The organism is Paenibacillus woosongensis (assembly GCF_009725165.1).
Taxonomy (GTDB): Bacteria; Bacillota; Bacilli; order Paenibacillales; family Paenibacillaceae; genus Fontibacillus; species Fontibacillus woosongensis.
Genome location: NZ_WNZW01000009.1, coordinates 57,672 through 115,342 on the forward strand (window position 1 = coordinate 57,672; position 57,671 = coordinate 115,342).

51 protein-coding genes and 1 other RNA gene (2 of these 52 cut by a window edge) are annotated in these 57,671 nt (G+C 46.4%); 8 read left to right on the forward strand and 44 right to left on the reverse strand.

The genetic code is table 11. From position 1 onward, the window contains the following. From ahpF to GNP95_RS18795, 3 genes are all read right to left on the reverse strand, one after another. Positions 1 to 1,060: the 5' portion of an alkyl hydroperoxide reductase subunit F gene (gene ahpF, locus GNP95_RS18785; protein ID WP_155612392.1), read on the reverse strand. 473 nt of this gene lie to the left of the window's left edge; only the first 1,060 of its 1,533 coding nucleotides appear in the window; it begins with the start codon at positions 1,058 to 1,060; the stop codon falls past the left edge of the window. 14 nt (positions 1,061 to 1,074) lie between these two features. Then, entirely contained in the window at positions 1,075 to 1,638 is a 564-nt protein-coding gene (ahpC, locus tag GNP95_RS18790) for an alkyl hydroperoxide reductase subunit C (RefSeq protein ID WP_155612393.1), read from the reverse strand. Positions 1,639 to 1,849: 211 nt separating this feature from the next. Continuing rightward, positions 1,850 to 2,839, reverse strand: a complete 990-nt coding sequence (locus tag GNP95_RS18795) for a cysteine peptidase family C39 domain-containing protein (RefSeq protein ID WP_155612394.1) — start codon at positions 2,837 to 2,839, stop codon at positions 1,850 to 1,852. A gap of 806 nt (positions 2,840 to 3,645) precedes the next feature. Here GNP95_RS18795 and GNP95_RS18800 point away from each other — a divergent pair. The 3 genes from GNP95_RS18800 to GNP95_RS18810 all read left to right on the forward strand — a co-directional run bounded on the left by GNP95_RS18800 (position 3,646) and on the right by GNP95_RS18810 (position 8,836). Beyond that, positions 3,646 to 7,608: an endo-1,4-beta-xylanase gene (locus GNP95_RS18800; protein ID WP_155612395.1), complete on the forward strand. Its 3,963-nt coding sequence runs from the start codon at positions 3,646 to 3,648 to the stop codon at positions 7,606 to 7,608. A 91-nt stretch (positions 7,609 to 7,699) separates the two neighbouring features. Next, positions 7,700 to 7,975 carry a ribbon-helix-helix domain-containing protein gene (locus GNP95_RS18805; RefSeq protein ID WP_230873911.1) on the forward strand — a complete coding sequence of 92 codons (276 nt, stop codon included), beginning with the start codon at positions 7,700 to 7,702 and terminating at the stop codon, positions 7,973 to 7,975. A 12-nt stretch (positions 7,976 to 7,987) separates the two neighbouring features. Beyond that, positions 7,988 to 8,836: an alpha/beta fold hydrolase gene (locus tag GNP95_RS18810; RefSeq protein ID WP_155612396.1), complete on the forward strand. Its 849-nt coding sequence runs from the start codon at positions 7,988 to 7,990 to the stop codon at positions 8,834 to 8,836. A gap of 41 nt (positions 8,837 to 8,877) precedes the next feature. Here GNP95_RS18810 and GNP95_RS18815 read toward each other — a convergent pair whose 3' ends face one another. The 14 genes from GNP95_RS18815 to GNP95_RS18875 all read right to left on the reverse strand — a co-directional run bounded on the left by GNP95_RS18815 (position 8,878) and on the right by GNP95_RS18875 (position 21,153). After that, positions 8,878 to 9,636 carry an ABC transporter ATP-binding protein gene (locus tag GNP95_RS18815; protein WP_155612397.1) on the reverse strand — a complete coding sequence of 253 codons (759 nt, stop codon included), beginning with the start codon at positions 9,634 to 9,636 and terminating at the stop codon, positions 8,878 to 8,880. A gap of 4 nt (positions 9,637 to 9,640) precedes the next feature. Next, positions 9,641 to 11,959: an ABC transporter permease gene (locus tag GNP95_RS18820; protein ID WP_155612398.1), complete on the reverse strand. Its 2,319-nt coding sequence runs from the start codon at positions 11,957 to 11,959 to the stop codon at positions 9,641 to 9,643. Positions 11,960 to 11,962: 3 nt separating this feature from the next. Further along, the gene (locus GNP95_RS18825) at positions 11,963 to 12,607 is read right to left on the reverse strand and encodes a TetR/AcrR family transcriptional regulator (protein WP_155612399.1); all 645 of its coding nucleotides are present in this window, start codon (positions 12,605 to 12,607) and stop codon (positions 11,963 to 11,965) included. A 170-nt stretch (positions 12,608 to 12,777) separates the two neighbouring features. Beyond that, positions 12,778 to 13,200, reverse strand: a complete 423-nt coding sequence (locus GNP95_RS18830; protein ID WP_155612400.1) for a DUF1259 domain-containing protein — start codon at positions 13,198 to 13,200, stop codon at positions 12,778 to 12,780. A gap of 49 nt (positions 13,201 to 13,249) precedes the next feature. Then, entirely contained in the window at positions 13,250 to 13,669 is a 420-nt protein-coding gene (locus GNP95_RS18835) for a DUF1259 domain-containing protein (protein WP_155612401.1), read from the reverse strand. A gap of 135 nt (positions 13,670 to 13,804) precedes the next feature. Further along, entirely contained in the window at positions 13,805 to 15,784 is a 1,980-nt protein-coding gene (locus tag GNP95_RS18840; RefSeq protein WP_155612402.1) for an S-layer homology domain-containing protein, read from the reverse strand. Between the two features lie 183 nt (positions 15,785 to 15,967). Next, positions 15,968 to 16,426 (reverse strand): hypothetical protein, encoded by a 459-nt coding sequence (locus tag GNP95_RS18845; protein WP_155612403.1) that lies wholly within the window; start codon positions 16,424 to 16,426, stop codon positions 15,968 to 15,970. A gap of 77 nt (positions 16,427 to 16,503) precedes the next feature. After that, a complete protein-coding gene (locus GNP95_RS18850; RefSeq protein ID WP_155612404.1) occupies positions 16,504 to 17,073 on the reverse strand; it encodes a TetR/AcrR family transcriptional regulator in 570 nt (189 codons plus the stop codon). Positions 17,074 to 17,226: 153 nt separating this feature from the next. After that, positions 17,227 to 17,391 (reverse strand): hypothetical protein, encoded by a 165-nt coding sequence (locus tag GNP95_RS25830; protein WP_196427247.1) that lies wholly within the window; start codon positions 17,389 to 17,391, stop codon positions 17,227 to 17,229. Between the two features lie 38 nt (positions 17,392 to 17,429). Beyond that, on the reverse strand, positions 17,430 to 18,026 hold the full coding sequence (locus GNP95_RS18855) for a 4Fe-4S single cluster domain-containing protein (protein WP_155612405.1): 597 nt from the start codon (positions 18,024 to 18,026) through the stop codon (positions 17,430 to 17,432). Beyond that, the gene (locus tag GNP95_RS18860) at positions 18,026 to 19,081 is read right to left on the reverse strand and encodes a helix-hairpin-helix domain-containing protein (RefSeq protein ID WP_155612406.1); all 1,056 of its coding nucleotides are present in this window, start codon (positions 19,079 to 19,081) and stop codon (positions 18,026 to 18,028) included. Before GNP95_RS18860 ends, GNP95_RS18855 begins: the two co-directional genes overlap by 1 nt. Positions 19,082 to 19,086: 5 nt before the next feature. Continuing rightward, the gene (locus GNP95_RS18865) at positions 19,087 to 19,842 is read right to left on the reverse strand and encodes a hypothetical protein (protein ID WP_155612407.1); all 756 of its coding nucleotides are present in this window, start codon (positions 19,840 to 19,842) and stop codon (positions 19,087 to 19,089) included. Further along, the gene (locus GNP95_RS18870) at positions 19,843 to 20,070 is read right to left on the reverse strand and encodes a DUF2997 domain-containing protein (RefSeq protein WP_155612408.1); all 228 of its coding nucleotides are present in this window, start codon (positions 20,068 to 20,070) and stop codon (positions 19,843 to 19,845) included. Positions 20,071 to 20,214: 144 nt separating this feature from the next. Beyond that, the gene (locus tag GNP95_RS18875) at positions 20,215 to 21,153 is read right to left on the reverse strand and encodes an aldo/keto reductase family protein (protein ID WP_155612409.1); all 939 of its coding nucleotides are present in this window, start codon (positions 21,151 to 21,153) and stop codon (positions 20,215 to 20,217) included. A gap of 160 nt (positions 21,154 to 21,313) precedes the next feature. Here GNP95_RS18875 and GNP95_RS18880 point away from each other — a divergent pair, with 160 nt between their 5' ends. Then, positions 21,314 to 21,658: a winged helix-turn-helix transcriptional regulator gene (locus tag GNP95_RS18880; protein ID WP_155612410.1), complete on the forward strand. Its 345-nt coding sequence runs from the start codon at positions 21,314 to 21,316 to the stop codon at positions 21,656 to 21,658. Between the two features lie 36 nt (positions 21,659 to 21,694). On the opposite strand, the gene GNP95_RS18885 is transcribed toward GNP95_RS18880, so the two are convergent. Next, on the reverse strand, positions 21,695 to 22,501 hold the full coding sequence (locus GNP95_RS18885) for an SDR family oxidoreductase (protein WP_413773764.1): 807 nt from the start codon (positions 22,499 to 22,501) through the stop codon (positions 21,695 to 21,697). Positions 22,502 to 22,732: 231 nt separating this feature from the next. Here GNP95_RS18885 and GNP95_RS18890 point away from each other — a divergent pair, with 231 nt between their 5' ends. Next, entirely contained in the window at positions 22,733 to 23,842 is a 1,110-nt protein-coding gene (locus tag GNP95_RS18890) for a DUF4303 domain-containing protein (RefSeq protein WP_196427248.1), read from the forward strand. A 155-nt stretch (positions 23,843 to 23,997) separates the two neighbouring features. Here the strand turns inward: GNP95_RS18890 and GNP95_RS18895 are convergent, their stop codons facing one another. Further along, positions 23,998 to 24,672 (reverse strand): uracil-DNA glycosylase, encoded by a 675-nt coding sequence (locus GNP95_RS18895; protein WP_155612413.1) that lies wholly within the window; start codon positions 24,670 to 24,672, stop codon positions 23,998 to 24,000. 162 nt (positions 24,673 to 24,834) lie between these two features. On the opposite strand from GNP95_RS18895, the gene GNP95_RS18900 reads away from it, so the two are divergent. Continuing rightward, positions 24,835 to 25,179 carry a hypothetical protein gene (locus GNP95_RS18900; protein ID WP_155612414.1) on the forward strand — a complete coding sequence of 115 codons (345 nt, stop codon included), beginning with the start codon at positions 24,835 to 24,837 and terminating at the stop codon, positions 25,177 to 25,179. Between the two features lie 40 nt (positions 25,180 to 25,219). Here the strand turns inward: GNP95_RS18900 and GNP95_RS18905 are convergent, their stop codons facing one another. Further along, on the reverse strand, positions 25,220 to 25,708 hold the full coding sequence (locus tag GNP95_RS18905; RefSeq protein WP_155612415.1) for a MarR family transcriptional regulator: 489 nt from the start codon (positions 25,706 to 25,708) through the stop codon (positions 25,220 to 25,222). Between the two features lie 161 nt (positions 25,709 to 25,869). Between GNP95_RS18905 and GNP95_RS18910 the strand changes: the two genes are divergently transcribed. Further along, complete coding sequence (locus GNP95_RS18910) at positions 25,870 to 26,613, forward strand: NADPH-dependent oxidoreductase (RefSeq protein WP_155612416.1); 744 nt, start codon at positions 25,870 to 25,872, stop codon at positions 26,611 to 26,613. A gap of 56 nt (positions 26,614 to 26,669) precedes the next feature. Here GNP95_RS18910 and GNP95_RS18915 read toward each other — a convergent pair whose 3' ends face one another. From GNP95_RS18915 to ssrA, 18 genes are all read right to left on the reverse strand, one after another. Further along, entirely contained in the window at positions 26,670 to 27,428 is a 759-nt protein-coding gene (locus tag GNP95_RS18915) for an SDR family NAD(P)-dependent oxidoreductase (protein WP_155612417.1), read from the reverse strand. Positions 27,429 to 27,643: 215 nt separating this feature from the next. After that, positions 27,644 to 28,564 carry a VOC family protein gene (locus GNP95_RS18920; RefSeq protein WP_155612418.1) on the reverse strand — a complete coding sequence of 307 codons (921 nt, stop codon included), beginning with the start codon at positions 28,562 to 28,564 and terminating at the stop codon, positions 27,644 to 27,646. Between the two features lie 153 nt (positions 28,565 to 28,717). Then, complete coding sequence (locus GNP95_RS18925) at positions 28,718 to 30,166, reverse strand: ankyrin repeat domain-containing protein (RefSeq protein WP_155612419.1); 1,449 nt, start codon at positions 30,164 to 30,166, stop codon at positions 28,718 to 28,720. A gap of 174 nt (positions 30,167 to 30,340) precedes the next feature. Beyond that, positions 30,341 to 31,891 carry a solute symporter family protein gene (locus GNP95_RS18930; protein ID WP_155612420.1) on the reverse strand — a complete coding sequence of 517 codons (1,551 nt, stop codon included), beginning with the start codon at positions 31,889 to 31,891 and terminating at the stop codon, positions 30,341 to 30,343. A 3-nt stretch (positions 31,892 to 31,894) separates the two neighbouring features. Next, on the reverse strand, positions 31,895 to 32,236 hold the full coding sequence (locus GNP95_RS18935) for a DUF485 domain-containing protein (RefSeq protein ID WP_155612421.1): 342 nt from the start codon (positions 32,234 to 32,236) through the stop codon (positions 31,895 to 31,897). Positions 32,237 to 32,514: 278 nt separating this feature from the next. Continuing rightward, positions 32,515 to 33,672, reverse strand: coding sequence for a cobalamin-independent methionine synthase II family protein (locus GNP95_RS18940; RefSeq protein ID WP_155612422.1), 1,158 nt, complete (start codon positions 33,670 to 33,672; stop codon positions 32,515 to 32,517). A gap of 125 nt (positions 33,673 to 33,797) precedes the next feature. Next, positions 33,798 to 35,228 carry a PQQ-dependent sugar dehydrogenase gene (locus GNP95_RS18945; RefSeq protein WP_155612423.1) on the reverse strand — a complete coding sequence of 477 codons (1,431 nt, stop codon included), beginning with the start codon at positions 35,226 to 35,228 and terminating at the stop codon, positions 33,798 to 33,800. A gap of 28 nt (positions 35,229 to 35,256) precedes the next feature. Next, positions 35,257 to 35,838, reverse strand: a complete 582-nt coding sequence (locus GNP95_RS18950) for a hypothetical protein (protein ID WP_155612424.1) — start codon at positions 35,836 to 35,838, stop codon at positions 35,257 to 35,259. A 24-nt stretch (positions 35,839 to 35,862) separates the two neighbouring features. Further along, positions 35,863 to 36,612 (reverse strand): energy-coupling factor transporter transmembrane component T family protein, encoded by a 750-nt coding sequence (locus GNP95_RS18955; RefSeq protein ID WP_155612425.1) that lies wholly within the window; start codon positions 36,610 to 36,612, stop codon positions 35,863 to 35,865. Then, positions 36,605 to 37,474 (reverse strand): ATP-binding cassette domain-containing protein, encoded by an 870-nt coding sequence (locus tag GNP95_RS18960; RefSeq protein WP_155612426.1) that lies wholly within the window; start codon positions 37,472 to 37,474, stop codon positions 36,605 to 36,607. The genes GNP95_RS18955 and GNP95_RS18960 overlap by 8 nt, the downstream gene beginning before the upstream one ends. Beyond that, positions 37,450 to 38,298, reverse strand: coding sequence for an ATP-binding cassette domain-containing protein (locus GNP95_RS18965; protein WP_155612427.1), 849 nt, complete (start codon positions 38,296 to 38,298; stop codon positions 37,450 to 37,452). Before GNP95_RS18965 ends, GNP95_RS18960 begins: the two co-directional genes overlap by 25 nt. Positions 38,299 to 38,624: 326 nt before the next feature. Continuing rightward, on the reverse strand, positions 38,625 to 39,053 hold the full coding sequence (locus GNP95_RS18970) for an HNH endonuclease (protein WP_155612428.1): 429 nt from the start codon (positions 39,051 to 39,053) through the stop codon (positions 38,625 to 38,627). A gap of 109 nt (positions 39,054 to 39,162) precedes the next feature. Continuing rightward, positions 39,163 to 40,095 carry a serine hydrolase domain-containing protein gene (locus GNP95_RS18975; protein WP_155612429.1) on the reverse strand — a complete coding sequence of 311 codons (933 nt, stop codon included), beginning with the start codon at positions 40,093 to 40,095 and terminating at the stop codon, positions 39,163 to 39,165. A 374-nt stretch (positions 40,096 to 40,469) separates the two neighbouring features. Further along, entirely contained in the window at positions 40,470 to 43,808 is a 3,339-nt protein-coding gene (locus GNP95_RS18980) for a DEAD/DEAH box helicase family protein (RefSeq protein ID WP_155612430.1), read from the reverse strand. 24 nt (positions 43,809 to 43,832) lie between these two features. Then, positions 43,833 to 44,972 (reverse strand): restriction endonuclease subunit S, encoded by a 1,140-nt coding sequence (locus GNP95_RS18985; RefSeq protein ID WP_155612431.1) that lies wholly within the window; start codon positions 44,970 to 44,972, stop codon positions 43,833 to 43,835. Beyond that, complete coding sequence (locus GNP95_RS18990) at positions 44,969 to 46,456, reverse strand: type I restriction-modification system subunit M (protein ID WP_155612432.1); 1,488 nt, start codon at positions 46,454 to 46,456, stop codon at positions 44,969 to 44,971. Before GNP95_RS18990 ends, GNP95_RS18985 begins: the two co-directional genes overlap by 4 nt. A 358-nt stretch (positions 46,457 to 46,814) precedes the next feature. Further along, positions 46,815 to 48,068: a mechanosensitive ion channel family protein gene (locus tag GNP95_RS18995; RefSeq protein WP_155612433.1), complete on the reverse strand. Its 1,254-nt coding sequence runs from the start codon at positions 48,066 to 48,068 to the stop codon at positions 46,815 to 46,817. Positions 48,069 to 48,226: 158 nt separating this feature from the next. Next, positions 48,227 to 48,591, reverse strand: a transfer-messenger RNA (tmRNA) gene (gene ssrA, locus GNP95_RS19000). 346 nt (positions 48,592 to 48,937) lie between these two features. Here ssrA and GNP95_RS19005 point away from each other — a divergent pair. Beyond that, positions 48,938 to 49,972 (forward strand): DUF2167 domain-containing protein, encoded by a 1,035-nt coding sequence (locus tag GNP95_RS19005; protein WP_155612434.1) that lies wholly within the window; start codon positions 48,938 to 48,940, stop codon positions 49,970 to 49,972. Positions 49,973 to 50,049: 77 nt separating this feature from the next. Here GNP95_RS19005 and smpB read toward each other — a convergent pair whose 3' ends face one another. From smpB to gpmI, 6 genes are all read right to left on the reverse strand, one after another. Next, a complete protein-coding gene (gene smpB / locus GNP95_RS19010) occupies positions 50,050 to 50,529 on the reverse strand; it encodes an SsrA-binding protein SmpB (protein ID WP_155612435.1) in 480 nt (159 codons plus the stop codon). A 251-nt stretch (positions 50,530 to 50,780) separates the two neighbouring features. Beyond that, positions 50,781 to 53,369 carry a ribonuclease R gene (rnr, locus tag GNP95_RS19015; RefSeq protein ID WP_155612436.1) on the reverse strand — a complete coding sequence of 863 codons (2,589 nt, stop codon included), beginning with the start codon at positions 53,367 to 53,369 and terminating at the stop codon, positions 50,781 to 50,783. A 238-nt stretch (positions 53,370 to 53,607) separates the two neighbouring features. Further along, positions 53,608 to 53,841 (reverse strand): preprotein translocase subunit SecG, encoded by a 234-nt coding sequence (secG, locus tag GNP95_RS19020; RefSeq protein ID WP_155612437.1) that lies wholly within the window; start codon positions 53,839 to 53,841, stop codon positions 53,608 to 53,610. A 157-nt stretch (positions 53,842 to 53,998) separates the two neighbouring features. Next, the gene (locus tag GNP95_RS19025; protein ID WP_155612438.1) at positions 53,999 to 54,220 is read right to left on the reverse strand and encodes a hypothetical protein; all 222 of its coding nucleotides are present in this window, start codon (positions 54,218 to 54,220) and stop codon (positions 53,999 to 54,001) included. A 614-nt stretch (positions 54,221 to 54,834) separates the two neighbouring features. Further along, the gene (gene eno, locus GNP95_RS19030; protein WP_155612439.1) at positions 54,835 to 56,121 is read right to left on the reverse strand and encodes a phosphopyruvate hydratase; all 1,287 of its coding nucleotides are present in this window, start codon (positions 56,119 to 56,121) and stop codon (positions 54,835 to 54,837) included. Positions 56,122 to 56,150: 29 nt separating this feature from the next. Continuing rightward, positions 56,151 to 57,671, reverse strand: the 3' portion of a protein-coding gene (gene gpmI / locus GNP95_RS19035) for a 2,3-bisphosphoglycerate-independent phosphoglycerate mutase (RefSeq protein ID WP_155612440.1). Its footprint extends 27 nt past the window's final position; only the last 1,521 of its 1,548 coding nucleotides appear in the window; its start codon lies beyond the right edge, outside the window; the stop codon is at positions 56,151 to 56,153.

Genomic DNA, 57,671 nt, shown 5'->3' on the forward strand with positions numbered 1-57,671 from the left:
CTACTACGGCAACCTTCTTGCCTGCGAATAGAGGACCATCGCAATGCGGGCAGTAGGCTACGCCTTTATTCTTATATTCTGCTTCGCCAGGTACGCCCAGATTGCGCCAGCGGGCTCCTGTAGAAATGATGACGGTCTTGCTCTTCAGAATTGCGCCATTTTCCAGCTCTACTTCAATAAGATCCTTCTTCTCCAGACGTTTCGCACGTTGTGCCTTCATGATATCGATGTTGTATTCCTTCGCATGCTCTTCAAGGCTGGCAGCGAGTTTAGGCCCTTCCGTGTACTTCACGCTGATGAAGTTCTCGATGCTCAAGGTATCATTAACCTGACCGCCGAAGCGCTCGGCCACAATACCTGTGCGGATTCCTTTGCGTGCCGCATAAATCGCCGCACTCGCGCCGGCTGGTCCGCCGCCGATGACCAGGACGTCATACGGCTCTTTGTTCTCGAACTCGGAGGCATCCGAGGTAACCAGCTTCGCAAGGATGTCATCGATCGTCATGCGGCCGCTCTCGAAGAACTCGCCATTCAGGTGAACGGTCGGCACGGCCAGAATGTCCTTGCTCTCCACTTCTTCCTTGAAGGCTGCACCGTCGATCATCGTATGTGTGATGCCAGGGTTCAGAATACTCATCAAGTTGAGTGCCTGCACAACGTCTGGACAGTTGTGGCAGGATAGGCTTACGTAAGTCTCGAAGTTATATTCGCCTTTAATGCTCTTGATCTGATCAATTACGCTTTGTTCCACCTTTGGAGCTCTGCCGCTGACTTGTAGCAGTGCCAGAACGAGCGAAGTGAATTCATGTCCCAATGGAACGCCGGCAAATACTACGCCAGTATCTTCTTCACCTACACGATTTACGCTAAAACTTGGCGTTCTAGCCAATTCCGTGCGCTCTACCGTGATTCTGTCCGACATGCTGGACAGTTCATTCACTAGATCCAGCATGTCGTTAGATACAGAATCGCTACCTGCACTGACTTTCAGCAGAACATCGCCTTCCAAAAGCTGAAGATATTGCTCCAGTTGTTGTTTAATGTCTGCATCCAGTTTCATGATTTTCTCTCTCCTTAGATCTTACCTACGAGATCAAGGCTAGGCTTCAATGTTTCTCCGCCTTCTTTCCATTTCGCAGGGCACACTTCGCCTGGATGTTTGCGTACGTATTGAGCTGCCTTGATTTTGTCGATAAGCGTGCTTGCATCACGGCCGATGCCGTCTGCAGTGATTTCAACCGTTTGGATTACGCCGTCTGGATCGATGATGAACGTAGCACGGTTCGCCATGCCGCTTGCTTCATCCAGCACGTCGAAGTTACGGGAAATAGTATGGGATGGGTCACCAATCATAATGTAAGTAACCTTGCCGATGGCCTCGGAGCTGTCATGCCATGCTTTGTGCACGAAGTGGGAATCCGTGGATACGGAGTATACTTCTACGCCAAGGTCTTTCAATGTTGCATATTGATCCTGCAAGTCTTCAAGTTCAGTTGGGCACACAAATGTGAAGTCTGCTGGGTAGAAGCAAACTACGCTCCATTTGCCTTTGAAGTTCTCGTCAGATACCTCGATGAATTCACCGTTGTGGAAAGCCATTGCTTTAAACGGTAGTACCTCTGTTCCAATCAATGCCATGGTTAATCTTACCTCCTAAATTTTCGCAATTAGTGATAGAAGCTTAAGACTAGTTTATCACACCGTCTCAATCAACTAAAACTAATTCTTATTTATAATCATTATTATATGCTATTGATTCTCATTGTCAAACATCTTCACGAAGTCTTCATAATTCCTAATTTACCCTATGTGAGCATAAAATATTGGTCCGCAGCCTCACAAAATTCAATCACTTGCTGGCCAGCTCGCCGATAATCTCCTTTAGCAGCTTCATCTCATTTTCCTTAATGGTCTCAAGCAGTGTAATCATTCGGTTCACAATCTCCAGCTTCTCACTGATTTGCATGCGGAGACAAAGATTTCGGAGAATTAAGCATTGTTCTACCAATTGCTCATAACGGTCGATATGATCGTTAGGCAGTTGGACTCCTCTATGCTCTGCCAAGAAGCGCAGCCTGGCGTGCATCACTTTTTTATGCTCGTATAAGATATGGAATATCCTCACATCCGTTATATGACTGTTGACATAACGCAGATACTCGGCAATTTCATCATATACAGCTACTCCAAAAACATGTTCAGCGGAATTGCCGTACATGCGGAAACGTTCTGAGGAATTCCGGCTATAAAGGTACTCTTCCATTTGCTCAAGCATAATTTGCTGATCAAATCCAAACGTACCGGAAGGTTTTAGCTCCAGTAAGTGCATGCCATCGACCCACTGCATTAGCTCGCCTTCGGATTGGTCAAAATGCAAAAGCGCTTTTTCCAGTAAGGCAGTCTCGATCTCTCCAGTATTATATAGAAAGCTCTCATTAAAGCCGGCAATGTGAAACTCATCCCGTTCCGGGTTGTACCCATACAAAAATATATCATGTGCATTATGCATTATTTGATAGTTCACCCTGTTTGGCACGTAATACTCATTAACAAAGGTCATGATATACTTGCCTTCCTCTAGCCTATCTTTAAGAAATGGGATGAGCGGCGTATACTTCGTAATTAACGACTTCGGAATGTACATTTCTCCAAGCAGCGGACTGGATTTTTGAAATTCATAGAAATCAAGCATAGGTGTATATGGCTTCTTAATCAGCACTAACTGAATGTAATTACAATAAAGCCAGTTGAAAAAATCAGTATGCTGCGCCATAATGGACAGCCTGTAGGCATGATGCTGATAGCCGATTACCGGTGAATCCCCTAACGAAAGCTTCATAAATTACTTCCCTCCGTTTATTCAGAATTCTGCTCTTGCAATGCTCTAGCACACAACATACAACCTATATAAATTCCTCTAATTTACCCATCTTCATCTTCCATGCTTTCGTCCATCCTCTTCAGCGAGGAAATTGAATGTACTTCATGCAGTTAGATCATCTGTTTGAGCCGTGTTAAAGGGAACTAATTGCAAAACTTACATTTAGTTTAAGGCTATTTCGACGAATCAGCCAATTCAAGGCAAACTAACAGCATGCTTTACATTTAGCATATGTATTTTTTATAAAAGAGCTTAACTAGCTGTATAAAATACATTTTGTCTTCAATCTCGCATTAAAAATTAGGGGCTGAGACGTCCGCCCACTAAGATCTGACAAGCCTCCCTTCCTCATTTAAAATGTTCTCTACCTAAACATCCTCTTTATTCTTTAAATATAGCTTAATTATTAACAAATAATATAATAAATTTCTCATCTGTAATGAATACACAAAACTATGAATGTTACATATAAAACTTAAGATGTTATATAAAAGATATAACATATTCTTCCCAGATAGTTTAAAACTGTTATTATTCTGTAGTATTAATTGTTGATGTAATCCATCTAAGACAACCCCTCTGTTCCCCAACTTAAAGAGCACAAATGGAAATTTATCTTTAAAAACTACGGAATATTCTTTAATTTCTAGCTAGAAGCGTTTTTTGCACGGATGCTATGATTTGGGTTGGGAAAGGAGGACTCCTTCAATCTATTGAAAGCGCTTTACCGTTTTAACCAATCTACTGTAGGGGGAATGCAACGAATGGGAAAAATGATTAAGCAAGGCATCTCGATTTTGCTTGCAGTAATCCTGCTTATTCCTTTAGGCTGGCTGCCTCCAGAAGCGAATGCGGCGGCGCCGTCGGCCACGAATGATGCAGTAACCGTCTATCACGAGACCTTTGCCGGCGGTCAAGGCGCGGCGACACAGTCGGGTGGCGCTCAACTGGCACTAGTCACCGGCAAGGTCTTTGACGGGAACGATGATGGAGCGGCTCTATATGTCAGCAACCGAACGAACAACTATGACGGAGCTGATTTTAAATTTGCCGACATCCACCTGGTTAACGGCAAAACTTACACCGTCACAGCATCCGTCTATGTGGATGCGAACGAGAGCATACCAAGCGGCGCCCAGGCTGTTCTTCTAACTGTGGATAGCTATGGGAACTGGACCGGCGTTAACTATGAAGCTGGCAAAGCTGTTACTTTGACCAGAGAATTAACCGTCGATACCAGCAAGGATACGGCTCTGCGCATTCAATCCAACGATGAAGGAGCCTCCGTTCCCTTCTACATCGGGGACATCCTGATCACCGAGAAGGCCAATTCCGGCGGCGGCAATCCTGAACCGCCTAGACCGCCAGCAAAGGATTTCACCACCATCACCTTCGAGGACGGAACGACCGGCGGATTTGAGGGACGTGCAGGCACTGAAACGCTGACCGTCACCGAAGAAGCCAATCATACCGAAGGCGGCTCCCGCGCTTTGAAGGTAGAAGGCAGAACATCGACTTGGCATGGCCCGTCGCTGCGTGTCGAGGAATACGTCGACAAGGGCAGCGAATACAAGATTTCCGCTTGGGTCAAGCTGATCCACCCTGCAAGCTCGCAGCTTCAGCTGTCTACGCAAATCGGCAACGGCGGCAGCGCGAATTATGTCGCACTTGCCCCTAAAACGATCAATGCCAGCGACGGCTGGGTCCAGTTTGAGGGAACCTACCGTTATAACAGCGTCGGCGATGAATACTTAACGATCTATGTGGAGAGCTCCAATAACGCTGCGGCCTCCTTCTATATCGACGATATCAGCTTTGAGAAAACAAGCGCCGGACCGATTGATATCGAGAAGGACCTGCTTCCGATCAAAGACGCTTATCAATCTGACTTCCTGATCGGCAGCGCCATATCCGCAGAGGACCTCGACGGCGTTCGGCTTGAGCTGCTGAAGATGCATCACAACGTCGCCACGGCCGGCAATGCTATGAAGCCGGATGCACTGCAGCCGAGCAAAGGGGACTTTACCTTTGATGCCGCTGATGCAATGGTGGATAAAATTCTAGCCGAGGGAATGCAGATGCACGGACACGTACTGGTCTGGCATCAGCAATCGCCGGCATGGATGAATACGACGACGGATGCGGCAGGCAATACGGTTCCCCTGAGCCGGGACGAGGCGCTCGCGAACTTAAGAGCCCATATCCGAACGGTCGTTGAGCATTTCGGCGACAGAGTCATTTCCTGGGACGTCGTCAATGAAGCGATGAACGATAATCCGCCTAATCCGTCCGATTGGAAAGAGGCGCTGCGCAAGGCTCCATGGTATCAGGCCATCGGTCCGGACTATATCGAGCAGGCGTTCCTCGCCGCCCGGGAAGTGCTGGACGAGAAAGGCTGGGACATCAAGCTGTACTACAATGATTACAACGATGATAACCAGAACAAAGCCGAGGCCATCTACAGCATGGTCAAAGAAATCAATGAGAATTACGCCAAGACACACCCAGGCAAGCTGCTGATCGACGGCGTCGGCATGCAGGGGCATTATTCGGTGAACACGAACCCGGCCAACGTCAAGCTGTCCTTGGAGAAGTTCATTTCCTTAGGCGTGGAAGTGAGCGTCACCGAGCTGGACATTCAAGCCGGCAGCAACTATGAGCTCTCCGAGCAACTTGCCAATGCACAAGGCTATTTATACGCAGAGCTGTTCAAAATCTATAAGGAGCACGCCGATCATATCGCCCGCGTTACGTTCTGGGGCCTCGATGATGCCACAAGCTGGAGAGCTTCGAGCAATCCATTGCTATTTGATAAAAATCTCCAGGCCAAACCGGCTTATTACGGTGTCATTAACCCGGATAAATTCATCGAGGAGCATCAGCCTGAGACAGGCAATGCCAACCAGTCCTCGGCCAAATTTGCCACTCCGGTCATTGACGGAACGGTTGACGCCGTATGGAATGACACCCCGGGCATGCCAATTAACCGGTATCAGATGGCTTGGCAGGGAGCAAATGGAGTTGCCAAAGCGCTGTGGGACGACAAGAACCTGTACGTATTGGTCCAGGTAAGCGACTCCCAGCTCGACAAATCCAGCGCTAACGAATGGGAGCATGATTCCGTCGAGGTCTTCCTGGACGAGAACAATGCCAAAACCTCGTTCTATCAAGATGACGACGGGCAGTATAGAATCAATTTTGCTAACGAGACTTCGTTTAATCCGCCAAGCCTCGCTGAAGGCTTCGAATCGGCTGTCCAGGTTTCCGGCTCGAACTACACGGTGGAAATGAAGATTCCGTTCAAAACGATTACACCGGCCAACAATATGAAAGTAGGCTTCGACACCCAGATCAATGACGCCAAAGACGGCGCCCGCCAAAGCGTAGCCACGTGGAATGACACAACCGGCAACGGATACCAGGATACTTCCGTGTACGGCGTGTTGTCTCTCATCGGCAAGCCAGCTTCCCCAGGCGGAAGCAGCAGCGGCGGAAGCGGAAGCAGCAGCGGAAGCACCAATAGCGGCAGCGGATCTGCCCCTCAAGAAGGAACTGTGGAGAGCAAAGACGGTGTAGTCACAATTAAACCGGAAGTCAAAGTCGATAACGGGCATGCAACGGCTGCGATTTCTAAAGACACCCTGAGCAAAGCTCTCGAGCAAGCCACTCCTGCCGCAAATGGCAAGAAACAAATCGTCATTGACGTGGCGGAACAGACAGAGGCAGCGTCCTATGAAGTGCAGCTGCCAGCACAGAGCCTGAAGGGGCAGGAAGCCTTCCAGCTATTGTTGAAAACGGATCGAGCGACACTGCAAATTCCGAGCGGACTACTGTCCAATGCGGCCGATGACGCTGATCAAGTATCTATCCGCGTAGGAGCAGCCTCTACTGAGGGCTGGAGTGCAGCTGCACGGGAGCGGGTCGGCAGCCGCCCGGCGATCGACCTGAGCATCACGGCAGGCGATAATGTCATCGCCTGGAATAACCCTGATGCTCCAATCACGGTAGCTATTCCCTACACGCCATCCGCGGAAGAGCTGAACCATCCGGAACAGATCGTTGTTCTGTATATTGACGGCAACGGCAACGCGACAGCAATCCCGAACGGAAGATATGATGCGGCAGCGGGAACGGTTGTTTTCCAAACTGACCATTTCGGTTCTTACGCTGTATCCTTCTCATCGAAGAGCTTTGGAGATCTGCACAATGTCCCTTGGGCCAAACAAGCCATTGATGCGCTGGCGGCTCGCGATATCATCCAAGGAACAGATGACAGCAGCTTCTCTCCTGAAGCTGCTATCAACAGAGCGGACTTTCTGGCGCTGCTGATCAGAACCCTGGAGCTGAAAGGCACGGGCCGCAGTGAGGCCGCCTTCAGCGATGTCCCATCCACGGCTTACTACAGCCATGAATTGGCCATTGCCAGGGAGCTCGGTATCGCCGCCGGGTTTGCGGACAATACCTTCAGACCTGACACCGAGATCTCCCGTCAGGATATGATGGCGCTGGCCGCACGCGCACTTGCAGCCGCTGGCAAGCTATCCGAAGGCACCACAGCCCTAGACGCTTATACGGATGCAGAGAGCGTTGCCGACTATGCCAAAGACAGCATCGCAGCTCTGGTGAAGAGCGGCATCGTCGCCGGCAAGAACGACAAGCTGGCGCCGCATGATTCGCTCAATCGCGCTGAGGCAGCGGCCATCCTGTACCGCATTTGGAAGCTGTAGGCACGGATAACAAACAAGCTGACACCGGTATGAACCGGTGTCAGCTCTTTATTTTGATTAAGGTAGCAATAATTGACTGCTATGTACAAATATGAAAAACTTGGGTTGGGTGATGAGTATGGATATTCCAAACAATAACAATATCGCCGGGAATAAGGTTCCCAACGCCCCAAAAGGCGGCAAACGACCCGGAGCCGGCCGCAAGCCTATCGGCTTGACCCGGAAAATATCCTTGACGCTGCCGCCCGCCTATTGGGCGGAAATCGACCGGCGCTGCTACAACTCTGATTATTCCATTTCGGAAATATTAAGAGCGATCGTAGAAGACTATCTGCAGGAAGCAGACCTTCTCGATACGTCGAAGTAAGGAGGGATTGAGATGGCGGATCAGCATCATTTGGAATTGTCCGATGCACGCCTATTTTACAGGACAAATGGGTCCGGGCAGCCCTTGATCTTCATTCACGGCAATTTCAACGACCATCATATTTGGGAGGAGCAGGCTGACTTCTTCGGCAGATACGCTCAAGATGTTCAAGTTATCCGCTATGACTTAAGAGGCTACGGCGGATCAAGCACCCCTGCGTCCTCCTTCTCTCACGTTCATGACCTGAAGTGCTTAATCGAGCATTTGCACCTGAATGCAGCCGTGCTCATCGGCTCCTCGATGGGCGGAGGCATTGCCCTCGATTTTGCCCTAGCCTATCCTGAGTACGTGCGAGCACTGGTGCTCGCGGCTCCCTCTGTGACGAATCAGCGTTATCCCTGGAAAATGCTCTGGAAGGGGATCAGCAACTTCTATCAACTGCGGTTCCGCGGCAGCCAGTCTGCCATAGAAGCCTTTATTCAAGACGATTACTGGAGCTATTTCTTCCCCTCTCCTCATCGAAGGGCAGCCCGGGAGAAAGTGCTGCGGAATGTCCGGAATCCCGATAATTTCTGCCGGTTCCCCCCTCGCCTTGCCCTTCCGCCGCGCATCAGCAGTATGCAGCGGCTGAATGAAATCCAGGTCCCTACCCTGATTGTGGCTGCGGACGGGGATCATCCGTTCAATCTGAAGACTGCCGGCGACCTTAGCAAGCTTATTCCGCAAGCATCGGGAGCGATGTTCCACGACTGCGGCCATCTTCCTTTTATCGAGCAGCCCGATAAGTTCAATCAGACATTACTCGCCTTTATTCAACCTATGTTATCCGGTAAGCGACAGAAGAGCCTGCAATCCCGTTAAATCCCTTGAACCAGTTCCCTGCGGGGCCAGCGCCAGCACAGCTATATTCCTATTTCTCTCATCTTTGCTGTTACCTGCCCGACCCTTCCATCGGTGTCCGTTCCGTTATACTTCGGAAGCTTCAATTCGCTGACGATCGTTCCATCGCGCATGAACATAATACGTTCCGTCCGTGCCGCAACCGTGGCGTCGTGAGTAACAAGCAGAATCGCGGTCCCCTCTGCATTGATTTCGGAAAATAAGTCCATAATCTCCTGTGCCGATTTGGAATTGAGCGCGCCCGTAGGCTCGTCGCCGAATATAATTTTCGGACTGTTCATCAGCGCGCGGCATATTCCCGCCCGTTGCAGCTGGCCTCCGGACACCTGGGTCATGTCGCGCTTCTCAAGCTCGGCAATGCCTACCCTTTGCATAAGCGCTCTTGCCTTTGCCGTAATTTCTGCGGCGTTCTTTCTGCTCCCCCGCATGGACGGAAGAATGATGTTGTCAAGGATGTTCAGGTGCTTCAGCATCGTCGGCTGTTGAAATACAAAGCCCATCTGGGTTCTGCGCATATCCGCAAGCTCATTCTCCCCAAGCTTGGATAGATCCTTGCCGTCAAACAAGACCTTGCCGTCATTTACGCGGTCCGTACCGCTCAGTGCAAACATCAGCGTTGATTTCCCCGAGCCCGAAGGCCCCATAACGGCCACGAACTCGCCTTCCTCTATTTCCACGGTCACGCCGCCCAATACGTTGCGTCTTTCATCGCCCTCGCCGAAGGATTTTATGAGGTGATCTCCAATAATGATTTTCTTCATAGGCCTACTCCTTTATATGTTCGGAAATGATGATTCGACCCGCGCCCAAGGTGCCGAGGATGGTGGCGATCAGCACCGTGCCAGTCATCATCAGCGGATTTAGCAAATAGGCCGCAAGCGGCTCGACCGTAAAACGAAACGCTGCCGCTCCAAAGGAGGAGATCACCGCCCCGGCAAGCATCTCTCCGAGCGTGTTGGCCAGAAGCGTGCCAAGGACAATGCCGATCATCAGCACGAACACCGCACGCGATACATACTGCGCCTGAATATCGGAGCCTGTGAAGCCGAAGGCTTTCATGACGGCGATGGAGTATCTGTCTTTGGCAACAAGCAGTTTCATGAACAGCAGCGTAACCAGTACCATGATCATGAGAGCCACTGCAACGGCCGCATAAGAGGCCTTTTCGATGGAGCTTATGGTGGAACCAAACGTCTGTGCAATATAGGCATCCATGTCAGAAACCTTAGCGTAAGCAAACCTGCCCGCATAGTCCGCGACCTTGCTGTGGATGAGGGATGGGTCCGCAAGCTCTGCAGAAATGATGTACCACATTGCGTCTGCCGTATGATCGTTGAAAACAGCCTTCGCTGTTTTGCCTCCGTTGGTGATGTCGGAATAGATGCCGCTGACCGTCAGCTTCCTTTCCTTCCCCCCGATCACCAGGGTGATGACATCGCCGGTCTTCTTGCTCAGCTCCTCCGCGTTCAAAGTGGACAGCGCAATCTCGTCTGCTGCGGCAGGTGCTCTGCCCTGGGAGTAGGCGATAGGGAATATCGAATGGTCGCCGAGTTCGATTTTTAAATTTTTTTCCACGCCGGCTTCTGTTGTTACTTTGAACGTTTTCGTGGCAAACACGGCATACTCGGAAATGGCCTTATCCTCTTTCATTGCCTTTAAAATTTCAGCAGCTTTGTCGGATATACGGTCGGTCTGCTGGAGATCTATGCGCAAATCATAGCTCCCGACTCCCATATATTGAATGAAGCTCTTGGAGGAAATCGTGTTGTACAGATTCTGCGGCACAATCATGATAAATACGGAAATGATCAGCACGATCAGCATGGTGGCGTACAGTTTTTTTCGGGCCAGAACATCCTTGACCCCTAGAAAAATATTCGTGTTGAACAGCCGGTTCGTGCTTAGGCGCATGTGCTTTGTTACTGTCGCCTTTTCCTGAGAATTGCCGAAACGAATGGCTTCCGCCGCAGATATCTGCCGAAAGCGTCTCAGCACTCCGCTCACATAAATCATAATGGCGAGAAAAACAAGCAGAATGCCGATGATTCCAAGAAACGGCGCCAGGGATGCGCGGCTGCTCTCCCCCATATACAGCCGGATATTTTCAAGAAGCAGATCTTTGAAAACCAAGGACAATCCAAAGCCCGCCAAGCCCCCCGCCACCGCAATGGCCGCGTATTTGGCAAGATAAATCTTCTTGATGTCGGAAATACGCAGCCCTAATGTCTTCATCACTCCGATTTCGCGGTAATCGTCTTCGATTTTCGCAAGGAGCGTAAAGCGGATGCACATCAAGGCGATGGCCACGACGAGCACGCTCACTAGCAGAATGACCCCAATCATCATTCCATCGGAAATTGCATTGATCATTTTAAATAGCGGATATGTAATCGTTGGCCCGTTCGCTTCCAGTCCTGCAGCAGCATAATCGGTCTCGAAAGCCCCTAGTGCCGATAAATCCTTCAATCTGAATTCGATCAGATATTCCGTACTGCCCAGGCTTTGTAATTCTGCGTGGTCCTGGGGACTAACCAGAAATCGCTTGGAGGAGGAGAGCATGGAGTTCATCTGTGAATCGCGCAGAAATCCCGCTACGGTAAATTCTTTGCCGCTGATGACTGCCCTGTCGCCAAGCTTGACCGTGTTATCCCTCATATAGTTGACGGGTACATACAGTTCGCCGTCAGATACGTTTATGATATTCCCGTTCAGATCAAGCAGATAGTCGAACTTATCGCTCTGGACGCTGAATCCGTTATCCTGGACACTATCCGCAAGCGAACGATCTCCTAGTACAATCCGGGCGCCGTCCATATTGAGAAACTCCAGCACCTGAAATTCATCCATATTGCTGTGCCGATTCGCAAATTCCGTCAGCCGGGCAGGATCAAGTTCACCAGCATGCATCTGCATAAAATGAGGCGTCTTCGCCCGGGTCATCAGCGTATCTATCGCCCCCGACAGATGGACAACGAGTATCGCCGCAAGCGAGACCAGCATAGCTGCCGCTGCTACAAATATCGTGGTCGTCAGCGTGATCAGCTTGCTGTTTGATATATCATTGCGGATTAATCTAAAATACATAAGTCACCCCTGTGCCTCAGGATTCATCCCAAACATCCGCAAAACGTCCTTCAGGCTTCCTTTTTCTGCCCCAAGCAGTCTCTCCACATTACAGATAAAGGCAAGCATTCGCGACAGGCGCTCCTCATCCGTCAATGCAACCATGTCACCATCAAAGACGGTATTCGCATAAATCACAATCATCTCCATACATTCATAAGGATACGGTGTGCTGAACATTCCTTGCTCGATCCCCTCGCGGATGATCTCCGTTAATATCGGCGGAACGCCATGGATAATGACCTTTTGGATCTTCTGATGCATCAGCGCGTTCTGAGGCTTGTGGATATGCTCCATAATCTCCTCGCTGCTTCCGCCGCTTAGGTTCAGTGCCATGACAACACGGATAATACGCTCGACAACGGGTACGCTCTTGTCTGCGGCAATACTCTGAGCTGCGCCTAGAAGACGGGCGCTATACCGCTCGATCAGCGCGTCCATAATATCTTCCTTTGACTTGAAGTGATGATACAATGTACCCCGTGCAATTCCGACCTTCACGAGAATATCGTTTGTGCTTGTACCATCAAAGCCCTTAAGCGCAAAGAGCTCATCCGCCGCATCCAGTATTTCGTTTCTGCGCTCCTCTGCATCTTTTACAACTCTCAATGATATGCCCTCCTCGCCATACACTATCATACCGACCGACTGTCTGTCGGTTATATCTTAACATGCCATGATAGAATGTCAACGCAAATTTCCACACCGAACAAAATCCCGGCCTCCATGAGGCCGGGCTAAACAATCCCCCTTTAAATGCGGTTATTCATCTCATCATCTTAGCCTAAGAAAGAAATAGAACGTTTAACCTTTCTTGCGAAGGCAATCGGATTGTCGATCGATTCCCAGTGGATATACATCAGACGCGGATTCTCAAACAGCCAGTGATTGTGGACGGCCGTTACTTTAATTCCATTTTTGCGAAGATTGCTTATCAATTGGTTGACTTGGTTCTGGAAGAGAGCCGTTTCCCCTAAACAAAGCGCGCGGCCTGAACTGTCCAGCGATTCAAACGAGAACAGCTGATAACGCACCAATGGAGACGTTGTCCTTCTGCCCAAAATAGAAGCGTTCACTTTCCTATTTCTACTTACAAAACAAACCGGCCCTTTAGTAATTTCATGCTCCGTTCCGCCTAAAATGCGTGAAAATTGGTTGCATAGCCTTTTAAAACGAGGACTTGCCTTTATCTGTTCCGCCATAGAGAAGTTCATCCTTTCAATTTATAGTAAAAACATCAGCCCAGCTGCGTTAACCTAAGAATGCAATGGATTCCTTTGTTTTTCTGGCAAATGCAATCGGGTTCGCGATGGCTTCCCAGTGCATATACATCAGGCGCGGATTTTCCTTTAGCCAGTGATTATGAAGGGCGGTCACTTTTATTCCCCGTCTACGGAGATTCGAGAGCAAACGGTTAACCTGGTTTTGATGTACGGCTGTCTCTCCCAGACATAGCGCACGCCCCGACTTATCCAGCGATTCAAACGAGAACATTTGCATCTGAACCAACGGGGATCGCGTTCTTCTTCCCAGGATCGTCTCGCTTAAATTCGTCATCCGGGTGACAAAACAAACCGGCCCCTCCTCAATTTCAGATTCTCCCCCCAGAATTCTTCCAAATTGATCACACAGCCTTTTGAATTGCGGACTTACCTTTACTTGCCCCGCCATGCAAATCCTCCTTTGATCATTTTCTAACCATCTTATGACCAGGGAAGAAAAGTGAATTAGGCGAATCACTCATTTCAGCACAATAAAAAAAGACACTAACCAATTTACGGTTAGTGTCTTCCCTTATGAAGGAACTCAAGAAGATTTCTTGCCAATTTTCATCGTTAGAATGCCTCTGAGATTGTCATACGACACCTTCACAGTTCTACCATTCAACTTAAACTGATCGGGAATGTCGTTGCGATTAAAGTAATTCCAAACCGTCTTCCATTTGTCTTCGAAGTAGAAGTGGAATAATTGCGCGGAAACGACCGGAATCTTAAACGATTCCGATAACGTCTCATTAGGCTCGCCGGGAGGCGTGCCCCATGCTGGAAACTGAAGCGTAACCTCCGTACCTTTATCATCTCCGCTAATCAAATTAATGGCTTTCGTAGCGCCGGTGATGCCAAATGTACGTCCTTCATTCGTAAATCCTAGCTCATCAGCGAAAGCCTGGAAGTTCTTTTTCGGATCAGATGACCACTTCGCCTTGAGCTGCGGCGCTTTCCACCCGCCTGGATATTCGACATTCGGGTCCAAGGGATTGAAGTCAAAGGTTGACGGATATTGTCCCTTGGTTCCAAAATAATTAGCCGTAGGGTTCTCAGGGACTGTCCCCACAAAGACCATTTGCGTTTTATTTTCCATCTGCTTATGGACGGGATAATACTCAGCAATGAACTCTAGTGGGACGAAGAGGGTGATATCCTTCATTATAGCTGTGACCTTTGTGTTCTCCGGTTGATTTCCGACTCGAGTGCCGATATATGTCAGTGATCCTCTTTTACTATCACCTCCATCCCATTCGAATTTCCATTGCAGGTTCTCTCCCATATCCAGATCATAAGTCGTCCAGTCGTCGCCCCGTGTATAGGATCCTCCCATGTCTTTTACAATATCGCTAACCGGAACATAGACGGTTCCATTCTTCGCGAACACCGGATCCAAGAATGTATTAAAGCCAGGTGCTCTCTTCAATACTCCATTGACGAATAGCGCATAGGGATCGGCATTTGAGACGGCCTCAGGGCTGTTATTTCTCTGTTCACCCCATCGTATGTGGTGGCCAAAGTAATACGAGGTGTGGATCGATGTCTTTCCTTTCCCTTGCGTCTCTCCAGTTTGCTCGTATCTATACGCTAGCAAATCTTTAACTAATGAACGCGCATCCTTCTCGCTCATAGGCAGCCCAAGGTCAACGAGAATGGAGGCCATAAGATTGATTTTGCTTTTATCCAGTGAAATGATCGTCATATGCCAATGCTCACCGAGATCAGCGTAAGCAAAGTCATCCAGCTGGAAGTCTAGATGAATGCCGCTGCCTTTAACTTCTGTCTGGTACCTTTCCCCATTGGAGGTCGCCGTTACTTTGACATTGGCCTTTTGGGCGACATTCTTGATTCGGCTGCCGAGAGTGTCCTTTAAAGGTACAGAGCTGTTTGACCGTTTAATCTTCCCTTCCTTATAATCCTTCACGCCTTTCAATAAAACAGCAGCATACGCACGGTTTAGCAGTTCTGCTGGGCCGTAATTTGTAAAGAAATCTCCCCTGTTGTTATATGTTCCTGAAGTCATGCCTTTTTGGTATAAATATTGCACAGCCTTCTTCGTAGACGGATGTTCGACATTCCCATTCAGGAGCAAATAGATAATTCGAGCCGCATCTGCTCGGGTGATATGAACCCTTCTTTTATCATCACCACTCACCCAATAGTCATCGAAAGAGTAAACTCCCTTCTGATCTAATAAGTCATATGCCCAATCAGACCACTCCTCTGATGTGGAATCCTCTTGGGATACTGTGCCCGCAGGCCTGCCGAACACAATGCTCACGGCTGTTACGATAAACTCCTCCTGCGTGACATACGCATTTGGTTTGAACGTTCCATCGTTATAGCCATTCATCAATTGGGCATTAGCCAGGTACTCAATGGCAGGCCTCGCCCAGTGATTGGAAGGTACATCCGTGAATCGCTGTTTTGCTGCATATGTATGGCCCATTGGAATGATAGAAATGGCAAGTATACCGCAAAGCATCATTATAAAAATTCGTGTTTTGTTGAAAAATCTCATGGTTCTCCTACTCCTTTATTATGGGTCTGAAGTCATTACTGTATGGCTGCGTTTCGCTCCCCATCCTCGTACGGAACACCACATCCTTTCAACACGGATCAAGCCAATCGGGACTTTTGGCACAAAAATAATAACACGGACGCCTCAGCAGCGTCCATGTAAAATCAACCAAATTTAATGTATCTATTCCGGTAATACAACCAATAGAAGAGCAATTACAAGAATCAGTTTAGTAAGCCGTTCAACCAGACGGTGGCCGGCATTTTGTTCCTTGCTCCCGACTGCATCGGCGGCATAAGCGTTCAGACGCTGCTTCAGCTGTTTATCGACAGCAAGCTTGCCAATCAGAGCTGCCAGCATCAGAAAGGCTAAGGCCAAGTGCCAATAGGCCGATGACAGCCGAGTGAGGACCCGGATCACGTCAACGATCAGTAATGCCGCGGCCGAGAGCAGCGCCAACCGATTATACCTGTTCCAGGCGTTAATGGATATCTCCTCAAACATCGGAGCCACATCCGAACCAGTACTTATGGCCAGCTTGGCGGATAACAGCGGACGAACTGCTGCGGCCATGACGATCCCCCCGCCAACGATGAGGGCCAGTGCAAAATTTTCAATGGCTTGCAAGATGAACATGAACATCGTAAACATCTCCCTTTTAGTTATAGTCCTAAGTTGGTCAACCAACCAAATTTATTTAAAAAAAGAAAAGCGGCCTCTTAATCCGTAATGTTATATCTAGCTCTCAGCATTTTCTCTAACTCTAAGTAGGCGCGGTCTATATCGAACTCCGGATTCAACAGCTTCTGCAAAGCCAACCCGTCAAAGCAGGCCAGCATAATGGCCGCCACCGAAGCTGCTTCTTCTCCGGCATCGCCGACAATCTTGTGCAGAATTGCCTCAATCCCGGTTCGTGCATTTCCCAGCAAGGCATTTACACTATCCGAAATTTGCGGATTGCGAAGCCCCAGGGCAAATAATTCGTATCGGAGTTTATACCAATCGGGCTGTCTTTCGACACGATCCTTAGGTTCGTTAAGAGCCGCCTTCGCGAGATGCTCCGCAGGTACGTTCGATTGAAGCCTCTGCATATCCTGCGTGTACTGCCTGGAGGAAGCAATTAGCAGATCGGTCAGAATTTCTTCTTTATTGCGGAAATAATAATGAATCAATCCGGGCGTAATCCCCGCCTCGCTGGCTATATCTTTAATGGATGCCTTCTCATATCCCTTTTCTGACATCACTTTATATGCCGCATCAACGACTTTATCCCGCTTTTGTTGTACCATGCAATCACCGCATTTCTAAATTTGGTTGGTTGACCAATTTAAATCAAATATAGCACAGCAGCAGACGGACTGCAATGCTTTGCTTGGTTATGCCAAGAGCCCAAAAGAAAAATAAGACACTAACCTTAATAGATCAGTGTCTTTCCGCCAAGTCTATTGGGCTGAGTCCCGCCTAACCGCAATAATACTCGGTTCTGCTCCGATGGTGCGGCGGAGCTTTTTTCTCGCTTCCACCGGTGTTCTGGCCGTGACCGGAGCTACTCGCTGTTCACCGCCGATTTCATAGGTGACCAGAAAACATTTCTCGCCACATCTCATATTGCATCTTCCTATCTCATTATTCAATACACAAACTATTATAGCAGCCTTCCAAACAGATCCTCTAAATCCTTAACTTCGGCTAGCCCGTTAACCTTCACCCTGCCGTCAGGCGCAAGACGCACCTCAAGCCTGTTCGGAATCTCTGCCAGCTGATCCTGGAGATGAAAGTACCGGTCCGTCAGGAAATGGTAGCGCTGATTGGAGGAACCTACCCAGGGCCGGCTTGTATCCAGCCTGTCTTTCTGAAAAGGCCCGTCGATCAGCAGATCGGTCACCGCCAATAAGTCGAGGTAATCCTGGTTTCCCGAGCTCCGCAAGTTCTCAATCAGGTAACCCGTGAAAGTCATTACTGACAGCCCCTCCTTCTTTAGGATGCCGCCTAACTTAGCCAACGCCCGGGCTTGGGCAAAAGGCTCCCCGCCCAGAAAGGTCACCCCTTCAACTTCAGGCCCCTGAAGAATCTGCTCCGCCAGTTGCTCTACCTCCATCGCAATCCCCCCGTCTGCCGCCCAAGTAAACGGAACCGCACAGCCAGGGCAATGAATGGGGCACCCCTGTACCTGAATACAGGCACGTATGCCGGGCCCCTCCACTCTCGTCTCAGGTATAAATTGATGTACTCGCAGCAGCATCAGTAATCCACCACCCGTGTGTTTGGCTTCAGAGGTGTTGGCGTTGAAGATACAGATGAATCTATTGGTGTAAAAATAACCTGCTTACGCAATCTCTCTACTTGGTGAGGCTTTAACCCTAATAATTCCCCCACCTCATCCATAGACCGGAACCCGCCAACCGCTTCACGCTGCTGCACGATTCGCTTGGCCCCGGCCACTCCGACGCCAAGAACTTCAATCAATTCCTCCATGGATGCAGTATTAACATCGACAAGGCCCATTTCATACGAAGCTTGCTTCGGCTCTAAGGCGAATTCGATCGAATCCTCCATAGACTGTGGTGTCGTCGGTACTAACCGCGAATCCAGCGGAGCTGGCGAAAGAACGGGGAAGACCAGTTCAGCCATCTCAGGCTGACTCATGAACGGGATCCAATCCGGCATGCCCGGCTTCCATACATGGGTCTCTTCCGGCCGAATTTGTCCGCTGCCCAGTAAACTTTTAATCAGATAAATATCGTATGGACCATAGGATTGACCGGCTATGGCTACCATCCATTTCTCTGTTGGCATAGGCATTGGTGGGGCGATGGGCGAGGCGACGGGTGGGGCGTTCACTTCATCCGGCGTGTGTTTGTCCTCAGATTCGGCTTGATCCCCCAATGCCGTAATGAGATAGCTCTGAATATCCTGAAGCAGCTGAACCAAGGCATCCTTATCAAATTGACCGGCAGACATACTGAAAAAGTTGCCTGGACCAAGCTCAATGTCATAATCTCCGCTCCGTATGACCGAGACCTGTATGAGCTCCTCCCAGCTCAGATAATTCTTCCTGGTATCCGTCGCCCAGTCATTGCGCCAATATACTCCGGCCTCGGTAATCAGCAGCCCATTTTTACCGCTGCCAAATACAGTAGCGTCTATAAAAGCAATGGCATGCCCCTGAACCTGGACGGATATCGCACTGCAAAACTTAGACAATTTGTTGAACGGAATCGCCTCTGCGACGAAATAGCCGGATCCCCAGTAACCCGCGCAAATGCGCTCAATTTTATTAAAATCTATGGATCTCATCCTGTTCAACCCCTGATGTTGATCGTAAGTACTATTGAGTTATCCTCCAGCACTTCTTCACTTTCGACAGTCATGTTCTTTGCTTCCACACGTTCCTTTAGCTTCTCATAGACCATGGACTGCAGGCAGCGTTTATAATCCTCATCTACATCGGACAGGTATTGATATACTTTGCGCAAATCCGGCGCATTGTGAACCTCGACGTAAAATGGGCTGTCATGGGATGGGGACTGCCTGAATATCAGCAGGGAATCCTCTACTCTGCATTTCATGCCGGAGCCCTCACGGACCGGGTTAACGCCGAATTCCTTCAGTGTTCTGAACAAAAGCTCCCCGTCCCGAAAATTGGTAGGAAAGGTCGCTACGGACTCGGCAGTCTCTGTGGCTGATGTCATGGTCATCGTGTCGCCCTGTACCTGAAGCTGCTCGAAAATCTGCCGCCCGGCCGCCTGATTGATCTCTGCCATGAATTCCCTGATTTTCTGCCTAGAATCGGATCTTCCAAAGACAGCTGTCCATTTGCCGTCATCGAGCTCCCAGAAGAAATACAGATCTTCCCCGTCGATATGGGTTTTATAGCTTCCTCCCCATTTTTCCGCATCGTACCCGGCCTTGCGCACCGTGCGCACGAGTTCATGCTCATTTTCAAAGGTGGAGGGCTCCTTCACTTGCATCGATTCGGCCCATCTGTCAAATTTGTCCTTACCCATCACCAGGCGCAGCGTAAGCGCGATAGGAACCAATGCGATAGAAACCGACATTTATACTCCTCCTTCTCTGGTCTTGATCTGATTTACATCCTGCTGCTGAACTCCTACTTGCTCCGTTTCATAATATTCATCCGTATATTCAGAATCTATCGTTTCCGCGTCGAGCAGTTGTTCGAGAACTTCTATATAATCCGTGCAGGATTTCCCCTTGATTCCGATAACGTCTGCTTTAATTTGTCCATCGGGAAAAATTTGGACCCGAATCTGTTTCTTTGCCATATCCCCCGCTCCTTTATCCAAATCTAAAATGTTATGTATTTATTCGACATACGGAAATATATCCCTGCCTCGACAAAAAAGGCCGTCCCAAAGCGGATCGCTTTTGAGTACGGCCTTTATCCTGTATGAAGCGGGGGGGGCTTCCTATTTCAAAATTTCTTCAATCCGGCTCAGAACGTCTTCGCTGAGCTCGATGCCCGACGCTTTGGCGTTCTCCGTGACCTGCTCTGGACGGCTAGCGCCCACGAGCGCGCTCGCTACGTTCTCATGGCTCAGAATCCAAGCCAGCGCAAGGTTGCCCACGGTAATTCCCAGCTCTGCGGCAATCGCCTCAAGCTGCCGAACCTTGGCAATCTTCTCCTCCGTGATGCCTTTGCGCACCCACTCGAGCTTCGCCGCGCGGCTGTCCTGCGGGATGTCAGTAGCGGACGTGTATTTGCCGGTCAGCAAGCCTTGTGCAAGCGGAGAGAAGACGACTTGCCCGATGCCGGAACGTTCACAGAGCGGAATGACTTCCTTTTCGATATAACGGTCGAACATATTGTACACAGGCTGGTTGACGACGATACGATCCAGCAGATAACGGTCGGCCACGCCAAGCGCTTCCGCGATCTGGGAAGCTTGCCACTCGCTGACGCCAGCATATAACACTTTGCCTTGGCGAATCAGATCATCGATAGCGCGCAGTGTTTCATGCAGCGGCGTTTCCGGATCATGGCGATGGCAGTAGAAAATATCCACATAATCGTGGCCAAGGCGCTTAAGGCTGGCGTTGGCCTGTTCTACGATATGCTTGCGCGACAGTCCGCGGTCGTTCGGTCCTTCGCCCATTGGCCAAAATGCTTTCGTTGCCAGCACGTAGGATTCGCGCGGATAAGCCTTCAGAGCTTTCCCAACCAGCTCCTCCGCGGCTCCCTTCTCATAAACATTGGCTGTATCGAAAAAGTTGATCCCCAGATCGTAGGCAGTTTTAATGGAATTTACCGCGTTCTCGCGTTCCACGTAACCGCCATATGTAAGCCAGCTGCCCAAGCTGATTTCGCTGACTTTAAGTCCGCTTCCGCCTAATCTTCTATATTTCATGGTGCAGGCCTCCTTAATTAAATGTTGTAACCCTTTTCAGTCTCCCTTTCCATTCTATATAATTTCATATACAATTTGAAGAAGTGAAATGTTGTTCACTTAATTATATGAGGTATAGGTACTATACATAATATAGTATGAATACTGGAGGGATGCTCTTATGACAACGGCCAAAAAAGCCAGCAGCTACATTCCAAAGACGCCTGAACATATCGAATGCAACATCGAAAAAACCTTGGATGTTCTAGGCGGTAAATGGGCATTTCTTGTCATTCGGGAGCTGTTCAACGGCACGCTCCGGTTCGGGGAGCTGCAGCGAAAAATTCCCAGCGTAAGTCCTCGTGCCTTGACCAGTACGCTCCGTCATCTGGAAGAGAAAGGGGTTCTAGAGCGGAATGTATTCCCGACGGTGCCCGTGACGGTCGAATATTCGCTGACTCCGAAGGGGCAGGATTTACACGTCATATGCCACGAGATGAAGCTGTGGGCGGCCCGCTGGACCTAGGCGCTTCATTCGCCAGCTCGGGTCTGCCTTAGCGTACTAACCCCGCAGCAGAGATTCCCCGCCATCGATATAGACGTCTGTACCCGTAATGTGAGACGAACGATTCCCGAGGAGGAACGACACCAGCTCTGCTACCTGCTGTGGACTGGCCGGCCGGTGCTCAAGCGGCATGCCGCCATGCGGTAATTGAACCGGCAGCTCCACGGCTTCGAGCTCAGGTTTCTCATCTATGCTCGCCTGAATATTCGTTTTCACCCCGCCGGGACAGATGGTATTCACGCGAATGCCGTATCCCGCCAGCTCGAGCGCAGCCATTTTGGCAAAAATGCTCAGCGCTCCCTTTGATGTGCTGTACGCCGACATCCCGACCTGGGAGATTACCCGGTTACCGCTCACCGAGCTTGTAATCACAACGCTTCCTCCCTGCCGCTTCAGATGCGGTATGGAATACTTGACCGTCAGAAAGACGCCTTTTAGGTTCGTGTCCATAACCTGATCCCAATTATCAGGCTCCATCTCTTCTATGGACGTTAGGTCGCCTACGATGCCGCCGTTTGCAAAGACGCCATCGAGCTTCCCCCACTTCTTGACGACCGACTGTACCGCTTCTTCGACATCGCCAGGTTTCGTCAAATCGCAAGGAACCGCCAAGGCCTCACCGCCCGCAGCCACAATGCGATCAGCTGTTTCTGCGGCTCCATCGAGATGAATATCGGCTACGCATACCTGCGCACCATACTCCGCCAGAAGCTCTGCCGCGGCCTTGCCAATACCCGATCCTCCCCCCGTTACCAAAACTGTTTTTCCAGATAGCTCGCCGTTCTGTTGCTCCATTTGGTTCATTCCTCCCTTTTATGGTAGGATCCCTTCTCGTTTATAATACCCTTGGCTGTACTCTTCGATTACCCGGCTTTACGATCTTTGAGTATTCCTTGGAAGTTTGGTCTCTACAAATGCTCCATCCGACCAATAAAGAGGAGAATGACCTTTAAAAAGAGAATGAACCCTCTTGAGGCTAATATTTTCCATATAAAATTATAATAAGGGGAGAAGTTGATGAACACTTATTACTCCATGCTCGGCAGACTGCTGCATGGGAAGACTCCGATTCATAAAGAAGGCTACTACATACTTTGTGAAGACCGCCATGTAAGGTACAATCTGGAGGGGCCGCTAAATGTAAAGGTTATTGATACGGAGCAGTTTGTACAAACCATAGTAAATGGATGCAAGGAGGTCATACAATCCTTTTCCAAAAGCCAGGATAACCAAGAGGTTTATGCGTTCAGCCTGTATGTCAATGAATATAAGTCGATTTATATATACATAAACAACATTCCAGAATTTCAAAAAAAGCTGCATGATCAGTATTCTCATTATGAGGATCCTAGCTATATAAATTCATTGAAATATAACTTAGGGGACTTTAGCTTTCAATTTTGGAGCAAACATATGAGCGAATTCGGTCAACTCCTCGATGATTTCGAGAAATTTGAAGACTCCCCATCCTATGAGAGAGACGAAGAACCGCTCCAACCAGGAGATCAACCCGTTATCGCACTTGAAGCGGGAATTATAGACTCTGGATATTACGCGCTTATCTTAGAAGCCGTGGTAAGGTTGAAAGCTGAGAATGCTTTTGACTCCTTAAATACGACGCCAAACTTTATAGCATTCGCCTCAACAGACAATGACTATCTAAATTACAGCATTATGATGCGTAAAACGATTGAACCGGACGTATTTTACACCGTGTTCCCCGATTTAAGAGATATGGATGCACGATTTGAAGTATGGGTCAGTCAAAATCGTCGATTATCGGCGGGCGATGTCTTGGATCACTTGCAAGATATATTCCTTGATAATTATAACTCGAGCTTTCCTTTCTCCGTAAATCGGTGCGCCTATGATATATTTGAACAGCTCGGGCATTTAGGGAATTCTCTAGCGGAAGAGTGCTTAAAGCGACTACATAACTATACTACTACGATAGAGCAGCTGGACCGAGAGCAATTTGATTTGATTAGCAGCTACATAGAGGCATTGTACTTCGCAGGAGAATTAACCTTAGAGCAAAAAAGTGCCTGTTCACAACTAGCTAATAGGTTTCTAGAGCAAGACGAAGACTTAATTGATATAGCCAGGGAATTGAATGCTTTATCCCTGTATTCGTCACCTTTTTAGGGGGATTTCATAGTGTTACCTGCAATTACAAATAAAATCAGGTTGTATCGTAGTTGGGGTAAACCTCAACAGCAAAACCCGCTCAATTGAGCGGGTTTTCTGTAGTGTTTATACCGGCGTGGATGTATGAAAGGAAAACGAGGGAGCAAATTTTCTTACAGGTTAGGGATTTGCCAATCTATTTCTTGAAGCCCCATCTTTCGCAGAAATGCGTTAGTACGAGAAAACGGCCTGCTGCCAAAAAAACCTCTATGGGCAGACAACGGACTCGGATGCGGCGAACGAATGATCATATGCCGCGGGTTCGTAATAAGCTCTGCCTTCTTCTGGGCGTGGCTTCCCCATAACAGGAATACGACAGGCTCACTTTTCCGGTTCACCGTCTCAATGACTTTATCCGTGAAACTTTCCCATCCCCTGTTTCTATGAGAATTCGCTTCATGCGCTCTGACCGTGAGCACAGTATTTAGAAGCAATACCCCTTGCTGCGTCCATGTAAGCAGATGACCATTATTCGGAATGAAGCAGCCCAAATCATCCTGCAGCTCTTTAAACATATTCTGCAAGGATGGAGGTGTGCTTATGCCCTCTTGAACAGAGAAGCTTAAGCCGTGAGCCTGTCCCGGTCCATGATAAGGATCCTGACCCAAAATGACCACTCTCGTGTCAGCCAGCGATGTATAGTGCAGAGCGTTAAAAATGTCGTATTTATCCGGAAAAATGGTCTTCGTTCGATATTCATCAATGAGAAATTGCCGCAGCTTTAAGTAGTATGGCTTCGAAAACTCCTGCTCTAATTCTGGTACCCAGTCGTTCTTCAGTATAGCCATTCCAAGTTCTATCCTCCCGCGAATAAGTAAATATAACTAAATTATATCATAGGGTTCTTTTCTCGTTCGGTCTTGATGTTGCATCTCTATGTAGAGATCGTTTATATAGTAGAATACTAGTATGAATATAAACCTTGTTACCTGGCTGAAGGAGATCTCATAATGAACCAACCATTAAGTATTATCCTGGATAAGTGGAAACGAAATGGGATTGTAACGATCGGCGGCATATTAATCGGGGCAGGACTTGCCGATTCCCTCATCGCCCTGAATCAACTGGATTTAAATCAAATCGCTAGAGGGCTAACCATCTTTGGTGCAGGCCTCACCATCCTAGTCATCATGGATAACTCCAAAACGCAAAAGAACACCGAGAAAATCCAAAAAGAAACCCAGCTTCGGTTAGAAAAAGTAGAGGAAAAGCTAAATACAATGCATCAATCTCAACAAATAACTAAAGAACAGCTGCATGAAATAAAAGAACTGCTGAAGCCATCGAATTCATAGAGAAGCCCCTCTAACCCCTGCCAGCTTGGAACCCCGCAAGCTACTTCAGACTAGCGAGTTTCTCCAGAAAGTCTGCCACAATTTCCAAAGATGGCGCATCGAAGCTCGCCAACAGCTCCATTGCTTTCTGATCCTTCTCCTGGTGAAACAGCCGATGCAGTTCGGCCAACTCGGCGCCAAGCGGAGTCACGGAGAAATAAATTTCCTTCAGGTTGTCTGGCAGCTGGGTTTTCTGAATCAGGCCCTGCTCCAGCAATTTACGGGTAATTTTGGAGACGGCGCCTTTCGTTAAACCCATTTCGCGGGCGATATCGATTCCTATAATGCCGTCATGCATATAGATGACGTCCAGAACATGCAGGCTGGAGATGGATAGGCGGGGCACCAGCTTTTTCAGCCGATGGTCGGCGACACGCTCCGTCAGCCAAAGCCGATCTTGATCCTCGTCGCTTTCGCTGATGAGGATCCGGTATATTGATTTTTCGATGCGATTTTTGAGCTGAAGCAAATCATCATTTATATCTGGCATAAGGCAAGCCTACCTTTTTTTCTTTCCATTATATCATGGTTTCCGCGGAAACCATTTGACAGACTGTTACATCCTTGCTAATATTGTTTCCATGGAAACCATAATGCGAAATGCGGTCTTCATGCAGCTTCTAAAGAAACCATATTGGGAGGGAATTTGATATGAATGAGGTTATCCAAGTCATCCGCCAGCATCGCTCCATCCGTAAGTTTAAAAATATTCCATTGACCGGCGAGCAAATCGAAGCCATCATCGACGCAGCACAAATGGCGCCAACTTCGGCGCATATGCAGCCGTTCTCGATCATCGGCGTCACGGATCAGGAGCTGCTAAAGAAGATCGCAGCCCGATCGGAAAATCCGTGGATCGAGGAATGCGGCTACTTTTTTATCTTTTGCGCTGATCTTCACCGCATGATGCTGGCCGCCGCCCCCGACCAGCAGGAAAAAATGGGCGCCAACCTGAACTTCTCGTATTTTTACCAGACTGCTGTGCTAAGCTCCGCGCTTGCCCTGCAAAACGCCAATTTGGCGGCCGAATCGATGGGGCTAGGCGCCGTGATCATCGGCGGGATTACCGGGGCTCTGCCCGAACTGGACCAATGGCTTGAACTGCCGGACTTCGTCATTCCTTTGGTGGGTCTTGCGGCAGGCGTCCCCGATGAATTCCCGGAGCAAAAGCCACGGTTGCCAAGGTCTGCCGTGTTTTTTGAAAACCGGTACAACCCCGATCTTAAAGCACAAGTCGAGCGGTATGACCGTGAAATTGAGGAATATTACGGCGCCCGAACGAACAACAAGCAGAAGGCCAGCTGGTCCGGGAAATTTATCGCTATGCTGGATAAGGATTTGCCATTGGGCGGATATACGGAATATGTGAGGAGTAAAGGCTTTGATCTGAAATAGCCTGACATTTGAATGAACACCAGTAGAATCGGGTTGAAGCGAACAATTCCTACAGATTAGTGAGCAACTTGTCCGCCATCAACGGCATAAACATATCCGTTACAGAAGCTTGCCGCATCGGAAGAAAGGAATATGACCATTTCAGCGATTTCTTCCGGTTTAGCGGCACGGCGCATGGGAACGTTTGAAGTAACTTCAGCCCATTTATCTTCGTCGTCTTTCCACATTTGAGTCATGGGCGTTTCAGTTAAACCTGGTGCAACGCTGTTAACACGAATGCCGTCTTGTGCGTAGTCAAATGCTGCTGCTTTGGTTAAACCGGTAACCGCATGTTTGGCAGCAACATAGGGCGCCATATTAGGATCGGCGATTAAACCCGCTACAGAAGCAGTATTTACAATGGTACCACCGCCGTTCGCAACCATATACTCAAGTTCATATTTTACCGCAAGAAATACGCCTTTGACGTCAACGGCCATAACTTTATCAAATACATCTTCTTCAATTTCTGCGAATTTTGCGGGTTTATTTAATATTCCTGCATTATTGAAGGCATGATGCAATCCGCCAAAATGCTTTACTGTTTGTTCAACAAGTGATTTTACGTCTTTCGAGTTTGTTACATCCGTTTTAAAAAATACGGCTTCTCCGCCTTCTTTTTGAATCAGTTCAACTGTTTCATTTGCTTGCTCATTCACGTCACCAATGGCTACCTTCGCACCACGACGTGCAAAAGCAATCGCTGTGGCACGGCCAATACCGGTTGCAGCTCCAGTAATTAATACGACACGGCCTTCAAAATCCTTTAGGCTCATCTCATTACCCCCTGAATTTTTTAATTATTAAGCCTCTCGGATTTAATATTCCGTTGCCGTCCCTAGATTATTCGCTGCGCCTATCTCAACTAGTTTCCATAGAAAGCCGAATTGGAAAATAGGAAAACCCGCTCAGTGAGCGGGTTTCCGTATGAGGCGAACCGTCGATGTAAGACCACAATTCGCCGCCGTTAAATCATTGGCACAAAGTCACATTATCTGTTGTAAGCTTCCTGTAATTTCGCAAGATCAAATTTCTTCATTTTAAGAAATGCTTCTGTGACGGAAGCCATCTGCTCCGGTGTGCCCTTGCTCATCATCTCGTCCATCTCTCTCGGCACGATCTGCCAGGACAGACCATACTTATCTTTCAGCCAGCCGCATTGCTCGGCTTCAGGAACTGCAGAGAGCTTGTCCCAGTAGTAGTCAATTTCATCTTGTGTGTCGCAATACACGACAAATGAAACTGCCTCGTTGAAGCTGAATTTATGCTCATGCGCGCTGTCCATGGCGGTAAACCACTGATTTTCCAGCATGAATTCAGCAAACATGATCGTCCCTTCTTTATCGGGCTCCATGCCTTGGGGGTAGCGGGCAGTAAGTCCCTGCTTGGAATTCTTAAATACGGACAAGTAAAAATGAATCGCCTCTTCCGTTTTCCCGCATACCTCACCGACAAACAACATCGACGGTAGGATCGCAGGGCGCTCTTCGCCTTCCGGGTTGGTAAGAATTAACTGCCATGTCATACCGTACTTATCCTGAATCCATCCATATCTTTCACTGAACGGATACTTATCAAGCGGCATTAACGCTGTGCCGCCATCCGATAATTTGTTCCAAACCTCATTCAATCTCTCTTCCGCATCTTTGTCTCGAGAGGGGTCAAAATTAACCATGATAGACACTGACGGATTGATTTTAAAATGAGGTCCCGCGCTGATCGCCATAAACTTCTGACCCCAAATTTCAAAGGAGACTAGATCACTATCGCCAGACGGTGTGTTATGTAATGTGGTGACACTCGTCATTTTTGAGTCCGGGAATAAGGAGACGTAAAACTCTGCTGCTTCTTTTGCCTCCTTGTCGTACCATAAATGCGGAACGATTTTTTGATCTGTTAAACGAATTGACATGATTCAACAGCCCCTTTGTGGAGGATTTTCGACACCTCTATATTGTTACACACTGATGGGTTGGTAAACCTATATATAAATTATAAAGACCGTTAACCATTTCTATAATAGTGATGAACCGCTCCATCTAGAATACTCGCAGCACCGCTTCTCTTACCATTGCTCAAGAAGACTTGAGGTCTCGTAGTTATTATATTGATTGGCATAATCTAATGCTGTCAACCCATTAGTGTCTTTCATATTCACGTCGGCTCCCGCTTCAAGTAAAACCGTGACAAGCTCATTATTACCATACATAGCCGCATTCATTAAAGCTGTTAAGCCTTGAGAATCCGTCATATTTACATCATCTCCTGCATCGGTCAGCATCGTATATATTTCTGTATCCGCTAAATCGCTGCGCCCTGCAATGGCTTGTATAACTCCTACGGGATTCGCTCCATGCTCTAACAATAACCGCAGCATTTCATGATTATTACGGGCTGCACTGTAATATACAAAGCTCTCCGACCATTGCCCAAAACCAGTACTGCCATTTGCATCTAGGCCCCCATTTAAAAGCCTCTCCATCTGATCGATGTCCATGTTTTGCATTGCATTATCTGCTGCCGCTTGCATTTCAATCTGTTTTTCGTCTACGGGCGATGCCCCACTCTCGAGAAGCAGATTGGCGATTTCAGAGTAGCCTTTATATACAGCGTACCATAACACGGAAATGCCATCCGAGGATTCAATTTCGCCATCATTAGTCGAGACCATTGCATCAGGATTCGCCCCTGCCCGCAGTAACTCCCTAGTTTCATACGAATTATTATTTACCACAGCCTCACTCAATTCTGAGTGCAGCGATTCATTGTACACCTTAGCACCTGCTTGCCTTAATATTTCCACAATTTCCTTGGCTGCCCCAGTACCGTTTTTATAATCTGCTAGCAATAATACAGATACTCCTTCTTTCGTTGTATTGGGATCTGCGCCTAGATCTAATAAACTTCTCACATCATCGACACTATCACTCAATACAGCAACAGTAAGCAATGCTGAAGGTGTTGTATCGGAGGCCTGTGTCTGTTCGATGATCTCATCAAAAGCGATATTACTCAGAGTCTCGAATACCGATTTATATGTATATGTAATTTGTTCAACTTTAAAAGAACTATCTAGGAAAAAGAAAATAAGTCTATCATTTTCATCAATATATACTGCCTCTTTCTCCTCATCTTCCCTTGGATTCAGTTCACTATATGATCTTATTAATTGGACATATGAGGTGCCCACATTAACTCCATCAGCAGTTTTATATTCTTTATCTGTAGTCTCAATGGAGACTACCTTATCATCAAGAATTCCAAAAGAGAGCTCACCATATTTATATGAAGTCGCTATTTCATTGGACTGAGTTTCGACAACTTGTCCTTTGGTCAAGGGATAACCCAACTTTTCAATTAACTTATCCGTACTATCACCAAGCATGATCCCATGCACGACGAACTTATCTCCGCTTTGTTTGCCAGAAGACAACGAGTTATCCCTATCCGTTGTACATCCAGTTAGAATGGTTAAAGTAAACACTAATATAGCAATGACGACTCTTGTATGCATGAATCCACCCACCGTATGTTTTTCAAACTATTTTACTATATGTAGGTAAATCTTACTAACGTAAAAATATTTATAACATAAGCAGGCTGCGGATTTCTGCACGAAAAAAAACCACCAAACCGTAGGTTTAGTGGCTTATTTAATGGATTCCCTAAGATAGGTTAGACTGCCAGCTTACATCACCGTGTTACCCATTCCCGTATTGGAACGGACGAGAATCTCATCGTATTCCACTTGGTTGTCTGCTTTGCCTGTCTTACGCGACAGCATGGTGCCAACAAAACCAGCGATGAAGCCAAGCGGAATAGAGACAATACCCGGAGTCGTAAGCGGAAACCATGGTTGCCCAACGAACATCGCCTTTCCGGCTTCCGGATGAAACACGTTTGGACTGACGATAACGAGTCCCACAGAGGCGATCAGACCCACCACCATAGCCCAGATCGCTCCGTTTGTATTGAATCGCCTCCAGAAGATCGTATATAGAATAACAGGCAGGTTCGCACTGGCAGCAACGGCAAACGCCAGCGATACCAGGAAGGCAACGTTAAGATTTTGAGCAAATAAGGCCAGGATAATCGAAATGACAGAAATGCCGATGGAAGCGTACCGGGCCATATTGACCTGCTGCTTCTCGGTCGCTTTCCCTTTTCTCAAAATCTGATTGTAGAAGTCATGGGAGAAAGCAGCCGCAGCGGTAAGCACAAGCCCTGCTACAACGGCGAGAATGGTCGCGAAGGCTACGGCCGAGACAAAGGCAAACAGCATATTGCCGCCCAGCGCTTGTGCGAGCAGCGGAGCAGCCATATTCCCCGCCTTATCCGCAGCAGTGATATCGCCATTTCCAACGAAGGCAGCCGCACCAAAGCCCAGAAAAATCGTCATCACATAGAAAAGGCCAATAATCCAAGTTGCGTATACCACGGAGCTGCGGGCTATTTTTGCATTCTTCACCGTAAAAAAGCGGACAAGAATATGAGGCAGGCCTGCAGTTCCAAGGACTAATCCCATCGTCAAGGACAGGGTATCCAGCCCATCTTTATACTTCACGCCAGGATCAAGAAATTTCTCCTTGAGCGGCGTTGCTTCTTTGACTTGATCGAACATGCCTGTGATGCTCCAGTTGAACTTGTGCAGCACCAAAATCGAGATGAGAAGCGTTCCGGCCATCAGTAGAACCGCCTTAGTAATCTGTACCCAGCTCGTCGCGTGCATTCCGCCAAAAGTGACGTAGACGGTCATGAGAATCCCTACGATGATCACGGAGGTTGCAAAATCAATGCCGAGAAGCAGCTTGATCAAAGCTCCTGCACCTACAAGCTGGGCAATCATGTAGAAGATGGAGATGACCATCGTATTAAACGCAGCAAAACCGCGAATTTTTGCCGTTTTAAAGCGAACGGCGATCATATCCGCAAACGTATATTTTCCTAAATTTCTTAAAGGCTCCGCAACCAAGAATAGAACGACTAAGTAAGCGACGAGGAATCCGATACTGTAGAAGAATCCATCAAATCCAGCTAATGCAATCGAGCCCGCAATCCCTAAGAACGAAGCCGCTGACATATAGTCTCCGGCAATCGCCATTCCGTTCTGCCAGCCGGTCAATCCGCCGCCAGCCGTATAAAATTCGCTGGGTGAATTATTTTTTTTCGAAGCCCAATATGTAATAACGAGGGTCAGGGCAACGATAGCTAGAAACATAATAAATGCAGCTGTATTCATCGTCTACCTCTCCTTCTGAGCGATAATTTGATCGGAGATTTCATCGAACTTGGCCGCTTTTTTGTAGTAGATCATACAGAGCGCCCAGGTCATAATAAATTGCAGAAAGGCAAAGACCCAAGCCCATGTGATACTGCCGTAAAAGGGGTGGTTCAAGATGTTCGTGTAGGAAGTCAGAATCGGCAGAGCGAAATAGAAGCAGAGGAAGAAGATCGTGAAAGGAATAATAAATGCTTTCTTGATTCGAATCAGCTTTCTAAATTGATCCGATTTCGCGATGGATGAGTATTGTGCGGGAGTTAGCTTCTGCCTTTTCCGATCAGCGGTTAACGGTTTACTTACCATCGGTAATCCCCTCTCATTCAATGTAATTTACCTGCAAAGTATAAATACGAAGCGCTTCCAACATCTCGTCAAATTATTAAGGGCCACCACCTTTAACAATATGTGAACAATTTATGAATATGCAATTTGAAAATATTATACAACAAGGATTAAAATTGTAAATATATTAATTTATTTATATTTTATGTAATCCACGAGAAGCCTGTGCGATGTCTACAATTTTACTCTTAAAATGAGAAAACCCGCTCAAAGAGCGGGTTTTCAGTAACACATTCCTATTAGTTCCAATATTCCCGGGCAATTCTTTGTCCTTGATTAATTTTTGCCCACTGCTCAGCCTCAGTTAGTTCATTACCGCCATCACAGGAGGCAAATCCGCATTGATGGGACAGCAGCAATCGATCCTTGTCAATAATACGCGATGCTTCATCAAGCATTCTGAGGACACGCTCTTCATCATCCAGTGTATTCGTTTTAGATGACAACAAGCCAAGCACAATCTCTGTTTCCGGCTTATCCTTGAAGACGGCAAGCGCCTCAAGCGAACCTGCGCGTTCATCATCCCACTCCAGGAAGAAACGGTCATATTTAAGCTGCTTCAAGAACAGATTAGCAATCTTCACATAGGAGCCGCCACCCATATTCCGGGAGTCATAGTTGCCACGGCAGTTGTGCGTCCACATTTTCAAACCTAAGCTATGGCCAAAATCAATCAATGTATTGTTAATGTCAATAAATTCAGCAGCAAGAGCTTGGACTTCCTCTTGATTGATATTCTCACCGGTATACGGAGAATTCGGGTTGTCATCCGCAAAAAGTTCCCATAAGCAATCGTCAAATTGCAGGATTTTCCCGCCAGCCTCCGCAAACTCCTCAACAAATTCCTTATATGCTTTGACGAGGCCATTTTTAAGCTCATGGCGATCTTTATAAACCGCATCTTTGCCGCCAATGTTATCCGACCAGGACAACTCGCCAAAAATATGGGATGGCGAAGGCACGCATAGCTTCGTTTCACGGTCGCCAGCAAGAGCTTGGAGTTGTTTGAAGATGCCAATGAAATGATGATTCTTTCCGCTCAATTCACCTGTAATGCGCAAACCAATATCTTTTCGCGTCTCATATTTCGAGCTTCCATCAATGTCACGGAAGAAATATCCATGATCCGCAATATAGCGATCAACTCCTTGAAACCCCCACACAAAATCTAGATGCCACATGGATTTGGAATATTCGCCATCCGTAATAATGGACAAATCATGCTCAATTTGTTTTTCAACAACAGCCTTAATTGCCTCTGTTTCACACTGCTCATAACCCTCAAAATCTTGATAGAACGGATAGCTGATGTCATCCCGATGTTCTATTTGTGTTTTATATTTCAAAAGTTCAGACGGCCGCAACAAACTGCCTACTGTTTGGAACTTACTGCTCATTCAAAAAACCTCCTCGTTGTCTCACCTCGTAATGCTCTGATTGTAGCATGGAAGAGGTATTATAACGTAACACCCAAAAGTCATAACTAGTTATAGCTAAAAGCTATAACGGGAATGGCTACGAATTATGGAACAATTTCAAAAACAGTACCTTGGTTGAAATCAGTTACTTTCATAGAGCTGTAAACCCCTAAATATAGTCTGGTTTGATCTAAATTCGACCCCAAACTCACATAATAAGCGGATTGAGATCCAAAATTATAATCGGTTTCAATCACACTAAAATCATTTAGTTTACAATCCGCTCTTACCCTAGTATAAGCTAAAACCCCTTTAACCTGAGAGCCATCCCCTTCATTCCGGGCAAGATCGGTAAACACAACGCTACCCGTTAAACTAGGAATTTGATTCCCTATATATGACTGGACACCTGTAAGTGCAGTTCCTCCAAATTTATCAGGTCTGGGATCTTTATGATAATAACTTGTTACAGGCTGAATTCGCCTCACAGAAGTTTGTATGGCTTCATCGTAATAAGCAATTGTTTTCTCATCCAAAGTCGGATTTGCAGAGCAGCCCCTTATAAACGAAGCAGGAAAAGCTCCTTCCCATCCTCGCCAGCCAAAGTTAATAAATCCTTCTGGATCAAGTTCAGAATTCATTATAGAAGCTTGAATAAGCTGAGTAACCGGTATGGGTTTATAATGAACGAATGAAAAAATCGATTCTACCAAATCCTGACCAACATTTCCCACATATTTGATATAAGAATTATAATACCTTTGAAATGAAATGCCTGGGATATTACGAACCCCTTTGGCAATAACCGTAAGGGTTTCCTGAATAGGTGCGGGAAGTTCATCAAAACGTGTGACTACAGGTGGATCATCGATAAATGTATGCTTAGCTACATCAATTTCTATGATTTTACCAGCTATGTCCATATCATCCTGACTTAAATTAAAGGGATCATACCCTGATCCTCCATCTCCGGTTGTTAGAATAAGCTTTCCTGTTTCGGGTGAAAAGTTTAAGCTATTGACACCGTTATGATTAAAAAATGGCCTTCTTAAGTGAAGTAGTGTCCGCCGTTTACGAGGTTGACCATTCGTCTGTAAAATCCATTCTTCGACGGTATCAATATGATCATACTGAGTTTCTCTATTTACCCACCTTAAGTTTAAAGTTCCGGGATCGCACGGATTAGGCTTAAAAGGTTCAGAAAGAGCACCTGGCCCTTGTGTTCCAGCTACTGAATAATGAAGATAAAACAGACCGTTATAATAAAACTTGGGATGAAACGCCAGCCCTAGCAATCCCCGTTCATCATATCCACCACGAGAAACACCCGGTTCAGAAGTACCTAGCTTGATGACTTGGGGGCGAATATCCAAAAAAGTTCTTACAACTCCATTACCTATGTAAAAAATCTCTCCTACCTGGGTTGCAATAAACAAACGTTCAACTGAATCACCCGGAAGTATAGCTGTTTTCATAACAGTGGGTAAATTGATCTTACTTACAATAGGCCGTAAACTCACCTTAACTTTCATCAACTAACATCACACTCCTTCCCCTTAATTATTATTTTTGCACGGCTTTTTTTAATCTCGCTAATAGCCGGAGACTAATTTCCGTCCATATCCCGCTATAAAGCAAGCTAAAAAGAAAGACATACACGCTGATGTCAACCTGAAAGTTTATTGAAACCGTCGGTCCGAGTATTGGAAAGCGAAAGGCATATACCACTAGCGCAATACCCATCCATAACGCGACTGAGGAAAATAATATAACCTGAATCCGATTTTTGAAATGTGTCATGCCGAAGCCCAATGCTAACCCAAGCAATCCTGTAGTAAATGGAAAGACGATTAATTCGCTGGGTTGAAGAAGAAGCAATAACAAGCAGCTAAGTGCATACGCAGTAAGGCCCGAGCGTAACGTAATGAGCGTCGATAATACAATTGGGGCAGTAGAAAACGGGCTGATCAAGTATCCCGCTCCCGGCAAAAATCCTCCCGCCGATTGGAGTAATGCAGTAAGCGCGCTGAAGAACGCAATGATGATCAGTGTTTTTGTTTGATTTTCATCAGCCCGGGGTAATATTCTTTCGCTCTCCATTTGTGGCAACGGTTTTGTCCAATAATTTAGGAGAAGTTTACGCATGGCTCCGAAGCCTCCCTCCTTCCTTTATATTGGATACAGAATAATAAATGGAAGCAAGATCGCCAGAATCAAAACGATGATATCGTGTTTAGCTATTTTCAGTTGAACATAACCCGTTCGCTCGCATCCGGGCTGATAACATCGGGACTCCATGGCTTCTGACAATCGTTCTGCCCGCCTTAAAATCATGAGGAGTAAAGGTGTCAAAAGTAACAACATATCCTTCCCCCTCCCTGCTATATTCCATCTGCCGTTATGCAATCCGCGAACTCTCTGTGCCTGTATGATACGCATCGCATCCTCCAAAAGAAGCGGCATATAAATAACGGCTATAGTGAACATAAACACAAACGTTTCCGTATTTATTCCTAAGCGGCGTACAGGGGATAATAATTTACGAAGCCCCTCGATTTGTTTTTCAGGCGGCGTTGTGGATAACATCAATGTGATCATCAGGAAAATAGAAAGCACTTTTAACGTCATTAGAGCTGCGGCTTCTATCCCATTTAGACTGGCTTGAATACTACCCAATATGAATAGGACGACAATAATACCTCGAAGATTGTTCCATACCATAAGAAGATGAAACCCGGAAAGCAGATAGAAGGTAATGACGATAACCATCCATATCAAGCTCGTTATTAACGAGTTGGATGAAACGAGGGTTACCAAATAACTGATAGCAAAACCATACTTTGAACGGGGGTCCAGCCGGTGAAGTAAGGAATCGCCTGCTACATACTGCAAGGAGGATAATGCGCCAAGGTTATTCATTGTCCATCTCCGAGATACGTAAGATTCGTTCTGATACGTAGTTGAGGAGCTTGTTTTCCTTCACGATCTCTAAATCGGCTATTTCAGGGAAAATGACTTCAAGTTCCTTGCATAGACGCAGTAATGGGGTTGGAAATAAAGGAATGCGAGGATGATCAAGTACGCTTTGGATTGCGCTTGCTTTCAAGTCATGGACCAATTCTCCGTGATGTAAAAGGATCAAACGATCTGCATGCTCCAATGCATCCTGAAGATCATGAGTAATGTAGACTATGGATATTCGGCGTGTTCGTTGAAGAAAGGTCAGTACAGCATGAAACTTCATACGGGCTGACGGATCAAGTCCAACTGTCGGTTCGTCCAATATAAGAATATTTGGTTCTTTGATTAGTGCCCCTGCCAATGCAGCAAGTCTTTGTTCTCCACCGCTAAGCTGAAAAGGGGATTGATCCTTGTACCGTTCAAAGTCCAGCCCTACTAGTTCCATGGCTTCTTTCACTTTGGCCTTGATTTCATGCTCGCTATACTTCATCCTGCGAAGGCCAAAGCCGATATCCAGAAATACCGTTTCTTCAAACAACTGGTGCTCCGGGAATTGCGATACATAAGCGATTTTGTTCCATAATTGAGAACGGTTTTTGCGGTTATTGATCGGGATATTATCCACGTACACTGTACCCTTATCTGGCGTCAACAAACCCGCACTGAGCTGCCCTAATGTGGATTTTCCAGACCCGGATGAACCCATGATCGCCACAAATTGTCCGTCGAGGATGGACAAATTTATACACTTCACCGCTCTATGCTCCATAGGCGTCCCTTTGGCATGCGTATAGCTTACATCGCAGAAATATATTCCCATATGGATTTAGCCAATTCCTTCTCCGATTTGCAGCCGCCTGACAGCTCTATACCTCTCCTGTAAAGGGATTTCCTGAAGCGTACAACAAAAGGCGGTAGCGTATGAGCATCTTGGAGAATCTCGGGCTGCTTCATTAAGGTGGGGACATCTCCCTCAAAAGTGAGTCTGCCTTGATTCAATACCAGTATCCGATCTGCCTTTAATATGTCTTCTGGATGATGAGTCACATGGATCACGGTGAACCCCTGTTGATGAAGATCAGACATTAGGCTGTGCAGATGGATGCTACTTTGTGGATCCAACATGGAGGTGGCTTCATCGAAAACGATGATTTTGGGGTGCATGGCAAGTATCCCCGCAATCGCAACCAACTGCTTCTGCCCTCCGGATAAGGTTCGAACAGGGCGGTTTCGAAACTCCTCCAGTTGCAGTAGTTTCATAATACGATCTACTCTCGAAATGATCTCATCCCTCTGGAACATCAGGTTTTGCAAACCGAATGCAATATCTTCTTCAACAGTTACTCCCACAATCTGTTCATCAGGGTTTTGAAAAATAACCCCAACACACTTGCGAATCTTAAGTAGATCGGCCATTTCGATATTTTCACCGAGGACATGCACTTTTCCCAAGCTTGGCTTCAACAAGCCGTTCATTAATTTAATTAAAGTCGATTTCCCCGAACCGTTTCCTCCTACGATGGACACCCACTCACCCAGAGTAATGCTAAATTTAATATCCTTGATGATCCACTCACTTTGCTCTGAATATCGAAATGAAACGTTCTCGAAGCGGACAGCTGGCGATTTGGAGGAATCGGTCATATCGTTACCCCATTTCCTACACTAAAAAAGAGAACATATATACATTCACCATTTATATGATCACAGGCTTGTTTGTTATGTTACATTAAAAAGAGCACCCTATCAGGTGCCCTCTTCCTTAACCTTCTATATATTGCGCATTGAAATGCTCAGCCACTTCTAGCATTTTCTGATAAATAACGTCATGCGATACGGCTACATACAGGTCCCCCTCATAAAATCGGAATGGAATTGTCGCCTCTCCTAGCCGCCAAAGAAAAAAATCTCCCCGAATCTTCATTGTCGTATCAGCTGACCGAAAGGAATACTCCTGTGCACTTTTACAGTTAGCGATGTCTGTATTTAGCTCTAAAAATGCGCCAACAAAGCTTGATAAGATTAGGAACCGAATGTGCATTTTCGGTAAGATAAGAGAATGCAGTACGGTTTCCTCGCCTCGTATTACAATCACTACATGAAGCAAGCAGATTGTGTGGAAGATCCGAGCCGCCTTTGCTTGAGGGGATAATATGGTCCACTGTCGTGGCGGGACGTCCGCACCACAAACAAGTGTGATGATCCCGTTTTAGCGCAACTTTTCGATAGTCACGAAATAAGAACGGGTTATACAGTAATTGGATCGTCTCCTCATCAATCCAGACCGCACGCGAACGCTCGACTTCCCGCCAAGCTCGATGAGGCAAACATGGTGTTAGTTCTTGACCATCCATATTGAGTACCGATATCATTGTTCCCTCATTATGATTATGATTCATCTATTTCACTCCAACTGTACGAAATGCTTTGACTTATTATAAACAAAAACACCATCCTCATGCGGATGATGTTCATGATGGTGGAGCATTGAATTCTAGAAATGACATGCTACTCATCACTCTTCAAAATACATTCGATAATATGAAGTGGTATAAGCGTATCTCCTTTTGTATCACACGTAATGGTTATGACCATCTCTCTCGACGGTATCACACAAATATATTGTCCTCCCATACCCATGGCAAAGTAAAACCTTTCATCCTCAGAAGTAGCCGAAGACCACCAATGTCGGCAATAGTGACCAAAATGCTTATAGGTTAGAAAAACAGGCTGCGTTGTTAATTCAACCCAGTCGCCATGAATTAACTGCTTCCCGTCCCACCTGCCATTATTCAGAAACAATTGACCCACTTTATGCATGTCTTGAATGGTAAGATGAATCCCAAAGCCACCGATATTAATACCTTGCGGGTCCTTATGCCAAATATAATCACTAAATTTTAGTTTAGAAAATAAGTGGTCATTAGCAAATTCCTGAGCATTTGTTCCTGTCGTTTTTTGGAGTATCGCCATTAATAAATGGCTACATCCCGAGTTATAATTCATATGCTCGCCTGGAGCATGCGCTAATGGTCTTTCCAAAACATAATTCACCCAATTTGGGCTGTGAATCATCTGCGGCCAGCCGCCCCATTCTCCCATCTCTGGCCAATTAAAGCCTGCACTCATCGTAAGCAGATGATCTATTGTAATCGTACTCTTTCTAGGGTCAGAATCTTTAACTAGTATCGGAAAGTATTCGACAATCGGTGTTGAGAGACTTGAAATAAGTCCCTTATCATAAGCAATGCCAATTAACGATGAAGCTATGCTTTTTGTGCATGAATTAATTTTATGCATATTGTTTTTGTTTTTTTGCTTTTTATTTTTAAAGTATTCAAATATAAAGTTACTGTTTCTACTGATTAAGCAGCTATGTATTTTTTCTTTTCTGAATACATCTGTTAAGTTTTGTTTCTTGTCTTTCCATAAAATATTCAATTAAGGTCTCCCACCTTCAACACTACTCAACCTCAAGTTTATAAATTGGTTCCTCATGAAAAGATCAATAATTTCATTTTCAAATTACTTATACTAGAACTATAATTTATTGTTCGAAAACTCAATCCTTATTTTACCACAACGACGAAAAATGATGGTCGATTTTATCTTTACTGAACAACAAAAGAGATGGCAGCTTTGCCATCCCTATATGATAAACTTTGCATTTCATTCAGAACCAAACGGTAACTGAAAACCCTTGACAAAAATATATGGTGTTCGTTTTTTATGGTATTGGTGGAGGCGAAAACATGGCTTTGCGTAACCACAATTGGCGTCATCATTACGTCAAAAAGGGGCTTTTTAAATAATCCTTAAGAAATATCCTCCGCATTACGGTTAATATGATCAATGATATCCAAAATTCCTCGAGCTTTTGGAAGCTGGTCCTTGAATACAACCATGATTCCACCTACTGAACTAAACGGATCTTGCTGCAATACTTGGCGTTCTAATGTACCATTCTTGACGATGTAATCAATGATCAACTCAACGAATTGAATTTGTTGTAAATTTAAGTTCTGTTCAGAAATAAACGTTGAAAATGCTTCAACAGCAGCTTGGCGGTCAAGACCGACAATTTTACGAACGAGCTTTGTTACCGGAGTATCGCCATAATCTTTTTCGTACTGTTCTTTGGAACCAAGTTCACTCCATAAAATTTGCTCTAAGTATTCCACATCTTGCTTCGTTAATGGTTTGTTGTTACGCAGCTTATAAATTGCTAATGTATCCTCATGTTGATGCTCTTTTAAGTAATGCTCCACCTTTTTACGATAGCTTTGTAAGTCGTTCACATTATAAATCGACGCATTTTCTGCAACGGTTATCACTTCATCTTGGAAATCCGTGTAATAGATTTTCTGATTCGAACGCTCAATATAGCGAATTAAATCACGTAGTGCAATACGCACCCTTTCTAAATCAGCAAGCGAAGGCTCTTCCCAGAATTCCATCGTTCGTACGTCATCGATCACATCTTTTTGTGCTAATACTTGTGGAATTGTACCTAGCTTTGAAAGTGCTTCGGCTGTATCAATAACTCGGCGAATTGGCTTTGTGGCATTATTTGACTGCAAGCTCGCTAATTCAATCGTCAGCATTAACAGATCAAAGCGTTTGGCTAACTCATCATCTTCAATCGGTGTAATTAACGGTGAAATGTTTTCTTTCACTTCATTAGTCTGCACGACCGATAACGCCTGCCAGCTCTCCTCATTTTGATACTTATGCACATATTGTAAGTATTGGCGCACTCGGAAATTATCATCATTTAATGCTCGAACATCTGATATAATTTCCTTCAATAGTTGTTCACGATAAGAAATAAACGGTGCTTCTTGATATTGAAGCGATTGTAATTCACGTACAATGTCGACTTTAGTATTAAACAACTTTTCCGTTAAGGTTTGGGTTATTTTCGCTTCCTCGCCTTTTTCATTCTCACGGAAATACTCGAAGTTTCTTAAATAGTCAAAAATTAAAAAGTAGCCCTTATCCAATCCTGGTCCAAACAGGTCTTTACGAAGACGTGTTCCGCGACCGATCATCTGCCAGAACTTCGTTTTCGAGCGCACCTTTTTGAAGAAGACTAAATTTAATACATCCGGCACATCAATTCCTGTATCTAACATATCAACCGATATGGCGATTTGTGGCATTTTGTCCGGTGTTGAGAAGTCATCAATGAGCGTCTGATAATATTCCACACTATAGTCAATTACCTCGGCAAAATTACCACCGTATTCAGGGAATTTCAAGTCGAAGCGTTCTTTAATAGCCATCGCATGCTTGTGGTTTTTGGCGAAAATAATGGTCTTCCCTAACTTGTCTCCACCTTCAACCTTCAAGCCATGTTCCATTAAGTCATTTAACACGTGATCAATTGTGTTCTTGTTAAATACAAAATGATTAATGGCTGAGCTATCAATATCCCTTACTTGCGGTTCGTCTTCAAAAATCTCGTCAAACTCTTCTTTTTCGTCTTCGGATAAATCATCGTAACGAATACCATCATCTAAAATTTTCAACGTCGTTTCTCGTGTGCGATAATCAACTAAGTAGCCATCTTCAACAGCCTTCGCTAATTCATAAGCAAAGGTCGGTACGCCGTTTTCTAAATCAAAAATGGTGTATGTATTTTTATCAAGTTCATTCTTTGGCGTTGCGGTTAAACCGACAAGCATCCCGTCAAAGTAATCGAAAATGCTTTTATACTTCTGATAAATCGAACGGTGTGACTCATCGATAATAATTAAATCAAAATGCCCTATCGTAAATAAACGATTACCGTCCTTACGCTTCACTTCATCAATGGCATTCATCATCGTTGGATACGTCGAGAACACCATACGAGCAGCCTCAGGATTCGAATTTTTCTCAAGCATATTACTTAATGATAAATTCGGAAGAAGTGTGTTAAAGTTACGGAATGCTTGCTTCACTAAAGATGTACGATCCGCAAGAAACAGTACATTTTTCACCCAATAATGCTTCGTTAACACATCGACTAATGAGATCGCCGTTCGTGTTTTACCACTACCCGTGGCCATTACAAGAAGGCCTTTTCGTTGGTTGTTACTGAACGTATCACAAATCGCTAGAATCGCTTCTTTTTGATAGTAACGGTTTGTAATATCATCATTAATTTCAATATTCTTTAAAGGCTGTTTCATTTGGCGACGGTCGATTAACAATTGCAGCTCATCTTGTGTATAGAAGCCTGACACTTTACGTGCTGCATAGTGATCATGCCAAATATGCGTTTCAAAGCCGTTTGTATAAAAGATGACTGGTCGTAACCCCTGCATCTGCTCTATACAATCCGCATACAGTTTTGCTTGGTTACGCCCTTCTTTTGGGTCACGTGAAGTACGTTTTGCTTCAACAACAGCTAAAATTTTACCGTTCGTACCCCGTAACACATAATCCACATAACCTTCGCCTTTTGCATTTGGCATACCTGTTACCGGATATTCTATCTCAATGTTTTTGGCAATTTCCCAACCAGCTAACTTTAAGTCTAAATCGATATAACGTTTACGCGTACCAAATTCCGAAATCGTATCGACATCAAAATCGTAATCTCGTTGTGACTCTACACGATTTGCCGTGAGTTGCGCCCGGAGCTCTTCATTCTGCTTACGAAGCTCTTCAAGTGACTGATCCTTAGCACTTAGCTTGTCATATAAATCACTTAGTTCCTCTGGACGCTCTCGCTTGTATACTGCATCATACAGTAACGCCTCATCAAACGTGGATGCGGTGTATTCCTCTGCGTAACAATAATCAATCCATGCAACAAACTGATGTAAATTATGTAAAGACAACACCGCTTCATCCCGAGTAATTGCCACATTCGTATGTACAGCTGTATTACCAAGCTTCACCACATATTTCATCATCGGCAACAGTTCTTCATCAATAATGCCCAAAAAGTGACGGTTATGAATCAAGCTTGAGAGGTTATCTTGATATGGTATTTTCACATCATTATCAAACTGATACACCCATTTGACCGCAAGCTCGAGCGCACGGCGCGATAAAATCGCAACCGTGGCTGGGCTAACCTGCATCGCCTTTTCCGCTTCAAAACAGGCATTGGCAAAGCTGGTGAATAGCTGTTTATCCTTTAAAAACTCGAAGTTCAACATATACTCATCTCCTATGCGAGATAGTTATTGTTCTTGGAAGAGTTCGCCTTTGAAGGCTTTTTGGAGTGTAGAATTATATAGTTTTTTATATGAAAATAGGCTATCAATAAAATCATTTCTTAATTTTTCTAAAGAAATAATTTTATTAACAAATTCCTTTTGCAATTCAATAGGAGGCACTAATACTAGAAGCTCATTTAAATTTTTTTTAGATATATTAGGCATCGACCCTGAACTACCCGATGCTAGTGCACTTAATTCCTTTTTCATAGAATTATTATTTAATAACCTCCATAGATAAATCGGTTCCATTAGAGTTGTATTCTTAATATTTAATTTAAATATTAAGTCAGAAAACATCAGTTGTGAAGGCGTTTCAAATATATAAGAACAAGCCCCCACTAATTCTTTTGTATTCTTCCTTGTTAAAAGGATATCACCGACATTCACTTCATACTCACTTTTAAAAGGTGTCCCATCAAGTAACTTTTTATTTTCTTTAAAATTATACCTACCTCCTGTAACTGCACTTAGTTTCAAAACTCCTGGTTCATTATTTGTAGCTGGTTCTTTACTAGCAACAGGGCTCCATCCTGTTTGTATATCCGATACAACATTTTTGATTGGCATCTGCTTGAATTTTTTTATGTTTTGAATTGGATTTCCAAACATCTCTAAAAACAAACTTTGTGTTAATTCGTCTAATGCTGTGATTTGACATTGGCGTTTTTGTAATACTAAATTTATCATGTCCAACAATTCCGAAATTTTCCTTTGCTGAACTTTTTCTAAGAGAGGTATCTTAATTTTTTCTATATTAGATCGAATTATTTGTGGTTGTGCCGAGCCTGAAATAACATCGCTAAACCCTCTATATTTCAAGTAATAATAAAGAAATTTAATATCCATTATACTCTCATCAAGGTTATCTAAAGCCATTGCATTTCCATTTACATATGAATACGGTTCACTAATATTTACTTCACCACAAGTTGCACCTCGACAAGTAACCAATATAGTTGGAAACTCATGATTATATTCATTATAATACCCAATGATTCCATTGGCACCATAAACAGGATAACCACTTGAGGATAAATTAGAAGCAGCAATTGTTTTCCATTGTTTAGGATAACAAATCTGTTGCAACTCTACATATTTCATAATATTCTCCCCTTTAATAACTTTAACTCCTGTTGAATCTCATCTTCTAATAGAATTATTTGATTAAGTATTTCTTTCGGAGATTTATACTCCACTTCCTCATACTCAACCTCTTTATACTTATTAATCGACAAATCATACCCTTGCTCGCGAATCTCATCCACTGGCACAAAGAATGATTGTTCAGTACGTTTACGTTCCACTTCACCTTGTAAGTCACCAAAACGGGCAATAATATCCTCAATATCATTCGCTGAAATTGGCGTACGTTTATCGTCTAATGAATACCCATCAGCCTTCATATCATAGAACCATACGTGATCCGTTCCGCCTGTACCTGTTTTCGTGAAAATCATAATCCCTGTTGAAACTCCTGCATACGGCTTAAATACGCCACTTGGCATTGAAATGATAGCTTCTAATTTATTGTTATCAATAATTTCCTTACGAATAGCTTTATGCGCATTTGAGCTACCGAACAATACGCCATCCGGTACGATTACCGCTGCACGTCCACCAGCCTTTAACACTCGTAAAATTAGTGATAAGAATAGTAGCTCTGTTTTCTTCGTTTTCGCTACTTTTAATAAGTCATTCGATACAGCATCATAGTCTAACGATCCTTTAAATGGTGGATTCGCTAGTACTAATGTGTACTTATCTTCATCTTTATTTTCTTCAGATAATGAATCACGATAATCAATATTTGGAGCATCTACACCGTGCAACATCATGTTCATAGCTCCAATACGTAACATCGTTGTATCCATATCGTTACCATAGAACATATGGTTATGGAAATGCTCATTTAACCCTTGTACTAAAAACAAGTCTTGATGATTCTTACGTAAATATTCACTTGCTGAGACAAGAAAACCCGCTGACCCCATTGCCGGATCAATAATGATATCTTCTGGTGATGGCTTCATTAATTCTACCATCATATTGATAATATGACGTGGTGTACGAAATTGACCATTTGTACCTGAAGTTTGGAGCTTCGATAATAAGTGCTCATAAATGTCCCCTTTTGTATCACGCTCTTCCATTGGAATGCTATCAAGTGCTGTTACTACTTTTTGTAATGTAGCAGGCTTATTGATTTGGAACATTGCGTCTTTCATATACTTTGAGAATGCAGATTCCTCTTTACCACCTAACGTTTTGATAAAAGGAAAAATCGTATTCACCATTACTTCATACATTTCTTGGGCAGGTAAGTTCTTAAACTGTGTCCAACGCATAATTGGCCAGTGTTGCTTTTGCACTTCATTAAAATCTGCTGGTCTTTCCGAGAAAATCCCTTTATATTCAAGCCCTAAAAATTCCGCCTCGTTTTCTTTTTTCAGTTCACCTTCATCTAAGCCTTTAATGAAGAGTAAGTATGTTAATTGCTCAATGTTTGTTAAAGGGTTTGTATTCCCCTCTGTCCATAATGTCGTCCAAATGTTATCAATTTTGTTTTTGATCTCACCTGTAATCATGTTGTAACCTCCATTTTATTAAGGTGCCTATTGCAGGCACCTTCTCTTACGATTTATTTTAGACTAAATGTGTGGCCAATGCCCATATGTTTATAAGCATTCAGCTTAGAATCCTTTAATTGTGTCAAAATCTCGTCTAGCTTCATTTAAGCTCTCGTTCTTCTTCAACGAATTTCTCGTCAATTTCTTGTTGTTTCTACATTTAAACTTATCATTTAATAAGAAAAACCCGCTTGAAGAGCGGGTTTTCAGTATGGGGACGAGGGGAGTCGAACCCCTGTCCGAAGGCAACACCACATAGGTGTCTACGGGTGCTCCTTCACCCTGCAAACCGCTTCAACTTACCTCCGATTCGATCTCAATACCCTCGTGAATATTGCGTGCCTTCCTTGAGATTGGCGATATCGTGGCCCGTTGGATTTTGGAAGGCACGTAGCCCAAATGTCGGCGCAACCGCAAAAATGTGGTCAAAGATATCCGCCTGAACCGATTCATACACTCCCCAGTTGGTGTCATTGCTGAAAGCGTAGATTTCCAATGGCAGTCCGTTATCCCCCGGTGCTAACTGTCTCACAATCAGCGTCATTTCCTGGTGAATTTTCGGATGATTCCGCAGATATTGATGGATGTATTCTCTGAATACACCCACATTCGTAAGCTGTCTGCCGTTCACTTTGCTCTCCGTATTAATCTGATGTTCCCGATTGTACGTGTTAATTTCATCTAATCTTGTCGTGACATATTCGGTAAGGAAGTGAATCTTCTTGAATTCCTCAATCATTTCCTCGGTACAAAAGCTTATGCTGCTCGTATCGATATAGATGCATCGCTTAATTCTTCGGCCACCGGATACTTGCATGCCTCTCCAATTCTTGAACGAGTCCGAGATAAGCGCATAGCTCGGAATCATTGTGATCGTCTTATCAAAATTCCTAACCTTTACCGTATTTAACGTAATATCGATCACATCGCCATCCGCATTATATTTAGGCATTTCAATCCAGTCACCGACACGTACCATATCATTCGATGATAATTGAACACCTGCCACCAGGCCTAAAATCGAATCCTTGAAGATTAGCATCAGCACAGCCGATAGAGCACCAAGCCCACTGAGAATAATCAAGGGATTCTGACCGATGAGGTTCGAGATCACCACAATGCCGCCAACAATAAATAGAACGATTTTCGCCACCTGAATATACCCCTTAATCGGCCTGATCTTAGAGATTTCATACGAGCGATAAATCGCATCAAAAGCATTGAGCAGCGCATTAAACACCGCAATGGCTACGATAATCATGTACGTTAATGCGGCCTTTTCAATCAAAGCTTGGTAGGACAGAAAGGTGGACGCTGAATAATAGATGATGATGGCTGGCACGAGATGCGACAGCTTATGAAACACTTTTTTCTCCAAAATAATATTATCCCACGTATACCTATTGTTATGGACGATATGAATAATCGTCTTCAATACAATTTTTTTGGCTATGAAATTAGCCAGTATACAGACCACAGCTATAAAAACGACCATGATCATATTCGAAAGATATCCAATGGTTTGTTCGCTCATGCCATATCCGTCTAGTTGATTTTTGATAAATTCCATTGTCTCCTCCTAACGCAGTATGGATTAGCCTATTATTATAAGTTAGATTTTAGCGCTAAGCAAAGTCCAAGATAAGACATTACGGGGCTGATTGGAGAGACGCTCGGTAAAGGTGTAATAAAAAAGACCACCTTCAACGGTGGTCTTTCTGATGGTACATATGGAGGCGAGGGGAGTCGAACCCCTGTCCGAAGGCAACGCCACATAAGCTTCTACGGGTGTAGTGACAGTTTTGATGTCACCCTAGAGACTCCCCGTCACCGGATTCCCTTCGGGTCAGCCTGTTTGTCTTCTTCAGCTAGCCGCAGGCGGAGACTAGACAGCGTATCCCACTAAAGGTTGAGCCCTCATCCCGGTACATGGGCGATACAGAGCGAGAGCACGTCTGCAGGTTATTAAGCTGCGAGAGCGTAGTTTGTTTGTTGTTTGCCGTTTAATTGGCTTTAGCGTTGATAAAGCGGACGCGTCCCCACTACCCGCTACCTATGCTCGATCTACCCCCGTCGAATCCAAAAACGCCCCCGAAATAAGATAAGCGGTCTACCACGATCCGCCCGCCTTAAACGGCGACTCGAATGGGTCGGCTGCGATTGCCGGTTCAATCCGAGCATAAGTGCTGTTTGCACTTAATATAGCCAGCTTTCAGCGAATCTCGCCTCAACTTGACTATAACCATTATACCACTTTCACCACGTTTCATGTCTGGTGATTTAATGGCAGGTAGACCATAATTGTAGCAACCCGAACAACGAAATGCAAGTTTCTTAGCCGCTATTGATCACCTTCAAGGTAATATTAAACATTAATCTACAAAATATAACAACATTCTCCGATATAAATGGTTGGACAAACGAATATTGGAGGATGTTATGAAAATCAACTGTTTTTTCAAAAGTCATGCAACACATTTTATGATGGTCTGGATTCTAGTCATCAGTATCTTTGCCGCACCCTTATCTGCCAGCGCTGAAGCTGTCGATAAAACCAGCCTGAACTGGATTCAAGGATCAAATCAACCGCTTCCCGTGGGAGACATCGCACAAGTCACGATTAATGAGGATTACGTATTTCTGAATGGCGCTGATATCAAGACCTATATCCGAGAATATGGGCAGATCCCTTCTGATCTTGAGATCGGAGCTGTTTTTCCTATAGACGAAGATGCTTACTGGATAGCTTACTTTGAATACGTAGACTCCGGTCATATTTCGGATGACGAAAAGACCAAAATTGATGCTGACAAGCTTCTGGACAGCTTCAAAGCAGGCACGGAAGAAACCAACAAAGAAGTTGCAGAGCATAGCCGTCTTTATGTAGACGGATGGGATATTGAACCTACATATAACGAATCCTTGCGGAGCCTCACCTGGTCTTTGCTCCTTCATAATTACAAAGGGGAGAAGATCATTAACTATCACGTCCGCGTATTGACACGTACGGGTTATCTATCCGTCATTCTGGCCTCCGACCCTGAGCACCTGGCCGCAGACCGCGCGACTCTGGAGCGTGACATCCTGCCGAACCTCGTAATTAACCCAGGGAAAACCTATGAGGATTTTGATCCTGCTGTCGATAAAAAATCCTCGATGGGTTTGACCGGACTCATTCTGGGCGGAGCGGGACTGGCGGTCGCCAAAAAAGCAGGACTGTTCGGCTTGCTTGCCGTCCTGATCAAAAAATTCTGGTTCGTGTTATTCCTGCCGTTCGTATGGCTGTTCAACAGGCTCCGCGGGAAAGGCAAGAATAAGCAGCAGGAAGATCCGGCTGAAGAGGCTAACCAAGCAGACGGAGCAGATCACAGCTCCCATCCAAGCGATCCGCAGCAGGAGGCTGCCGAAGACTCGAAATTCAAATCCAAATTCGAATTGGAAGAGGAAAATAAAAAGCCGCCAACCTCCCTCTAGGAGGCATCAAAAAACCTCGGATTGCAGCAAGCATGATGCCGCTGCGATCCGAGGTTTTGGCTGTTTATTGTAGTAAATTACCGCGCTACCTTCTGCTTCTCGCGAAGGATGCGCTGAATATCGCGCTGTGCATCGCGCTTGGCTGCGGCTTCCCGCTTGTCGTACTGCTTCTTCCCTTTACCAAGGCCGATCAGCAGCTTGGCATAGCCGTTGCGGATATATATCTTCAGCGGCACGATCGAATACCCTTCCTGCTTCGACAGGCCGAGCAGCTTGTTGATCTGTGCCTTATGCAGCAGAAGCTTGCGTGCTCGCGTCGGATCAGTCGGATTATGCCGATTCCCTTGTTCGAACGGGCTCACATGCATATTGTGAATGTGAATCTCGCCATTGCGAATCGTCGCAAATGCATCGCTGATGTTCGCTCTGCCGTTGCGGATCGACTTGATTTCGGTACCGGTCAGCACCATCCCTGCCTCAAAGGTATCCTCGATGAAGTAATCATGGGAAGCCTTCTTGTTCTGCGCCAATACCTTACCATCATTCTTCTTGCCCATGTTCATCCTCCTCACCGCCATTTTTGCCAGGTCGCTGACTCTAGTACACCAGAAATTAATTGTATCAACTACGTGATGCAAAATCAAGGCGCGGCCACACCGCAAGCGCCCGAGCACAGCTCGAGGGCGCTCACAAACAAGCGGCCCCCACCACCGTGGGGGCCGCCGCCACAGGCCGCGCCGTTCGGGCACGCGGCCCAAACCGCCCGCCCGGGCATAGCCCGCGGGCGGGCGAGCCGCTCGCGCAAGAGCTACCGCTTCTTGCGCGGCGGCTTCCCATCGGCGCCCGGCGCACCACTGCTGCCGCCGCCGATGAAAATCCCGCTCGCGGACGTCTTCTTCCGCCGCGAGCCCTTGCCCGCACCGCTGCTGCCGCCCGCTTTGCGGCTCGTGGCCGCCGGCCCGGCGCCATAGCCGCCTTTGCCGGAGCCGAAGCCAAAGCTCACCGCTGCTGGCCCGGCATCCCCGGCCGCTCCAGCTCCAGCACCGCGCTTTCCGCCGCGCTTGCCCCCGGCCGCTGCCTTGCCCTTGCCGCTGCCTTTGCCGGCTTTGCCGAACGCCTTGCCCGCTCCGGCCTTCTTCCCGGCTTTGCCGCCGTTCTTGCCGCCTTTGCCGCCAGCCGACTGCCACGGCTTGCCGCTGCCTTTGCCGCCCGGGCGTCCGCCGAAGCCGTCTTCAAAGCCTTCTCCCCGGCGCCGCGGCTTCATGTCGACCATCTCAAAATCGATCGTATGGTCGTCCATATTGACCCGGGCCACGCGAATTTCGACCTCGTCGCCAATGCGGTAAATTTTCGACGTGCGCTCGCCAATCAGCGCCATATGCTGCTCATGGAAGTGGTAATAATCGTCCGTCATCGCACTGAGACGGATCAAGCCTTCCACCGTATTCTCCAGCTCGATGAACATCCCGAAGCTCGTCACGCTGCTGATAATGCCCGGGAACTCCTCCCCGACCTTATCCAGCATGAATTCCGCCTTCTTCAGCTGCTCCGTATCCCGCTCGGCCTCCACGGCTACCCGCTCGCGCTCAGACGATTGCTGGGAAATCTCCTGCATCCGGCTGGCCAAATATTCTTCCCGTGCCGCCGGCAGAGCCCCGCCGCTCTCGATAACCTCGCGAATGACCCGGTGAATGACCAAATCCGGATAACGCCGGATCGGCGAGGTGAAATGCGTGTAGAACTCGGCAGCCAGTCCAAAATGCCCCGTACTCTCCGCATCGTATTTCGCCTGCTTCATTGAACGCAGCATCATCGTGCTAATGACCGTCTGCTCCTTCGTCCCTTGGATATCCTCCAGCAGCGATTGCAGCGCGCGCGGATGAACACGGTCGCCTTTGCCGCCCTTGACCGAATACCCGAAATTAGCGACGAACATCATGAAATTGAGCAGCTTCTCCTGATCCGGGTCTTCGTGGATCCGGTAAATGAACGGCACCTTCAGCCAATGGAAATGCTCCGCCACTGTCTCGTTGGCCGCCAGCATGAACTCCTCGATGATTTGCTCCGCGATTGAGCGCTCTCTCTTGACAATATCCGTCGGCTTGCCGTTCTCATCCACGATCACCTTCGATTCCTCGAAGTCGAAGTCCACCGCCCCGCGGCGCATCCGCTTGCTCCGCAGCTTGAGCGCCAGCTCCTTCATCAGGCGGAACATATCGGCCAATTCGCTGTAGCGCGCTGTTACCTCCGGATCCTCGTCCTCCACGATCTTGCGCACATTCGTGTAGGTCATCCGTTCTTTCGTGCGAATCACACTCGTAAAAATATCATGCTTCACGACCTTCATCTGCTCGTTGAATTCCATCTCGCACGACAGTGTGAACCGATCTACCTTCGGATTCAGGGAGCATATGCCGTTCGACAGCCGATGCGGCAGCATCGGAATTACACGATCCACAAGGTACACGCTGCACCCGCGGTTATACGCCTCCTGATCGAGCTTCGACTTCTCGCGCACATAATAGCCGACATCGGCAATATGCACGCCTAGCTTGATATGGCCGTTCAGCAGACGCTCTGCGTTCACCGCATCGTCCAAATCCTTCGCATCCTCACCATCGATCGTCACGATGACCTTATCCCGCAAATCGCGCCGCCCTTGCTTGGCAATTTCCGCCGGGTCGATCTCATCGGGGACGCTCATTGCCTCTTCCATCACATCATCTGGAAAAGCCTCCGGCAATTGATGCTTACGAATGATCGACAGAATATCGACACCCGGGTCATCCTTATGCCCGAGAATTTCGATAATCTCGCCTTCGGCTGCGGCTCTCCCTTCCGGGTACTGCACGATCCGCACGACGACCTTTTGGCCGTTGGCCGCACCGTTAAAGCCCTCTTTCGGAATGAAAATATCGCGATTAATCCGCTTGTCATCCGGGATGACGAAGCCATAAGCCTCTTCGTTCTGAAATACGCCGACAACCTGGGTCACGGCCCGGGTAACGACCCGTACGACCTCGCCCTCCAGCTTGCCGCCGGCTATGCTTTTCGAATTGACGCGCACGAGGACGGTATCGCCGTTCATCGCGCTTTTGAGATCATTGGCATGAATATATACGTCAGGGTGCTCGCGATCCTCTGGAATGAGAAAAGCAAAGCCTTTGGCATGCGCCTGCAGCCGTCCCCGCACTAAATCCATCCGCTCCGGCATGCCGTAACGGTGAGTTCGCGTCAGTATGATTTTCCCTTCCTGCTCCAAACGGTTCAGCAGCTTCAGGAACTCCCTGAATTCCTTCGCGTCCGCAATATGGAAATGCTCTTCAAGCTCCTGATAGGTCATCGGTTTATAAGCGGTCTCCCGCATAAAATCAAGCAGCTCTGATTCTGTTACCATAAACTCACCTCGGCCCGGCTCGGCTTGTCCTTAACCGGTTATGTATTTTATATGTTGGGAACCAATTTCCACGAATTACCCTTCATGTATATACCCTAGTATACACGAAATTAACCGTCCGCATCCGTTTCTCCTTAAATCGCCGAGCTGCATTTTTCCCCCAAATTTGATTTCTCCTGAAAACCAATGCAAAAAACCCCCGTTCGAAAGGAACGAGGGCTCTCTTATATACGGTATCCTATTTAATAACAACGGCAACGGCAATGGCCAGAATGAAGAATCCAGCAGCAAGTACAACAGTAGCCCGCTCCAGAACAAGCTCCATGCCGCGCGCTTTCGCTTTGCCAAACAGATGTTCCGCTCCTCCGGAGATGGCGCCGGTCAGACCCGCGCTTTTACCTTCCTGCAGAAGGACTGCCGTGATTACACCGATGGAAAAAATAATAAGCAATATTTTCAAAAACAATTCCATTGAATCCACCTCCTAAGTGAGAACATCCAAATTACTTCAACGATTATGATAATGATATCATGTCATAAACAGAAAAACAGCATTATTATTGTACCATAGCATCCATGGAATGACAACCTAGATAAGCAATGTACGCCTACGTTTTCCATTCTTACATTCATTGCTCTAAATCCAACGGTTGGAGGTGCTGAATTATTTTTGCAAGAAGCTCAGGATAAAGCTCCATTCTTAATTCGCACGTAGAAGTACTATCCATTTCAATATAAATTTTGTCATTCTTCGTTCCTATTCTTAAGACATATGTTGGATCCGTATATGCAACGACTTGATGGTGATCATACTTAACAGTAAACTCTCTGTACTCTTCATTTTTATTCATAGATTCATCCTCCTTCTAAAGCTCAGAAATAAGCCAAAAAAAAGTATGCTCTTGTTTTCTGAATCTTCTGGGACTAACCTAAATCATTTGTAGGCTCATCGAGAACTATCACATTACACGCTGTCCACTCGCTTTTACGCTCATCATGAATCGTTGTTTCTAGTTCTAAATGGAATTATAGTAGTTAATTTCTGCGGCAAAGAAAAGAAGGTAGATTTAAATGGATTTTATGTCGTTAGAAGAAGGGAATTTGCCCATCATGGGCGGGATTCTTGATTTTAGGTACATGAAATCCATCTACTCCCCTAAAACATTCGTTTAGAGCATAATTAGATACATGAATTCCATTTAGTGTTCGAGCTTGTGTTCGGCAGCTTACTTAACATTGGCCACAGCGTGAGATTTAGAGTTCGATAGCCTGTATAAGATGAGCCAAAAAAAAGAGGCGCCCCTCAGTCATCTTTAATGACTTCTAGGACAGCACCGTCGTTTTTTTATTAGGGTTATACAATTTCTCAGATCAATTGCATTTTTACCGTTAGCTTAATATAAAAACTCCCGCATTCTCTGAATGCGGGAGTAATTGTCAATAGATGCTGAAGTTCTGCTTCAGACTATTGTTTCAGGTTGTAGAAAGATTTCAAGCCGTTGTATTGAGCCAGCTCGCCCAATTGGTCTTCGATGCGAAGCAATTGGTTGTACTTCGCAACACGGTCTGTACGGGAAGGAGCACCCGTTTTGATTTGGCCAGCGTTTGTCGCTACAGCGATGTCAGCGATCGTGCTGTCTTCGGACTCACCGGAACGGTGGGAGATAACTGCTGTGTAGCCTGCGCGTTTTGCCATTTCGATCGCGTCGAAGGTTTCTGTCAACGTACCGATTTGGTTCACTTTGATCAGGATGGAGTTACCGATACCGTCTTTGATTCCTTTTTCCAGACGCTCTGTGTTTGTTACGAACAGGTCGTCGCCCACCAGCTGGATTTTATCGCCCAATTTCTCAGTGAGCAATTTCCAGCCTTCCCAGTCGTCCTCAGAGCAGCCGTCTTCGATCGTAACGATTGGGTATTTGTCCACCCAAGAAGCCAGCAAATCAACGAATTCAGCTGGAGTGTAGGATTTGCCTTCACCTTCAAGATGGTATTTGCCGTCTTTGAAGAATTCAGTAGAAGCAACGTCCATACCAAGCACAACGTCTTCGCCTGGTTTGTAGCCTGCTTTCTCGATCGCCTCAATGATGGAAGACAGAGCGTCCTCATTAGAGGAGAAGTTAGGAGCAAAGCCGCCCTCGTCGCCTACAGCCGTGTTCAGGCCTTTTGCTTTAAGTACGGATTTCAGGTTATGGAAAATTTCAGCGCCTACGCGAAGTGCTTCTTTGAAAGTAGGTGCGCCTACAGGCAGAACCATGAACTCTTGTACGTCAACGTTGTTGTCCGCATGCGCGCCGCCGTTCACGATGTTCATCATTGGAACAGGAAGCTGCTTCGCGTTGAATCCGCCAAGGTATACGTACAGCGGAAGATCCAGAGCGTCAGCTGCTGCGCGGGCTACAGCCATGGACACAGCCAGGATCGCGTTCGCGCCGAGCTTGCCTTTGTTAGGCGTTCCATCCAAAGTGATCATCAGCTTGTCGATGCCAAGTTGATCCAAAGCGTCCATGCCGATCACTTCAGGAGCGATAATTTCGTTTACGTTCTCAACAGCTTTCAATACCCCTTTACCCAGGTAACGGGATTTGTCCTCGTCACGCAGCTCAACTGCTTCGTGAGCGCCCGTGGAAGCGCCGGAAGGAACGATAGCGCGGCCGATTGCGCCGGACTCCAGATATACTTCAACTTCTACCGTCGGATTACCGCGGGAGTCTAGGACTTCGCGAGCGTATACGTCAGAAATAATAGTCATTGTATAGTCTCCTTTGATATGTGTATTTTTTATGCTTTACGGCTGGCGATCATCGAGGTGCCTGTCATTTCTTCCGGTTTAGGCAGACCCATCAAATCCAGAAGCGTTGGCGCCACATCCGCCAGGATGCCGCTATCACGTAGTATAACATTCTCATCAGTTACGATGAAAGGAACCGGGTTCGTCGTGTGCGCAGTGAACGGACGGCCGTTCTCATCAAATACCATGTCGGCATTCCCGTGGTCGGCGATAATGATGACGACGCCACCTTTTGCCTTAACGGCATCCACCACTTTGCCTACGCATTCGTCAGTTACTTCCACCGCTTTCTTCGTTGGCTCCAGCATACCGGAATGGCCTACCATATCCGGATTCGCGAAGTTCAGAATAATCGCGTCATGCTTATCAGACTCGATCTCCTTCACGGCAGCTTCTGCCACTTCATAAGCGCTCATTTCAGGCTTCAGGTCGTACGTGGCGACCTTCGGCGAGTTGATCAGCACGCGCGTTTCGCCTGGCAGCTGAACATCACGTCCGCCGCTGAAGAAGAATGTGACGTGCGGATATTTTTCCGTTTCAGCGATGCGAAGCTGAGTTTTCCCATGCTGTACAAGAACCTCGCCAAACGTGTTGTCCAGATCCTTCGGCTTATAGGCTACATAGCCCTCTACCGTCTCCGCGAACAGCGTCAGGCAGACGAAATGCAGACCTTGCGGGAACTTCGGTCCCCGGTCAAAGCCTTGGAAGTCCTTGTTCGTAAATACGTTCGACAATTGAATCGCCCGGTCAGGACGGAAGTTCAGGAACACGACCGAATCGCCGGACTCGACAAGCGCGATCGGCTGGTCATGTCCGTCTACGATGACGGTCGGCATAACGAATTCGTCGAAGACCGATTTCTCGTAGGATTCCGTCACGGCTGTGATCGGATCGGTATATTTCGGCCCTTCGCCATATACCATGGCGCGGTAGGACTTCTCTACGCGATCCCAGCGTTTGTCGCGGTCCATTGCATAGTAGCGTCCTTGCACCGTGGCGATTTTGCCTACTCCGACTTCCTCGATTTTTGCAATGAGACGCTCGATGAAGCCCTTCGCACTGTCCGGAGCCACGTCGCGGCCATCCAGGAATGCGTGGATATAGACCTCGTTCATCTCTTCCTTCTTCGCAAGGTCGAGCATCGCGAACATATGGTCAATGTGGCTGTGTACGCCGCCGTCAGAGAGAAGTCCATACAGATGCAGCTTCTTCCCGTTAGCCTTGGCGCTGCGCACGGCATCTACCAAAGTCTCGTTCTCGAAAAATTCGCCTTCACGGATCGACTTGGAAATCCGGGTCAAGTCTTGGTACACGATGCGTCCGGCACCGATGTTCAAGTGACCTACCTCGGAGTTCCCCATCTGTCCTTCCGGGAGACCTACAGCCTCGCCGCAAGCGGTCAGTGTCGTATTCGGATATTCCTTCAGGTAGCGGTCGTAGTTCGGCTTATAAGCCTGGGCAACCGCGTTGCCTTCCGTCGTATTCCGCAGGCCGAAGCCATCCATGATGAT

Bases quoted from the DNA above. Each gene is read 5' to 3' on its own strand.
- ahpC (WP_155612393.1), bottom strand. From the start codon at position 1,638: ATGGCATTGATTGGAACAGAGGTACTACCGTTTAAAGCAATGGCTTTC.
- GNP95_RS18795 (WP_155612394.1), bottom strand. From the start codon at position 2,839: ATGAAGCTTTCGTTAGGGGATTCACCGGTAATCGGCTATCAGCATCAT.
- GNP95_RS18800 (WP_155612395.1), top strand. From the start codon at position 3,646: ATGGGAAAAATGATTAAGCAAGGCATCTCGATTTTGCTTGCAGTAATC.
- GNP95_RS18805 (WP_230873911.1), top strand. From the start codon at position 7,700: ATGAAAAACTTGGGTTGGGTGATGAGTATGGATATTCCAAACAATAAC.
- GNP95_RS18810 (WP_155612396.1), top strand. From the start codon at position 7,988: ATGGCGGATCAGCATCATTTGGAATTGTCCGATGCACGCCTATTTTAC.
- GNP95_RS18815 (WP_155612397.1), bottom strand. From the start codon at position 9,636: ATGAAGAAAATCATTATTGGAGATCACCTCATAAAATCCTTCGGCGAG.
- GNP95_RS18820 (WP_155612398.1), bottom strand. From the start codon at position 11,959: ATGTATTTTAGATTAATCCGCAATGATATATCAAACAGCAAGCTGATC.
- GNP95_RS18830 (WP_155612400.1), bottom strand. From the start codon at position 13,200: ATGGCGGAACAGATAAAGGCAAGTCCTCGTTTTAAAAGGCTATGCAAC.
- GNP95_RS18835 (WP_155612401.1), bottom strand. From the start codon at position 13,669: ATGGCGGGGCAAGTAAAGGTAAGTCCGCAATTCAAAAGGCTGTGTGAT.
- GNP95_RS18840 (WP_155612402.1), bottom strand. From the start codon at position 15,784: ATGAGATTTTTCAACAAAACACGAATTTTTATAATGATGCTTTGCGGT.
- GNP95_RS18845 (WP_155612403.1), bottom strand. From the start codon at position 16,426: ATGTTCATGTTCATCTTGCAAGCCATTGAAAATTTTGCACTGGCCCTC.
- GNP95_RS18850 (WP_155612404.1), bottom strand. From the start codon at position 17,073: ATGGTACAACAAAAGCGGGATAAAGTCGTTGATGCGGCATATAAAGTG.
- GNP95_RS25830 (WP_196427247.1), bottom strand. From the start codon at position 17,391: ATGAGATGTGGCGAGAAATGTTTTCTGGTCACCTATGAAATCGGCGGT.
- GNP95_RS18855 (WP_155612405.1), bottom strand. From the start codon at position 18,026: ATGCTGCTGCGAGTACATCAATTTATACCTGAGACGAGAGTGGAGGGG.
- GNP95_RS18860 (WP_155612406.1), bottom strand. From the start codon at position 19,081: ATGAGATCCATAGATTTTAATAAAATTGAGCGCATTTGCGCGGGTTAC.
- GNP95_RS18865 (WP_155612407.1), bottom strand. From the start codon at position 19,842: ATGTCGGTTTCTATCGCATTGGTTCCTATCGCGCTTACGCTGCGCCTG.
- GNP95_RS18870 (WP_155612408.1), bottom strand. From the start codon at position 20,070: ATGGCAAAGAAACAGATTCGGGTCCAAATTTTTCCCGATGGACAAATT.
- GNP95_RS18875 (WP_155612409.1), bottom strand. From the start codon at position 21,153: ATGAAATATAGAAGATTAGGCGGAAGCGGACTTAAAGTCAGCGAAATC.
- GNP95_RS18880 (WP_155612410.1), top strand. From the start codon at position 21,314: ATGACAACGGCCAAAAAAGCCAGCAGCTACATTCCAAAGACGCCTGAA.
- GNP95_RS18885 (WP_413773764.1), bottom strand. From the start codon at position 22,501: ATGAACCAAATGGAGCAACAGAACGGCGAGCTATCTGGAAAAACAGTT.
- GNP95_RS18890 (WP_196427248.1), top strand. From the start codon at position 22,733: ATGCTCGGCAGACTGCTGCATGGGAAGACTCCGATTCATAAAGAAGGC.
- GNP95_RS18895 (WP_155612413.1), bottom strand. From the start codon at position 24,672: ATGGCTATACTGAAGAACGACTGGGTACCAGAATTAGAGCAGGAGTTT.
- GNP95_RS18900 (WP_155612414.1), top strand. From the start codon at position 24,835: ATGAACCAACCATTAAGTATTATCCTGGATAAGTGGAAACGAAATGGG.
- GNP95_RS18905 (WP_155612415.1), bottom strand. From the start codon at position 25,708: ATGCCAGATATAAATGATGATTTGCTTCAGCTCAAAAATCGCATCGAA.
- GNP95_RS18910 (WP_155612416.1), top strand. From the start codon at position 25,870: ATGAATGAGGTTATCCAAGTCATCCGCCAGCATCGCTCCATCCGTAAG.
- GNP95_RS18915 (WP_155612417.1), bottom strand. From the start codon at position 27,428: ATGAGCCTAAAGGATTTTGAAGGCCGTGTCGTATTAATTACTGGAGCT.
- GNP95_RS18920 (WP_155612418.1), bottom strand. From the start codon at position 28,564: ATGTCAATTCGTTTAACAGATCAAAAAATCGTTCCGCATTTATGGTAC.
- GNP95_RS18925 (WP_155612419.1), bottom strand. From the start codon at position 30,166: ATGCATACAAGAGTCGTCATTGCTATATTAGTGTTTACTTTAACCATT.
- GNP95_RS18930 (WP_155612420.1), bottom strand. From the start codon at position 31,891: ATGAATACAGCTGCATTTATTATGTTTCTAGCTATCGTTGCCCTGACC.
- GNP95_RS18935 (WP_155612421.1), bottom strand. From the start codon at position 32,236: ATGGTAAGTAAACCGTTAACCGCTGATCGGAAAAGGCAGAAGCTAACT.
- GNP95_RS18940 (WP_155612422.1), bottom strand. From the start codon at position 33,672: ATGAGCAGTAAGTTCCAAACAGTAGGCAGTTTGTTGCGGCCGTCTGAA.
- GNP95_RS18950 (WP_155612424.1), bottom strand. From the start codon at position 35,838: ATGCGTAAACTTCTCCTAAATTATTGGACAAAACCGTTGCCACAAATG.
- GNP95_RS18955 (WP_155612425.1), bottom strand. From the start codon at position 36,612: ATGAATAACCTTGGCGCATTATCCTCCTTGCAGTATGTAGCAGGCGAT.
- GNP95_RS18960 (WP_155612426.1), bottom strand. From the start codon at position 37,474: ATGGGAATATATTTCTGCGATGTAAGCTATACGCATGCCAAAGGGACG.
- GNP95_RS18965 (WP_155612427.1), bottom strand. From the start codon at position 38,298: ATGACCGATTCCTCCAAATCGCCAGCTGTCCGCTTCGAGAACGTTTCA.
- GNP95_RS18970 (WP_155612428.1), bottom strand. From the start codon at position 39,053: ATGAATCATAATCATAATGAGGGAACAATGATATCGGTACTCAATATG.
- GNP95_RS18980 (WP_155612430.1), bottom strand. From the start codon at position 43,808: ATGTTGAACTTCGAGTTTTTAAAGGATAAACAGCTATTCACCAGCTTT.
- GNP95_RS18985 (WP_155612431.1), bottom strand. From the start codon at position 44,972: ATGAAATATGTAGAGTTGCAACAGATTTGTTATCCTAAACAATGGAAA.
- GNP95_RS18990 (WP_155612432.1), bottom strand. From the start codon at position 46,456: ATGATTACAGGTGAGATCAAAAACAAAATTGATAACATTTGGACGACA.
- GNP95_RS18995 (WP_155612433.1), bottom strand. From the start codon at position 48,068: ATGGAATTTATCAAAAATCAACTAGACGGATATGGCATGAGCGAACAA.
- GNP95_RS19005 (WP_155612434.1), top strand. From the start codon at position 48,938: ATGAAAATCAACTGTTTTTTCAAAAGTCATGCAACACATTTTATGATG.
- smpB (WP_155612435.1), bottom strand. From the start codon at position 50,529: ATGGGCAAGAAGAATGATGGTAAGGTATTGGCGCAGAACAAGAAGGCT.
- rnr (WP_155612436.1), bottom strand. From the start codon at position 53,369: ATGGTAACAGAATCAGAGCTGCTTGATTTTATGCGGGAGACCGCTTAT.
- secG (WP_155612437.1), bottom strand. From the start codon at position 53,841: ATGGAATTGTTTTTGAAAATATTGCTTATTATTTTTTCCATCGGTGTA.
- GNP95_RS19025 (WP_155612438.1), bottom strand. From the start codon at position 54,220: ATGAATAAAAATGAAGAGTACAGAGAGTTTACTGTTAAGTATGATCAC.
- eno (WP_155612439.1), bottom strand. From the start codon at position 56,121: ATGACTATTATTTCTGACGTATACGCTCGCGAAGTCCTAGACTCCCGC.